At 42.7% G+C, this 57,671-nt stretch carries 50 protein-coding genes, 3 tRNA genes, 3 pseudogenes and 1 riboswitch (2 of these 57 running past the window's edge); of the genes and pseudogenes, 33 read left to right on the plus strand and 23 right to left on the minus strand.

Annotated features, from left to right (window positions below; all coding sequences use genetic code 11):
* The 4 genes from GT348_RS08380 to GT348_RS08395 form a co-directional block, all read left to right on the plus strand.
* Positions 1-276 carry the end of a hemagglutinin repeat-containing protein gene (locus tag GT348_RS08380; protein WP_160619309.1) on the plus strand. The gene continues 2,154 nt to the left of window position 1, outside the view, so 276 of the gene's 2,430 nt are visible here — the last part of the coding sequence; its start codon lies beyond the left edge, outside the window; it ends in the stop codon at positions 274-276.
* 10 nt (positions 277-286) lie between these two features.
* The gene (locus GT348_RS08385; RefSeq protein ID WP_160619310.1) at positions 287-727 is read left to right on the plus strand and encodes a hypothetical protein; all 441 of its coding nucleotides are present in this window, start codon (positions 287-289) and stop codon (positions 725-727) included.
* A 181-nt stretch (positions 728-908) separates the two neighbouring features.
* On the plus strand, positions 909-1,085 hold the full coding sequence (locus GT348_RS08390) for a hypothetical protein (RefSeq protein WP_160619311.1): 177 nt from the start codon (positions 909-911) through the stop codon (positions 1,083-1,085).
* Between the two features lie 84 nt (positions 1,086-1,169).
* The gene (locus tag GT348_RS08395) at positions 1,170-1,628 is read left to right on the plus strand and encodes a hypothetical protein (RefSeq protein ID WP_160619312.1); all 459 of its coding nucleotides are present in this window, start codon (positions 1,170-1,172) and stop codon (positions 1,626-1,628) included.
* A gap of 2,481 nt (positions 1,629-4,109) precedes the next feature.
* On the opposite strand, the gene GT348_RS08400 is transcribed toward GT348_RS08395, so the two are convergent.
* Both GT348_RS08400 and hemE read right to left on the minus strand, forming a co-directional pair.
* On the minus strand, positions 4,110-4,808 hold the full coding sequence (locus GT348_RS08400) for an HAD family hydrolase (protein ID WP_160619313.1): 699 nt from the start codon (positions 4,806-4,808) through the stop codon (positions 4,110-4,112).
* On the minus strand, positions 4,808-5,869 hold the full coding sequence (hemE, locus tag GT348_RS08405; protein WP_160619314.1) for a uroporphyrinogen decarboxylase: 1,062 nt from the start codon (positions 5,867-5,869) through the stop codon (positions 4,808-4,810). The genes GT348_RS08400 and hemE overlap by 1 nt, the downstream gene beginning before the upstream one ends.
* Positions 5,870-6,235: 366 nt before the next feature.
* Between hemE and GT348_RS08410 the strand changes: the two genes are divergently transcribed.
* The 5 genes from GT348_RS08410 (at position 6,236) to GT348_RS08430 (ending at position 9,511) form a co-directional block, all read left to right on the plus strand.
* Complete coding sequence (locus tag GT348_RS08410) at positions 6,236-6,859, plus strand: Maf family protein (RefSeq protein ID WP_160619315.1); 624 nt, start codon at positions 6,236-6,238, stop codon at positions 6,857-6,859.
* A gap of 70 nt (positions 6,860-6,929) precedes the next feature.
* A tRNA-Ala gene (locus GT348_RS08415) sits at positions 6,930-7,005 on the plus strand.
* Between the two features lie 139 nt (positions 7,006-7,144).
* Complete coding sequence (locus GT348_RS08420) at positions 7,145-8,041, plus strand: metal ABC transporter solute-binding protein, Zn/Mn family (RefSeq protein ID WP_160619316.1); 897 nt, start codon at positions 7,145-7,147, stop codon at positions 8,039-8,041.
* Positions 8,038-8,703, plus strand: a complete 666-nt coding sequence (locus tag GT348_RS08425) for an ATP-binding cassette domain-containing protein (protein WP_160619317.1) — start codon at positions 8,038-8,040, stop codon at positions 8,701-8,703. Before GT348_RS08420 ends, GT348_RS08425 begins: the two co-directional genes overlap by 4 nt.
* Positions 8,690-9,511 carry a metal ABC transporter permease gene (locus GT348_RS08430; RefSeq protein ID WP_160619318.1) on the plus strand — a complete coding sequence of 274 codons (822 nt, stop codon included), beginning with the start codon at positions 8,690-8,692 and terminating at the stop codon, positions 9,509-9,511. Before GT348_RS08425 ends, GT348_RS08430 begins: the two co-directional genes overlap by 14 nt.
* Positions 9,512-9,650: 139 nt before the next feature.
* Here the strand turns inward: GT348_RS08430 and rfbD are convergent, their stop codons facing one another.
* The 4 genes from rfbD to rfbB are packed head-to-tail and all read right to left on the minus strand — an operon-like array spanning position 9,651 to position 13,082.
* Positions 9,651-10,547: a dTDP-4-dehydrorhamnose reductase gene (gene rfbD, locus GT348_RS08435; RefSeq protein ID WP_160619319.1), complete on the minus strand. Its 897-nt coding sequence runs from the start codon at positions 10,545-10,547 to the stop codon at positions 9,651-9,653.
* Between the two features lie 2 nt (positions 10,548-10,549).
* A complete protein-coding gene (gene rfbC / locus GT348_RS08440; protein ID WP_160619320.1) occupies positions 10,550-11,116 on the minus strand; it encodes a dTDP-4-dehydrorhamnose 3,5-epimerase in 567 nt (188 codons plus the stop codon).
* A 23-nt stretch (positions 11,117-11,139) separates the two neighbouring features.
* On the minus strand, positions 11,140-12,030 hold the full coding sequence (gene rfbA / locus GT348_RS08445; protein ID WP_236646491.1) for a glucose-1-phosphate thymidylyltransferase RfbA: 891 nt from the start codon (positions 12,028-12,030) through the stop codon (positions 11,140-11,142).
* Positions 12,027-13,082 (minus strand): dTDP-glucose 4,6-dehydratase, encoded by a 1,056-nt coding sequence (gene rfbB / locus GT348_RS08450; protein WP_160619321.1) that lies wholly within the window; start codon positions 13,080-13,082, stop codon positions 12,027-12,029. Before rfbB ends, rfbA begins: the two co-directional genes overlap by 4 nt.
* Positions 13,083-13,436: 354 nt before the next feature.
* Between rfbB and GT348_RS08455 the strand changes: the two genes are divergently transcribed.
* From GT348_RS08455 to GT348_RS08465, 3 genes are read left to right on the plus strand one after another with little or no spacing between them, the layout of a single operon-like run.
* Positions 13,437-14,138, plus strand: a complete 702-nt coding sequence (locus GT348_RS08455; protein ID WP_236646492.1) for a histidine phosphatase family protein — start codon at positions 13,437-13,439, stop codon at positions 14,136-14,138.
* Positions 14,135-15,475, plus strand: a complete 1,341-nt coding sequence (locus GT348_RS08460; RefSeq protein WP_160619323.1) for a lipopolysaccharide biosynthesis protein — start codon at positions 14,135-14,137, stop codon at positions 15,473-15,475. Before GT348_RS08455 ends, GT348_RS08460 begins: the two co-directional genes overlap by 4 nt.
* A 39-nt stretch (positions 15,476-15,514) precedes the next feature.
* A complete protein-coding gene (locus GT348_RS08465; RefSeq protein ID WP_160619324.1) occupies positions 15,515-16,360 on the plus strand; it encodes a hypothetical protein in 846 nt (281 codons plus the stop codon).
* Positions 16,361-16,363: 3 nt separating this feature from the next.
* Here GT348_RS08465 and GT348_RS08470 read toward each other — a convergent pair whose 3' ends face one another.
* From GT348_RS08470 to mnmE, 8 genes are all read right to left on the minus strand, one after another.
* The gene (locus GT348_RS08470; protein ID WP_160619325.1) at positions 16,364-17,065 is read right to left on the minus strand and encodes a dTMP kinase; all 702 of its coding nucleotides are present in this window, start codon (positions 17,063-17,065) and stop codon (positions 16,364-16,366) included.
* Positions 17,066-17,075: 10 nt separating this feature from the next.
* Entirely contained in the window at positions 17,076-17,810 is a 735-nt protein-coding gene (locus GT348_RS08475) for a nucleoside/nucleotide kinase family protein (protein WP_160619326.1), read from the minus strand.
* 216 nt (positions 17,811-18,026) lie between these two features.
* A tRNA-Lys gene (locus tag GT348_RS08480) sits at positions 18,027-18,102 on the minus strand.
* A gap of 89 nt (positions 18,103-18,191) precedes the next feature.
* Positions 18,192-19,100 carry a ParB/RepB/Spo0J family partition protein gene (locus GT348_RS08485; protein WP_160619327.1) on the minus strand — a complete coding sequence of 303 codons (909 nt, stop codon included), beginning with the start codon at positions 19,098-19,100 and terminating at the stop codon, positions 18,192-18,194.
* Positions 19,093-19,893: a ParA family protein gene (locus tag GT348_RS08490; RefSeq protein WP_160619328.1), complete on the minus strand. Its 801-nt coding sequence runs from the start codon at positions 19,891-19,893 to the stop codon at positions 19,093-19,095. The genes GT348_RS08485 and GT348_RS08490 overlap by 8 nt, the downstream gene beginning before the upstream one ends.
* Positions 19,886-20,470 carry a 16S rRNA (guanine(527)-N(7))-methyltransferase RsmG gene (rsmG, locus tag GT348_RS08495; protein WP_160619329.1) on the minus strand — a complete coding sequence of 195 codons (585 nt, stop codon included), beginning with the start codon at positions 20,468-20,470 and terminating at the stop codon, positions 19,886-19,888. Before rsmG ends, GT348_RS08490 begins: the two co-directional genes overlap by 8 nt.
* Positions 20,467-22,326 (minus strand): tRNA uridine-5-carboxymethylaminomethyl(34) synthesis enzyme MnmG, encoded by a 1,860-nt coding sequence (mnmG, locus tag GT348_RS08500; RefSeq protein WP_160619330.1) that lies wholly within the window; start codon positions 22,324-22,326, stop codon positions 20,467-20,469. The genes rsmG and mnmG overlap by 4 nt, the downstream gene beginning before the upstream one ends.
* Positions 22,327-22,332: 6 nt before the next feature.
* On the minus strand, positions 22,333-23,628 hold the full coding sequence (gene mnmE / locus GT348_RS08505; RefSeq protein ID WP_160619331.1) for a tRNA uridine-5-carboxymethylaminomethyl(34) synthesis GTPase MnmE: 1,296 nt from the start codon (positions 23,626-23,628) through the stop codon (positions 22,333-22,335).
* 76 nt (positions 23,629-23,704) lie between these two features.
* On the opposite strand from mnmE, the gene GT348_RS08510 reads away from it, so the two are divergent.
* Positions 23,705-24,151: a methylated-DNA--[protein]-cysteine S-methyltransferase gene (locus GT348_RS08510; RefSeq protein ID WP_160619332.1), complete on the plus strand. Its 447-nt coding sequence runs from the start codon at positions 23,705-23,707 to the stop codon at positions 24,149-24,151.
* Positions 24,152-24,215: 64 nt separating this feature from the next.
* On the opposite strand, the gene rho is transcribed toward GT348_RS08510, so the two are convergent.
* Positions 24,216-25,514: a transcription termination factor Rho gene (gene rho, locus GT348_RS08515; RefSeq protein WP_160619333.1), complete on the minus strand. Its 1,299-nt coding sequence runs from the start codon at positions 25,512-25,514 to the stop codon at positions 24,216-24,218.
* Between the two features lie 456 nt (positions 25,515-25,970).
* On the opposite strand from rho, the gene sucB reads away from it, so the two are divergent.
* The gene (gene sucB / locus GT348_RS08520; protein WP_160619334.1) at positions 25,971-27,062 is read left to right on the plus strand and encodes a dihydrolipoyllysine-residue succinyltransferase; all 1,092 of its coding nucleotides are present in this window, start codon (positions 25,971-25,973) and stop codon (positions 27,060-27,062) included.
* A gap of 72 nt (positions 27,063-27,134) precedes the next feature.
* On the opposite strand, the gene GT348_RS08525 is transcribed toward sucB, so the two are convergent.
* Positions 27,135-27,575: a DUF3597 domain-containing protein gene (locus GT348_RS08525; protein WP_160619335.1), complete on the minus strand. Its 441-nt coding sequence runs from the start codon at positions 27,573-27,575 to the stop codon at positions 27,135-27,137.
* Between the two features lie 84 nt (positions 27,576-27,659).
* On the minus strand, positions 27,660-28,955 hold the full coding sequence (gene ahcY, locus GT348_RS08530; protein WP_160619336.1) for an adenosylhomocysteinase: 1,296 nt from the start codon (positions 28,953-28,955) through the stop codon (positions 27,660-27,662).
* Between the two features lie 462 nt (positions 28,956-29,417).
* Between ahcY and GT348_RS08535 the strand changes: the two are divergent.
* Together GT348_RS08535 and GT348_RS08540 are read left to right on the plus strand one after the other, a co-directional pair.
* Positions 29,418-30,508 (plus strand): annotated as a pseudogene (locus GT348_RS08535) (CorA family divalent cation transporter).
* Between the two features lie 201 nt (positions 30,509-30,709).
* Positions 30,710-32,154, plus strand: a pseudogene (locus tag GT348_RS08540) (catalase).
* 125 nt (positions 32,155-32,279) lie between these two features.
* Here the strand turns inward: GT348_RS08540 and GT348_RS08545 are convergent.
* The gene (locus GT348_RS08545; protein WP_160619337.1) at positions 32,280-32,912 is read right to left on the minus strand and encodes a hypothetical protein; all 633 of its coding nucleotides are present in this window, start codon (positions 32,910-32,912) and stop codon (positions 32,280-32,282) included.
* Positions 32,913-32,953: 41 nt separating this feature from the next.
* Positions 32,954-34,003 (minus strand): A/G-specific adenine glycosylase, encoded by a 1,050-nt coding sequence (mutY, locus tag GT348_RS08550; RefSeq protein WP_160619338.1) that lies wholly within the window; start codon positions 34,001-34,003, stop codon positions 32,954-32,956.
* A 10-nt stretch (positions 34,004-34,013) separates the two neighbouring features.
* On the opposite strand from mutY, the gene GT348_RS08555 reads away from it, so the two are divergent.
* Positions 34,014-34,520, plus strand: coding sequence for a DciA family protein (locus GT348_RS08555; protein ID WP_160619339.1), 507 nt, complete (start codon positions 34,014-34,016; stop codon positions 34,518-34,520).
* A gap of 51 nt (positions 34,521-34,571) precedes the next feature.
* Here GT348_RS08555 and serB read toward each other — a convergent pair whose 3' ends face one another.
* A complete protein-coding gene (gene serB, locus GT348_RS08560) occupies positions 34,572-35,465 on the minus strand; it encodes a phosphoserine phosphatase SerB (protein WP_160619340.1) in 894 nt (297 codons plus the stop codon).
* A gap of 45 nt (positions 35,466-35,510) precedes the next feature.
* On the opposite strand from serB, the gene miaA reads away from it, so the two are divergent.
* From miaA to GT348_RS08615, 11 genes and pseudogenes are all read left to right on the plus strand, one after another.
* The gene (miaA, locus tag GT348_RS08565; RefSeq protein ID WP_160619341.1) at positions 35,511-36,482 is read left to right on the plus strand and encodes a tRNA (adenosine(37)-N6)-dimethylallyltransferase MiaA; all 972 of its coding nucleotides are present in this window, start codon (positions 35,511-35,513) and stop codon (positions 36,480-36,482) included.
* 54 nt (positions 36,483-36,536) lie between these two features.
* A pseudogene (ilvB, locus tag GT348_RS08570) lies at positions 36,537-38,323 on the plus strand (biosynthetic-type acetolactate synthase large subunit).
* Positions 38,324-38,378: 55 nt separating this feature from the next.
* The gene (gene ilvC / locus GT348_RS08575; protein ID WP_160619342.1) at positions 38,379-39,398 is read left to right on the plus strand and encodes a ketol-acid reductoisomerase; all 1,020 of its coding nucleotides are present in this window, start codon (positions 38,379-38,381) and stop codon (positions 39,396-39,398) included.
* A 182-nt stretch (positions 39,399-39,580) separates the two neighbouring features.
* Positions 39,581-40,060, plus strand: a complete 480-nt coding sequence (gene speD, locus GT348_RS08580) for an adenosylmethionine decarboxylase (RefSeq protein ID WP_160619343.1) — start codon at positions 39,581-39,583, stop codon at positions 40,058-40,060.
* Between the two features lie 109 nt (positions 40,061-40,169).
* Positions 40,170-41,042, plus strand: coding sequence for a polyamine aminopropyltransferase (gene speE, locus GT348_RS08585; RefSeq protein WP_160619344.1), 873 nt, complete (start codon positions 40,170-40,172; stop codon positions 41,040-41,042).
* Between the two features lie 25 nt (positions 41,043-41,067).
* A complete protein-coding gene (gene panB, locus GT348_RS08590; protein WP_160619345.1) occupies positions 41,068-41,904 on the plus strand; it encodes a 3-methyl-2-oxobutanoate hydroxymethyltransferase in 837 nt (278 codons plus the stop codon).
* 101 nt (positions 41,905-42,005) lie between these two features.
* Positions 42,006-42,105, plus strand: a riboswitch (glycine riboswitch).
* A gap of 142 nt (positions 42,106-42,247) precedes the next feature.
* Positions 42,248-43,381 (plus strand): glycine cleavage system aminomethyltransferase GcvT, encoded by a 1,134-nt coding sequence (gene gcvT, locus GT348_RS08595; protein WP_160619346.1) that lies wholly within the window; start codon positions 42,248-42,250, stop codon positions 43,379-43,381.
* A gap of 17 nt (positions 43,382-43,398) precedes the next feature.
* Positions 43,399-43,758, plus strand: a complete 360-nt coding sequence (gene gcvH / locus GT348_RS08600; RefSeq protein ID WP_160619347.1) for a glycine cleavage system protein GcvH — start codon at positions 43,399-43,401, stop codon at positions 43,756-43,758.
* A gap of 44 nt (positions 43,759-43,802) precedes the next feature.
* Positions 43,803-46,664 carry an aminomethyl-transferring glycine dehydrogenase gene (gene gcvP, locus GT348_RS08605; protein WP_160619348.1) on the plus strand — a complete coding sequence of 954 codons (2,862 nt, stop codon included), beginning with the start codon at positions 43,803-43,805 and terminating at the stop codon, positions 46,662-46,664.
* A gap of 129 nt (positions 46,665-46,793) precedes the next feature.
* The gene (locus GT348_RS08610) at positions 46,794-47,099 is read left to right on the plus strand and encodes a putative quinol monooxygenase (RefSeq protein ID WP_160619349.1); all 306 of its coding nucleotides are present in this window, start codon (positions 46,794-46,796) and stop codon (positions 47,097-47,099) included.
* A 17-nt stretch (positions 47,100-47,116) separates the two neighbouring features.
* Positions 47,117-48,076, plus strand: coding sequence for an ROK family protein (locus GT348_RS08615; RefSeq protein WP_160619350.1), 960 nt, complete (start codon positions 47,117-47,119; stop codon positions 48,074-48,076).
* Positions 48,077-48,189: 113 nt separating this feature from the next.
* On the opposite strand, the gene glnA is transcribed toward GT348_RS08615, so the two are convergent.
* The gene (glnA, locus tag GT348_RS08620; RefSeq protein ID WP_160619518.1) at positions 48,190-49,647 is read right to left on the minus strand and encodes a type I glutamate--ammonia ligase; all 1,458 of its coding nucleotides are present in this window, start codon (positions 49,645-49,647) and stop codon (positions 48,190-48,192) included.
* Between the two features lie 156 nt (positions 49,648-49,803).
* Between glnA and tldD the strand changes: the two genes are divergently transcribed.
* The 3 genes from tldD (at position 49,804) to GT348_RS08635 (ending at position 53,435) form a co-directional block, all read left to right on the plus strand.
* Positions 49,804-51,285, plus strand: a complete 1,482-nt coding sequence (gene tldD / locus GT348_RS08625; RefSeq protein WP_160619351.1) for a metalloprotease TldD — start codon at positions 49,804-49,806, stop codon at positions 51,283-51,285.
* Between the two features lie 124 nt (positions 51,286-51,409).
* Positions 51,410-52,339 carry a hypothetical protein gene (locus tag GT348_RS08630; protein ID WP_160619352.1) on the plus strand — a complete coding sequence of 310 codons (930 nt, stop codon included), beginning with the start codon at positions 51,410-51,412 and terminating at the stop codon, positions 52,337-52,339.
* 106 nt (positions 52,340-52,445) lie between these two features.
* Complete coding sequence (locus GT348_RS08635; RefSeq protein WP_236646493.1) at positions 52,446-53,435, plus strand: hypothetical protein; 990 nt, start codon at positions 52,446-52,448, stop codon at positions 53,433-53,435.
* A 76-nt stretch (positions 53,436-53,511) separates the two neighbouring features.
* Here GT348_RS08635 and GT348_RS08640 read toward each other — a convergent pair whose 3' ends face one another.
* On the minus strand, positions 53,512-53,838 hold the full coding sequence (locus GT348_RS08640; protein ID WP_236646494.1) for a YggT family protein: 327 nt from the start codon (positions 53,836-53,838) through the stop codon (positions 53,512-53,514).
* A 939-nt stretch (positions 53,839-54,777) separates the two neighbouring features.
* Here GT348_RS08640 and GT348_RS08645 point away from each other — a divergent pair.
* The gene (locus tag GT348_RS08645; RefSeq protein ID WP_160619353.1) at positions 54,778-55,185 is read left to right on the plus strand and encodes a hypothetical protein; all 408 of its coding nucleotides are present in this window, start codon (positions 54,778-54,780) and stop codon (positions 55,183-55,185) included.
* A 702-nt stretch (positions 55,186-55,887) separates the two neighbouring features.
* Positions 55,888-55,963 (plus strand) — tRNA-Ala (locus GT348_RS08650).
* Between the two features lie 233 nt (positions 55,964-56,196).
* Here GT348_RS08650 and GT348_RS08655 read toward each other — a convergent pair.
* Positions 56,197-57,671: the 3' portion of an ArnT family glycosyltransferase gene (locus GT348_RS08655; protein WP_160619354.1), read on the minus strand. The gene runs 178 nt beyond the window's last position; the window shows 1,475 of its 1,653 coding nt (coding positions 179-1,653); the start codon falls outside the window, past its right edge; the stop codon is at positions 56,197-56,199.

Here is a 57,671-nt window from a genome sequence, read left to right on the forward strand (position 1 = left end):
ATAACCGACAAGGAGCCTAATCAGACTGCCTGGGATGATTATAATAAATTCAAAAAGCTTTACCCTGAAGCAAAAGAAAGAGAAATTGAAATAAAAGGCGTAAAATGCAAAATCTTATCTTTACCTGAAAAAGATATTCACATAACCTACCGTCCAGCTGGAGCGGCAAGTGGTCGAACCCCAGACACAACAGCAACTCTGGATATTAATACTCCAAAGGCTAAAGCATTAAACAATAATAAAAAAATAAAGGTTAAGTATTTAAAACAAGATTGAAGGTGTTGTTATGGACGACAAAGAGTTCTGGGAATGGTATCAAGATCCAATGATAGACATATATTATGAGACCGAGAGCTTAACGGGCTTATTTTCACGATTTGGAATATTACCGAGTAAAAACAAAGAACACGTTCAAAACGCTTTAGATTTTGCCTATAGACTAATAAAATGTTCTTTAGCTATATTTTACGTTTTGCCTGAAGATGATCACCCCTATCTGATTATAGATAAATTATCAAAAAACATTTCTCCTGATATAGACGGAATAGCGGTGTGGGAAACTTACCCTATTTACTTGACAGAAAAAGGTATGGCTCTTATCGAAGAATGTAATCTGAAAAAAAGGACAGAAGAAGTTTCTCCACTTTTCAAAACAAAACTCACAGCGATGTTTGAAGAACATGGCGTAGGCTTCGATAAAAAAGCTTTTGTTCCTATTCAGTATTAAAAACAGACATTGGACAATCTCTTCATATTTCATTACTGGTTCAGAACGTATTAAAAAATATGTTCTGATCTATTTATGCACGCTCTGGTTGTATTCTGCTTAATAAATAACGCAAGTTGCACAGCTCATCGGTGAAGGCGGGATAGGGCGCTTAATTGTTGAAGGCGGAGCCGGGGCCGCTGTGAGGGCCATCACAGGGGGTAAACCAATAGGTGATGCTGCCAGCATTATTACAGGCGGTCTCGCTGCGGCACAAACGCGGGCCCTGGCCAAACAAATTGGCAAGTCACTTAGTGATGACCCCAACACTCAAATTATCATTGCTAATATTATTAGTAACGGCGTTGCTGAAAAATAAACAAACTGTTAACATAATTGTTATAAAAAAATTCTAGATTAGTAAAAGTCAATTATTTAGTAGCAATTATAGAAAGATACAATAATGAACGACAAAGAATTTTGGGAGTGGTATCAAGACCCGATGACAAACATGTATTACGAAACTTGGAGTTTACCACGTTTATTTGTTCAATTTGATATAATTTTTGGTGAAAATAAAGAAAATACTCAAAACGCCTTAGATTTTGCTTACAGGCTAGCAAAATGTTCTTTAGCTAAAATCGATCTTGTAGAAGAAAAACGCACTTTATTGGCTATAAGAGAATTAGGAAAAAGTATTTCTAGCGATATAGATAGCCACATAATATGGGAAACCTGCCAATTTCACTTGCTAGAAAAAGGGAGAGCTCTTTTAGACGAATGCAATCTAAAGGGAAGGCCGAAAGAAACATCTCCACTTTTCAAAGCTAAGCTTACGGCTGTGTTTGACGAGTATAATGTAGGTTTTGACAAAAAAGCTTTTGTGCCAATTCATTACCAAAAATTAGACGATAGACGATAGACGATAGACGATAGACGATAGACGATAGACGATAGACGATAGACGATAGACGATAGACGATAGACGATAGACGATATATCCGTGTTTTGTTGATGGTTCGCAATATATTAAAAAAAATATTCTGGCTGGCTAACACACGTAATAGTTGTATTTTACTTACGAAATGACAGAAGGCGATGCGCGAATTATTATTACGGATATTAGTAGTAACAACGTCATCATAGGCTAGAAGGCTAGAAGGCTAGAAGGCTAGAAGGCTAGAAGGCTAGAAGGCTAGAAGGCTAGAAGGCTAGAAGGCTAGAAGGCTAGAAGGCTAGAAGGCTAGAAGGCTAGAAGGCTAGAAGGCTAGAAGGCTAGAAGGCTAGAAGGCTAGAAGGCTAGAAGGCTAGAAGGCTAGAAGGCTAGAAGGCTAGAATAACTGAGAACTTAGTGATGGCAAATTTAATATAGGGAAAGCTAAAGTTTTTTATTTTTGGTTAGCTTTAAAAAAGTTAGGATCCTAAAAAAAGCAAAATAACACACGCTATAGTTGTATATTATTTATAAAATCCGGAGCATTGTCCAGCAAGATTATGTTGTTTTAGGGAATGAGTAATTTTAAAAAAATGGTATTTTAAAAAGCCACTAAGTTCCATTAACGTTTGCACTGTTTTTTCTGCAGTTAGCTGGTAAGAAAACTTTATTTTACTATAATAACTTAATAAGTGTTCTTATAAAAGTAAGCGCCAGAATAGCAACAAGCTAGGGAAATTTGAGCAGTTTTAATCTAAAAGATGGTGTGACGAGTAAGCTGAGTCTTCTTATATTTAATAATAAAGAATAAGACTATTTTATTCATATTGTTTCATCACTAAAAATGACTTAGTCAAATTAGTAGACATAAGTTATATTTTGTATCTCTATTCAGGTAATTTTTATAATATATATTTTCTATTTTTTAAATTACCTAGAAATATTGTCTATTATGAAACAAATACCATCAATTTTTTTCATAAGAATTTAAATTGAGAATTTAGTAGATGGCTTATAGTGATAAAACTAGAGCAAATTATACTGATATTTTTTTTAGTATGAAAGCAAAACACTTCTTTTACTTTATAGCCTGTATAATGGAGCTGCAAGAAAAGCTGGAATGATAATTATTTTTTCAGGATTCTGGAGGTTATGGCTACGCTAAACATCATTCGTTTGAATAGATTTTATCATTATGAGTGGGCATTGTTACCTGAAGTTTTGGGAAATCTATTTTATCGACAATTTCAGCACCAGAAAATAAAATTAAATATTTTAGAGAGTATAGATTATGAATAATAAATTCAAAAATATTGATTTCTCTTTTTTAGCAAATACCAAGTTTAAATTAAATATCTTATTTTTAATTTATTTTTTTATAATGATCTATATAGAATTTTCTAAGTATGAGACCGGTTATTTATACATACATAGAGCCATAACATTGTCTTTTTTTGCTGTAAGTGTTTTTTTCGATATTTGTTTTTACGAGAAAATTAGAAAAATGGTTAAGGCTAAATATTATTATACAATAAGCATTTATATATACATAATTTCGATAATTTTTGCTGTTCTCAAAGATTATACTTACATATTATATTTTATTATTAATCCACCATCCTTTTTATGGCTTTTTTTTATTCCATTAGATTCTGACCCTTCTAGAATAGCTTTAGTCATTTTTATACCGGTCATGTGGATTTATTCTTTTATAGTTTTGCCCATTTGCCTTTTTAAATTTAGAAAGTAATCTTTTTGTAATGCGGTAATAGTTTTAATAATTTTACAAAAAATCTGTTTTTTCAGATTTAGCAAATTCTAAGCTATATATCGTGGCTCAATGGCAAGAATGCGGGCAAAATTAACGTCTAGAATAAAATAATAAGTTCTTTTTGCAATAAATTTAATGACAGAATTTATATCAATAATGACCTTATTAAAAGGAACTAGAATGTGCAGCTATGAAAATTTTATAAGCCAAATTTGAAAGATATATTTCACATAAAATTTGTTAAAAGCAAGATAAATAACGTCTAATAACAAACTTAAAAATGCTATCGAAATCTATATATGGAGCCAAAGAATAACTTGTCATTATACTCATTGAAAATTTTGTTTTAGCTTAATTATAGCTAATAAGCATTACTGTCATTCTAGCCCACTCTGTCATAGAAGACAGTCTTTCTGACGTTACAATGATATAACAGGACTAGCGATATTAATTATAGTTCCGGCAAGCTAGGCTAAAAAACAGATAAGGCGACTGGCTTAGTTTTTACTATTAAAGCATTTATTCTTTATGACTGAATGCATCGCACAATTAAAATCATTTTTTTTGGTTATAGTATTTTTTTATCAATATGTTTCGGTAAAAAAACATATTATTTAAAACCCGCCTTTTTGTAAAAAATTAAATTTACAAAAAAGCGAGTAACGTTAGCTCTGAAATAACGTTTCACAAATACTCTCTTATGTCCCCAAGCTTGTTGCTAATTTTGGCAATAAAAGTGGCATCATTTCAGAAAGATTTGTGATGTGCACAAAATGAGGCGTTGGCCAAAAAGAGGGTAATTTATGGTCTTTATCACGTAAAAGTAGACATGACATTCCTGCACGCCTTACTGACTCAGCACCGACATCGCTATCCTCAACCACTAACGTTTCCTCAGGGGATACACCATGTTGTTTGGCTGCATAAAGATAAACGTCTGGTGCAGGTTTGGGGCACCCCATATCATTGGCTGAATATATGCGATCTTTCGGGATTAATTTATCCATCCCGGTATGACCAAATTTAACATCCATTTCCCTAATGGAAGAATTTGATCCTACAGCAAATGGAATATTATGCTTTCTTAAATCTTCTAGCAGCTTCATAGCGCCTTCAATAGGCTCAGCATTGCTTTGCATCAGACGAATAATATTTTGTCTTAATTTCGTCTCTGTATCTTCAGGTAAAGACGATCCTATTTTATCCTCAAGGAACTTTACAACCTGTGATTGTGTCATCCCTGCAAATGTTTCAATGGCATCTTCATCTGAAACATGCACTCCTTTAGAGCGAGCGAACTCTGCCGTAGCACGGCAGGAAGGTCGTTCACTATCAATGAGCACTCCGTCACAATCAAAAATGACGAATTTGAGCCCGTTTCGTAATTCATTAGTCATCACACATTCCTCACGCTATCAACCAGTAAAGCAACGTTTTCTGGAGGGGTTTGCTGCATTACGCCATGACCTAGATTGAACACATGAGGACGCCCTCGCAGGCTATCTCTGATACGTGTCGCTTCTTTCACCAAAGCGTCTCCGCCATTGAGAAGGATCATTGGATCCAAATTTCCCTGAAGGGCAAGTTTAGACGGGACCATAGATGCTATTTTGGTAGGATCGGTCACTGTATCAAGGGCTAAAGTATTGACGCCTGTTTTTTCTGCATATTCCACGGCCATAACACCTCCAAGGCGGGGAAAGCCTATGACAGGAACCGAAGGATGTTCTGCACGTAAAAACTCAACAATCTGACGTGTAGGTTCTATAACAAACTGCCTGAATTCCTGTGGAGGTAGTAACCCGCCCCATGAATCAAAAAGCATTACAGTTTGAGCACCAGCACGAATTTGTGCGCTCAACATTTGAGCTGTTGTTGTAACTAGTAGATCGATTATTTTTTGAAAAAGAGGCGTGTTTTGCAGCATCATTTTGCGTGTTTGTGCAAAATCTCGTGAACCACCGCCTTCTACCATGTAGCACGCTACGGTAAAGGGGCTCCCGGCAAATCCTATAAGGGTTGTTACATCAGGTAGCTCTTTTGCAAGAATCGACAATGTTTGCTGCACGGGTCTTGTTGCTTCAAGGACCCGATTTTTATCAAGTAATTTTAGATCTGCTTCAGAACGAATAGGCTCTAGAACTGGGCCTTTTCCTTCTACAAATGCAAGGGACTGTCCCATAACCCAGGGCAGAATAAGAATATCAGAAAAGAGAATAGCGCCGTCCATTTTATAGCGCCTTATGGGCTGAACTGTCAGCTCTACAGCAATATCTGGCGTCATACAGCGCGTTAGAAAGTCGGCTTTGGCACGCATTGCACGGAATTCTGGTAGATATCGCCCAGCCTGACGCATGAGCCATATAGGAGGGGGCCAAACTTCATGACCTTGCAGTGTATGCAAGAGAGGTTTTTTCACTGAAGTTTTTTGAGGCGATGAGAAGTTATTCGATGTCATGCCATACTCTAATCATAAAATAAGAAATAAAGAAATTCTGAGGTAGTAAAGGAAGGCTGTGGATATCGGGGTACCCGGCTTTCTTAAAATGTACCCCGTTTTACTCACACTGTGTACAACTTATAAAATGAGGCTGTATAAGGGGTGTAGCAATCTATCCCAGTTTTTCCACAGTAAGGCTGTGTACAATCCCCCATTTTTGACAGTGTACGGTTTCATCCCCGGTACTCTGTACGTTAAGGGCACAGGGTGTGTACAATCCCCACGTACCCCAGTACGCACATTATTTATCCGCAGAGCCTGGTACTTTCTTGGCAAAGGAAAGATCCTTTTTCTTCTGGAGTCGTTTGTAGGAGATTTGAGTATATGTTTCTTCCATTGCGTAAGCCTTTTACTCTGGCCAGTGGGTCGAAAATACGTCGTGAGATACTCCAACACGCTGGTATTAGCCCAGATATCAAGCCTGTTGATCTTGATGAAGAGGCCATTCGTCAAGATGCAATCTCTAAAGGTGCATCTCCTCAAGAGATTGCTATGAGATTAGCGCAGGAAAAAGCCTATGAAGCGGCTGCACAATTATCTCATGATCATGTTATTTTAGCGGCTGACCAGATTTTGGAGCTGGATGGTAAGATATTTTCCAAGCCTTTATCTTTAGAAGAAGCCGCAGGCCATTTACGCGCCTTAAGAGGTAAAACCCATAATCTTCAAACGGCTCTTGTCCTTCATGCAGAAGGGAAGATTATTTGGCGTTATGTTAGTACGCCCAAATTAACAATGAGGTTATTTTCTGAGAGTTTTTTAAAGCATTATTTGGATGTTGAGGGTCATGAGGTGCTTCAATCTGTAGGAGCATATCGCATTGAAGCACTAGGTGTGCATCTTTTTTCTCATATAGAAGGAGATAGGGATGCCATATTAGGATTACCTTTATTGCCTTTATTAAGTGCTCTGAGGCAGCATCATATTTTATCAGATGATTTTAGCTAAAGAAAAACTCTTGCTTTGTGGAGACGTGCAGGATATAGGACAAGCCAGATAGTTTTATATGTCTATCTACGGGGCCATAGCTCAGTTGGGAGAGCGCCTGAATGGCATTCAGGAGGTCGTCGGTTCGATCCCGATTGGCTCCACCATCAAAGCTTTGATAGCTTGATGGTCAGGTAACGTAATTTTTCCCGAAAATTTCTGGCTTTTCTAGTGTTAGGGCTTATTTTGCTCTGCATTATGTTCTTCTATAACATAGGAGAAATCGGCTAGGCGAAGGGAATAAATATGCGCTTTCTAAGGCGTGCCTCTAAATATTTTTTCTTCATTTTCTGTAGTTTTTGCAGTGTTTCTGGTGGGTTTCATACAGAACATGCCCGGGCTGCGTCTCTTTCTCTTTTATGTGTTGAAACGGTTTGGTGTGATGTTGCTCAGCAAATTGGTGGTTCAAATTTAAAGACTAAGGCTCTTTTAACAGCACCGGGTATTGACCCCCATCATTTTCAACCTTCGCCTTCACTCATTCGCTCTGTTAAGCAAGCAGACGGTTTTTTGGCTAATGGCGCGACTTATGATGATTGGGCTCTGGCTTTTAGGCACGCTGATTCAAACCGGTTTGTAGCTTCTGAGATTGGAAAATGGCGCAATGGGGAGGATCCACATCTCTTTTTTCAACCAGAAATTATTCATTCTGTAGCACGTGTTATTGCTGTTTGGCTTGAGCAGAGAGACCCACAAAACCAGAAAATTTATAAGGATCATTTGGCAAAGTTTGAGCAGAGCCTTGATGATCTTGATAAAAAAATATCTTTATTCAAAGAACGTTATAAAGATATTCCTATTGCCATTACTGAGCCAGCTGGTGAAAGGTTGCTCTCTAAAACAGGCCTTAAAATTATAGATCAGCGCTGGGCTTTATCGGTAATGAACCAAACTGGAGTTTCTGCACAGGAAACGGCCTTGTTAGAACGTGCTTTAACACAGCATAATATTGCAGTGTTAGTTGTTAACCCGCTTGTAGCGTCAGCCCAGATTAATAATTTGGTTTCTATAGCTAAGAAGCATCATATTCCCATTATCACGATTGGTGAGACTCTTCCTGCTGGTCAGACCTGGCAAGGTTGGATGAATCACATTCTTGATCAGCTTGCGAGTGCCCTAGATAAAAAAGAGCTGCAAAGGTGAAGCGAACTTATCTTTCTTTCACAGAAGCTTGTCTGTCTATTTCTGGTAATGTGATTTTGCAAAATGTAACCCAGTCTATTCTTTTAGATGGGGTTTTAATTCTTAGAGGGCGCAATGGGGCAGGAAAGACCACGCTTCTTAAAGCACTTCTGGGCCTTGTGAAGCCACAGAAAGGCAAGGTTTCTGTTTCTTTTGAACCTTCTTGTAAGAAAAGGCCGGTTTTAGGCTATATGCCTCAAAAAGTTGGCCAAGCTGCCGCAATGTTGCCTGTTATAAGCCATGTGGTGGCTAGTTTAGAGGGGCATTGCTGGGGTATATCATTTAGTAAAACACGGCAGAAGCGCGCTTTAGAACTGCTTGAATTAACAGGTGCAGGTTTCTTGGCAGATCGTCCTTTGGGTGTTTTGTCAGGGGGAGAACGTCAGCGCGTGGCATTGGCCCAGGCATTGGCCTCTAAGCCAGATGTGCTTATTTTAGATGAACCTTTGGCAGCATTAGACCAGCAAGCCAGGCAGGAAAGTTTAGAGCTTTTTGGTCAGCTAAGAGAAAAATTAGGCCTAAATTTTATTATGACCTCACATGAGACTTTACCTCTTGAAGGTTTGTCTTATCCTATTCAGGAGATAAGGTTAGAAAAAGGGCGCATTTATGTTGAGCTATGACTTTATGCGTCATGCTTTTTTAGGCTGTTTTCTTGTCTCTTTGTTAGCTGGCTCTTTGGGGTGGTTTATGGTGGTGCGGCATCAAATTTTTGCTGCTCATGCCTTACCTCATATAGGGTTCAGTGGGGCTGCTGCTGCCTTATGGCTTAAGATTTCACCTTTTGCGGGAATGATTTTATTCAGTTTAATTGCTGGATTTTTTATGGCGTCGGAAGATCGCAAAAAACATGTTATACCTCTCTCTTCTCAGCGTGAGACAATGACAGGGCTTGTTTTGGCGGCCAGTTTGGGATTAGGGGTTTTTTGTCTTTACGAAGCGAATAGTGCCTCTAATCAAGCGACGACGCTGCTTTTTGGAGATGTGTTGGGGCTTAGCTTTAATGTTTTGCTTGCTTTAGGGGCTGTGACACTTATCTGCCTCATAGGGCTTGCTATTTTGTGGCGCCCCTTACTTTTTGTAACTTTGGCTCCTGATTTGGCTGAAGCACGTGGTGTGAAGCTTTCTGTCATTTCATATGGCTTTATGGCGCTGGTGGCTCTTGCTTCGGCTGCTTGCTCAGAAGTGGCCGGAGCACTACTTTCTTTTAGCTTAATGATAGGTCCCCCAGCAGCAGCTTTAAAGCTAGGTTTGACCCCTCTTAAAGGGCTGGGATTTTCTATAGTGAGTGCTCTATTACTCTCATGGGGAGCGTTAATTACGGCCTGGTTTACAGATGTCCCAATAGCCTTTTTGATTGGTATTGGGGCTGTATTACTTTATTTTCTTGCCGGTCGCTTTAGCTCTTGGAGACAGCTTCAAAAATCTTGAAGACTGGTAGCGCCCCAGTGGATGAGCGCGATAAAAAGAACAAGAAATATGTGAATGCCAATAAGCACTCTCATTGAAATAACGGGTACCCTGTTAGGGTCTTGACCTATTCGAGGATCGTTCCAGAAAAACATGAGTTTTATCCTCTTTGAGAGGAAAAGATTTGTTGTACAGTCTTGGCAACACTCTCACGCCATAACGGAAAGCGCAGCCCAAAAACCTGTGTTAATTTCGTTGTATCCAAACGTGAATCTGCCGGGCGCTTTGCCGGTGTTGGCCAGTCCAGCGTAGAAACGGGCCGGATGTCGGGCTTTGCTTGGCCGTGTAAAGCAGCTTCTTCAAGGGTGGTATTTGCAAGATCGAACCATGTCGCTTCACCCTGTCCACTTGCGTGAAAAATACCGTGATAATGGTCCATCCAGGTAGTTTGTCGGACTTTATCAATAATAGCTAAAATAATATGAGCAAGGTCGTCTGAAGAGGTTGGGTTACCCTTTTGATCATTCACCACTTTAAGAACAGGATTTTTTGCTCCTGCGTTGATCATTGTGCGCACAAAATTACGCCCGTAAGGTGAATAAACCCAGGAAGTACGCAAAATAATGCTTTGAGGATGCACGCTCAAAACAGCTTTTTCACCATCTGCTTTTGTTTGGCCATAAACTGTTTCAGGGGTGACGTGATCATCCTCTGTATAAGGATGACCTTTCCTTCCATTAAAAACATAATCAGTGGAGATATGAATAAAAGGAATATGCTGTAAAGCGCATTTTTCTGCTACATAAGCAGGACCCAGATGGTTGCCTTGCTTTGCTCCTTCAATTTCTGTTTCAGCAAGATCAACAGCTGTCCATGCCGCCGCATTAACAACAAATTCAGGTTGATATTGCTTTAATAAATCAGAGATAGTTTCAGGATTGGCAAAATCAAACTCAGGCCGCCCTATAGCAATAACATTTTGGCCCCCTAGTCTTTGTAGGGAGGTAGCAAGTTGTCCTTGACGGCCAAGAACTAAAATAGAAGGAGCAGACGACATAATTAGCCCTTATTGTAAGAGAACCACCCCTTGGCGGCTGAAAAGCCCGGTGCTGCAAGGTCTTTTTCTGAAAGAACAGCATTTTGTGGGTCTATGGGCCACTCAATATTAAGTTCAGGGCAGTCCCATTTAACGGAGCGTTCTGAAGATTTATTATAGAGAGCCGTGCATTTATAAAGTACTTCTGTTTCTTCCTGTAGCGTTACAAAGCCATGTAGGAAACCTGGTGGAATCCATAACTGAGACCAGTTTTCGGCTGAAAGTTCGGCAGCTACCCACTTCCCGTAAGTAGGGGAGTTTGTGCGTGCATCTACAGCTACATCCCAGATAGCGCCTTTTGTAACACGAACAAGTTTACCTTGTGCGTAAGGATCCAACTGACAATGGAGGCCACGCACCACACCCTTTTGACGGGAAAGGCTTTGATTGTCCTGTACAAATGGTTCTGTCAGGCCAGCTTTGGCCATCGCATCATAATTATAGGTTTCGGAGAAAAAGCCTCGATTATCACCAAAACGCGGTGGTGTTAGGAGGATAACTTCAGGAATGGAGAGTGGAACTACTTTCATAAGAAGTATCCTTTTACGAAAGTTTAAAAGAAACGTTCATGAGTATCAGCCAGGCGGAGGAGCATTTTTCCCAACTCCGTTTTGGCCATAGTTTCGCCTCGGGCTCTTAGTTGCTCAAGGCTGATAAAACCCATACGGAATGCAGCCTCTGTTGGGGAACCAACAAGCATGCCCTGTCGGGATTGAATAGCTTGTACAAATGTTCCAGCTTGCATAAGACTGTCAGGTATGCCGGCATCCAACCAGGCACATCCACGTCCTAAAAGACTAACATGTAGCTTGTCTTCTTCAAGGTACATTTTATTGAGATCTGTAATTTCCAGCTCACCACGGGGGCTGGGGCGTAGTTTCTCAGCTTTTTCACAGACTTTATTATCGTAAAAATAAAGTCCCGTGACGGCCCAGTTCGATGAAGGATGTTCCGGTTTTTCCTCAATAGAAAGAGCCTTGCCGGTTTCATCAAAGCTGATGACACCATAACGTTGCGGATCTTTTACCTGGTAAGCAAAGACTGTAGCGCCACTTTCTCTGTCATGGGCTGTTTGTAATTTTGTGCTCAGTCCATCGGCAAAAATAAGATTATCACCTAGAGCAAGGGCGCATGGCGCGTTATTTAACCAATCAGCAGCGATCAGGAACGCTTGGGCTATGCCATCAGGCTTTGCTTGAGTGCGATAGGTGAATTCTACACCAAATTGTGAGCCATCACCCAATAATTTTTGAAATTGCGGCAGGTCATGCGGTGTGGTGATAATCATGATCTCTTTGATACCCGACAAAATTAACGTCGTGAGCGGGTAATAAATCATGGGTTTATCAAAAACAGGTAAAAGCTGCTTTGAAATAGCTAATGTCATTGGGTGCAGGCGTGTACCTGAACCTCCTGAAAGAAGAATGGCTTTCATAGGCTTCATGACCTCGTACCCAACCTTTGACCTGTGTAACGTTTATCGAGAATATTTTGCCACCAGTTCTCATTTTCGAGGAACCAGTTAATTGTTTTGCGCAAGCCCATATCAAAGTTATGAGCGGCCTTCCATTCGAGAGCTTGCTCTGCATGGGTTGGGTTAATTTCATAACGGAAGTCATGACCAGGCCGGTCAGAAACGAAATTTATAAGTCTTTCACGCGGTCCTGCCGGATCGGGTTTTAACTCGTCCAGAATAGCACAGATTTTTTTAACAACTTCAAGATTTGAGCATGGTTGGCGGCCACTAATGGCATAAGTTTCGCCCGGAACGCCACGTTCAATGGCACGAACAAGAGCCTCTGCGTGATCTTCGACAAAAAGCCAATCGCGAATATTGCTCCCTTTGCCATAAACGGGAAGAGGCTGCCCTTTGAGGGCTTTTATAATAATGAGTGGGATAAGTTTTTCAGGAAAATGCCACGGGCCGTAATTATTGGTTGTGTTGGTTACAAATGCGGGGAGACCATAAGTACTATGCCAGGCTCTTACCAGATGGTCTGAAGAGGCCTTGCTGGCTGAATATGGACTACGGGGATCATAGGGTGATTGTTCCGTAAAAGCTGGCGCTTCTATGTCCAAATGGCCAAAGACTTCATCGGTAGAGATGTGATGAAAACGGAAAGAGTTCTTTTTCTCTGCTTCGAGATTATTCCAGTATTTACGGCTCGCTTCAAGAAGCATGTATGTGCCGATGATATTGGTTTGAATGAAAATTGCTGGATCATCAATTGAACGATCTACATGACTTTCAGCAGCAAGATGCATGACGGCATCTGGTTTATAAGTTGCAAAAAGACGGTGTAATTCGCTGACATTAACAATATCAACGCGTTCATGCTGATAGCGTGAGCTCTGCTCAATAGATGAAAGATTCTCAGCCGAAGCAGCATATGTCATGCAATCGACATTAAGAACAGTGTGAGATGTTTTGTTAATGAGGTGACGTATTACAGCAGAGCCGATAAAACCATAGCCACCCGTCAGTAAAATATGCATTAATAAACCAGTCTTAAACGAGGCAAGAATTATTGTTTAAAATGACTGCTAGCAAAATATTTAAGGCATTTTCCTCAAAAAAGCTATAGAGCAATCAGGCTAAGGTGTTACTATTAAGTTAATCTTATAAGATATGTTTATAAACTATAAATTAATATTTTAATGTGTTCCCAAAAAGGCTAAACTCAAGGAAAGAAAGGAAATGCTGTTTTCTGCACCTTGAAAAGCTTCAATGAACAAGGGCATTCAAGCTTTGCCACGCTTTAAAGTAAAAATTGAGGTAATTAATCCTTTATTGAGAGAAAGTTACCCTTTAATAATGCGCTTTAAATGGAGGCGGCAAAAGAAAATTTTGTGAATGATAGAATAAGTTCCTCAAAAAAACTTCAGGCTCATTTTCTTGATGGCCCTCAGCTACAGGAAAATGTAACACGCTTTTGGTTAATTCGTCATGCAGTGGTTGATTCCTCGGTAAGAAAGCTAATGTATGGTGCTGATAATGTGCCATTATGTCCGACTTCTTTAAGGCAGCAAGAGCCCATATATGAACGTTTGGCCTGTCGTTTGCCCAAAAATGCTGATTGGATATCATCGCCTTTAAAAAGAGCGATTCACACAGCAGAAGCTATAAAAAAAGCAGGGAATTTTGAAGGCACGTTACAAATAGAATCTGGTTTTATAGAGCAGTCTTTGGGTGAATGGAGCAGTTTGCCTCACCAGGATTTTTCACTCTACCCTGAGCAAAACCCTCATTATTTTTGGCCATTATCAGCAACGGAGCGCCCTCCACAGGGAGAGAGTATGGAAGATGTTCAAAAACGTGTAGGGACTGCATTAGACTATTGGGCAGATAAAAATTTAGGAAAAGAGACCATTATCATCAGTCATGGTGGGGCTATACGCATGGCGTTGGCCCATGCATTAGGTATTTCTGCTACATCTGCTTTACATTTTGTAATACAAAATTTATCGGTTACTGCTCTGGAGCATATTGATGGGCAGTGGCGTGTCATAATGGTTAATACCCTCTCACATTTTGAGGAGAGTGCTGAGTGAAGCGCTGGTTTAAAGATGACCTTTTTAAGCTGGTCTTAAAAAATGCTGGCAGGTTGGCTTCAGGCAAACTTGTAGGGGCTCTTTTAGGCCTTGGCGCTTTAGCATGCGCTACACATGCCATGTCACCAAGTGAGTTTGGTGTTTTAATTCTGATTAAGGCCTATGCTCAGCTTATTGCCGATATAGGACAATTTCAGGGGTGGCAGGTTATTTTGCACTATGGTTCTATTCCCTGGCAGCAGGGTGAAGTAGACCGTGTTAAAACAGCGACAAAATTTTCTGTAGGGTTAGATTTATTAGCTGGTTTTGCCTCCATGATTGTAGGCATGGCTGTCTTGTTACTTTTAGGACCTCACTTAGGTGTTCACCCAGAGCATCGTGCTTTGGCTTTTTTCTACTGCACACTCATTCCATTTTTGACCTGTTCAAGTCCTTACGGCATTTTGAGGCTCTTTGACCGGGTCGATGTTATTAGCAGACAACAAATTGTCTCACCCATGGTTAGAACAACTTTAAGTGTTCTGACATTAGTGATGGGATGGGGGCTGACAGGCTTTGTTGTAGCCTGGTATGCAGGGGTTTTAGCGGCAGATTTATATGTATTTACCTGTTGCTGGAAAGAGTTAAAACGCAGAAACATTCAAGGGGCCTTAAAGCCCAGCCTCCTAAAGGCAGCACGTAATATGCCCAAGGGAATGTGGAGCTTTGTGTGGCTCACAAGTGTTAACACAGTTTTAACCTCTGTGTGGGGGTCTCTCAGCAACCTTCTTATTGGTCGAACTTTAGGCACAGCGGCAGCCGGTCTTTATAGCTTAGCTGTGACATTTATTGACGCTGTGCAACGGCCTGTGCGTCTTTTAGAAAAGAGCTATTATCCTGAAGTTGCGCGTTTGGATACGCGAACCACAAAACCATGGAAATTAGCCGCCAAGATGAGTTTCTTAGGAGCTTGTCTTGGTATAGTGGTTTCTCTCATTGTTTATATTGGTGGGAAACCAGTTATTAGTCTGTTTGGCCATCGCTATGGAGAGGCTGCAACCCTTATGTTGTGGATGGCGCCCTCCCTTGTGTTTAATATGGCTGCTTTTCCTCTTTATGGGCTTCTTTATACAGCAGGAAAATTTAAGGTGCTTACGGGCACACAGTTAATTTCTTCACTATTTTATACAGTCCTTCTCATTTATATGAGCCATAATTACGGCCTGGACGGAGCAGGATTGGCCTTTGCCATAGGAACATTATTTGGTGCTTTAATAAATGTTGTCATTGCTATAGTGACCTTTATAAGGAGACGTCACATTATTTTACCACATGAACGCGAGATACGCGGTTCCTGAAGATTATTGCTTAATTTATGTATGACGAAGGGACTTCGTATGCGGCCTTCCCTAGAGAAGACAATCTTCCCACAGAAAACTTTAGACACAGTTTTTGAGCATGTTCTGTTAGATGATGTTATTAATCTTAATGCGTCATTGAGTGATGAAGTTATAGAAGCAGACTATACGGCTGAAGAGATAGAAGCTTCTTACGATTTATGCTGGCAGCTTTTGGAACGTGGGGTAGATTTTGAGCAGTTTCGTAGTCTGATTGCCAAAATAGCCTTTACCGGAAGCGCTACTGAGGAAGAACGCCTGGCCTTCAAATATGCTCGTGCACGGTTTAAGCATATGCGTTTTGCGTGCAATAATTTTGATAAGCGTCACCGTTATCCAAAGCTTTTTCATAAGGTCATTATCCTTATGGGTAAGATGCAGGACGCTTTTAAAAATACTCAGCGTTTTGCAACGCTGATATATGGTCTCATATTATGGCTGATTTTATCGCCTTCTTGCTATTGGCTCATAGCAAGAGAACTTACCGATTTCAGAGCTGAGTCCCCAGCAGGATTAAGGGCTTATCACAGGCGTGAAAATCAAAAATTAGAAAAGCTTTTCAAAAAACAAAATAAACTGGCAGCTCACGATTTTCATCTCATGCGCAAAATCATCAGCCGTCGTGTTGCTTTTAACGATACTCTTAGAACAATCAGACCATCGCCCAAATTGGATCGGTTTTCAGCTTATTTGGCGACCATGAACGGCATTATGGGTGATATGCATGATGAGCTGGTCGAAAAGCGTTATGTTGATAAACAGGGTTATTATAAAAACAGTGTCCCCTTCCCAGGAGATCTGGCTGAACGCATCCAGTGCTTTTTAAACAAAGAAAAACAGGTATAAGTTTTATAAAAATTTGGCAGCACTAAGCTTGGCGATTACATTTTGCTTTACCTTGTCATAAGGCTGTGAGGCGTCAATAATTTTTTTAGGAGCGCCATTAAATGTTATATGAGGCATGATATCGATTTTAGTTTGAAGAGCTTCGATATCATGATCTGGTTTTCTTTGATGTGCTGTCTGCGCATCAACTTCTAAAAAGATAATGAGATCAGGCTTAAAAGCGGCCATTTTCAGATAGAGACGTTTTTCTATTAAGGCCATAGCCCTAATAAAAGGGTTATTTGTACGAGCGGCTGAAAGACCCGGACCATCACATTGACCAGCTATTTCTGCCTGAGGGTAGCGGTCTGTGATGACCAGATAACCTTTTTCTACAGCTTTCTTTACACGTCTAAAACGTTTCAGGCGGATAAGAGAAAATATAAATACAACCAAAGCCGTTATAAAGCCCGGTATTTTCTCACCTTTAGTGCGTGTTTTTTTTGCCTTACTCGTAAGTTTTTTTTCGAGGAGAGGGCCGAGAAGAGGCCATTGTCCTATGCGCCTTCCAAGATCACCCGATCCTAGTCCAAGATAGCCATAGACGGTTTTTCTATTCCGTCCAAGAATACGCACCAGGTCAGCACTTAGGCTAGATTTACCTGAGCCATCGCATCCAACAAGAGCAATAAGGTGGCCATAACGAATTTTAGGCTGAGACGGCATGATATTGTCACTATCTTGTTTTGTGAGGATAAGCTTCCAGAACGCTGGCAACAGCCTTTTTAGCCTGTGCCAGAACCTCTTCAAGAGGGTCTGTCGCATTGAGATCTAATATTGGTGCCCCGTCAAAGGTTAATCTGCCAACATCAGAAATTTTACGTGCCAATTTATAGCTTTTATGATCGGGTTTGCGACTCATTGCCGTCTCAAGGTCGACATTAAGCCGAATCACAAGATCCGGCTTAAAATGTGACATACGTCTATATAAAATATTTTCGATCTTCATAAGGAGATGAAGAAATCTTCCTTTAAAAGAAAGATTAGCTAAAGACGGTCCATCCATAGGGCCAGGGATAAGGTTTTGAGGAAATCTGTCAGTTAAAATAGCAAAGCCACGTGCGTGATAACATCTCATTCGGGCGAAGCGAAAAACGCGCCTCATAGACATAACAAATTCAACGAATGTGGCTAAAAAACTAGAATTTTTCTTAATTTTTAAACGCTTATGCTCTTTTTCATTACGTTTGGTAAAAATAGGTCCGATAATAGGAATAGTCTTAATATATCGCCCAAGATTTCCAGCCTGCTTTCCGAGATGGCAAAAAGCGGTAGGACGATTTTTATTCATTTCTTCATAAAGTACTTGCCCGACAGTCGATTTTCCACTCCCATCTGAGCCAATCAAAGCAATAACAGGTTGTTTGCGGCCTTGTTGGGGGTCAATGGAAGGGCTTTCCCTATCAAACATCTTAAAATATTCCGTTTTAGTTTAGGAGAGTGTAAGAAATACTCTCTTTAAGTCTTATTTTAAGACTATGCGAACGCGCTCTATCAAGACAAGGGTTAATTCACTAAAACTTGTTTGATTATCTTAGATAATTTTTTATTAAAGAGCCTGACGATGCAGGCTTGGAGCTGGGCTTTAAAGCCCGGTTCTTTAATTTTAGCGGAAATTATTCGAATATGGTGGGCACACTAGGGTTCGAACCTAGGACCCGCTGATTAAGAGTCAGCTGCTCTACCAACTGAGCTATGTGCCCATATTCAATATCTCTAAAAGAGACAAGCGATTTTCTAACAGCCTCCCTCTCATTGGACAAGAGGGAAGAGGGTAAAATTTTTCTTTTGTTTAAATCTGCTTCCCCTGAAAACCATGTTTGAGAAGCTGCAGAAGAGTCTCAAATTGCTCTAATGAGTCATAATTGACCTTCAAGCTTCCTTTTTTTCCATTAAATGTAATTTTGGTTTTTAGACCCAGACGTTGAGATAAATCATCCTCAATTTTGAGAATGTCAGCCTCTCTTGCAGATTGTGGTTTTTCGCGTGCCTGTGCATTCTGACTTTGCACAGCCAGGACTTCAGTCTGACGAACGCTAAGGCCTTTTTCTAAAACAATCTTCATAGCGGCAACCGGGTCAGGATGCGCCAATAAAGCTCGTGCATGGCCAGCACTTAACAAACCATCGCGTAAATGTTGCCTTACGGCTTCAGGCAAATTAAGGAGCCTGAGTGTGTTAGCCAGATGCGAGCGGGATTTTCCTAAAGCCCCTGCTAATTCCTCTTGTGTCAGGTGATAATCATCAATCAGTCTCTGTAAACCCTCAGCTTCTTCTATAGGGTTAAGGTCAGAGCGTTGCAGGTTTTCTACCATAGCTGCAGCCATGGCATCACTATCATCAAGTTGCTTGATATGAACCGGCACTTCATGCAACCCGGCTTGCTGAGAGGCGCGCCAGCGACGTTCACCAGCTATGATCTGATAATGCCCATTATTTTGTGGGTCAGGCCGTACGAGTAAGGGCTGAAGCACACCACGTGAGCGTATGGAATCGGCTAGCTCAGCTAATTTAGCACTATCCATATTTTTGCGTGGCTGAAAAGGACTGGGTGCTAAAAGATCAATTGATAATGTAGTTTGCTGATATGACGAGGCATTACGGGGAGAGGGGGTACTAACCCGGCTTAGTTGAGGCGCTTTATCCCCCAATAAAGCCGCAAGACCACGTCCTAAACGGGGTGATGAATCTTTTTTAGCCATTGGCCTTTTTCCCCTTTAAGCGTTTTAAGAGTTCCTCAGCGAGAGACAAATAGGCTGTGGCCCCTTTAGAGCGTTTATCATAATCCAGAACCGATTTACCAAAACTCTGCGCTTCAGAAATACGGATATTACGCGGTATGATCGTATCATAAACCTGGTTACCAAAGAAGTTACGGGCATCTTCTGCAACAAGGTTAGAAAGCTTATTTCGTTTATCATACATGGTGAGCACAATTCCTTCGAGATGAAGGTCTGCGTTAAAAGCCATGCGAACGCGTTCTATCGTGCGTAAAAGTTGGCTAATGCCTTCCAGGGCAAAAAATTCGCATTGTAAGGGTACTAAAACGCTCTGAGCTGCCACCAAGGCATTTAATGTAAGCAAACCTAAGCTTGGTGGGCAATCTATGAGAATAACATCATAAGGCCCTTCGACAGCCTGTAGGGCGTCATGGAGGCGATATTCACGCCTTTCTTGATCAATCATCTCAATTTCGGCCCCAGCCAAATCAGCATTAGCCGGAATGACATCTAATTGTGTAATATTGCTGGGACGAGGAAGAGATGTGAAATCATCTTCTCCCAAAAGAGCGTTATAACTCCCTTTTTCGCGTTGGCTATAATCAATACCCAAACCTGTTGACGCATTGCCCTGAGGGTCAAGATCAACCAAAAGCACACGCTTATGACGTGCTAGTGCCGCAGCCAAATTCAGGCTTGTAGTCGTTTTTCCTACACCGCCTTTTTGGTTGGCAATAGCAATAATTTGGGTATTGGATGATGTGGTTTTAGACACGTCTTATTTCACTAATTTTAAGGAGCACGCCGTCACGCGCTGTCACGCTCGGGAAGGTTTCGTAATTTATCTGCCAGTCATTGGCCGCATTGGTCAACTCTTCAGACGTTTTTTGTCCTTTTAAAAATAGACAAAATCCGTTTTCTTTTAAAAGAGGATACGCCCATCCTAAAAGTGTCTTTAAGGGAGCGAGAGCCCTGGCTGTTATGATATCAGAAGGAGCAAGTGTTACGTCTTCAATACGCTTGGCCATAATCGTTGCTTTGGCCCCGCAAAGACGATTAGCCTCTCGAAGAAAGGCGGCTTTTCTCTGATCAGACTCAATAAGGGTAACAGGATTACCTGTTGCTATAGCTATTATAAGCCCAGGAAATCCGCCGCCTGAACCCAGATCGGTAATTGTACTATCAGGCGTGATGTGAGGGACAAGTTGGAGGCTATCTTCAATATGGCGTTGCCAAAGAGACGCTATATCATGGGGGCTAACAAGATTAATCTTGTTATTCCATTGCTGCAAAAGCTGAGAAAAAATATCCAGCTTCTCTTTTGTTTCACGTGAAACGGCTATGTTCGTCATGAACGCCCTCTCATATAAGCAAGTACAGCAATTAGAGCTGCTGGCGTTAAACCACGCACCCTTTGTGCTGCACCAAAATCCGGGGGGCGAGCCTGAGAAAGTCTTTCTTGCATTTCTCGGCTTAAGCCACCAATTTTACTATAATCAAGATCATCAGGAAGGCGAAGTGAAGATTCCTGCTGTAATTGTGCTATGTCGCGTTCCTGCCGGCGCAAATAGCCGCCATAACGAGCTTCAGTTTCAATATGACGACGAATACGTGCGGGGAGTTCAGCAAACCAGGGTGCCAGACTATAGAGCGCTTCCATAGAGGCCTGGGTTGCAAAAACATCTAATAAATTGCGTCTTTTTCCATCTTGAGAAACATCAATCCCCTTATCATTTAGATGTTGAGGAAGGAATATTTTTTCCTGTGCTTTGGCCATTGCCACATCAATAGATTGCTGTAGCTCAACAAAATGGTCCTGACGCTCTTTAGCGACACACCCCGCTTCAATTCCTTTTGCCGTTAAGCGTAAGTCAGCATTATCAGCGCGTAATATGAGGCGATATTCTGCACGCGAGGTGAACATGCGATAAGGCTCACTAATACCGTGCAATGTGAGGTCGTCAATCATAACCCCTAAATAAGATTCATGTCTTTTTAAAATGAGAGGGTCATTTCCTCCAACAGAGCGTGCTGCATTGAGCCCAGCTAAAAGACCCTGTGCACCAGCTTCTTCATATCCTGTTGTGCCGTTAATTTGCCCCGCCAGATAAAGACCTGGAAGCTGACGTAGCTCTAAAGAGGGGCGAAGTTCACGTGGGTCAACATAATCATATTCGACAGCATAGCCGGGTGTAACGATTTTTGCTTTTTCAAGCCCCGGCATAGACGCAATGATAAGCTTTTGAATTTCTGCAGGGAGAGATGTACTAATCCCATTAGGATAGACAAGATCAGATCCAGGATTGCCGGGAAGGGCTTCTGGTTCCAAAAAGATTTGATGACTATCTTTTTCTGCAAAACGAACGATCTTATCCTCGATAGAAGGACAATAACGCGGACCTCTTCCTACAATCTCACCTCCGTACATAGCAGAAAGATGAAGATTTTCTTTGATAATATCATGGGTCTGTTTTGTCGTTTGTGTAATACGACAAACTAACTGTTCATTAGGCAGAGAGGTGGTTAGGGTGCTGAAAGGTTCAGGATCATGATCGCCTGGGTCAGCAGGAAGATTTTCCCAATCAATACTATCACGTGCTATCCGAGGAGGGGTACCCGTTTTGAGGCGCCCCATTTTAAGAGATAATGCCTCAAGTCTTTCACCGAGCTTTGTGGCAGGCGCTTCTCCAATCCGGCCAGCCGCTTCTTTAACTTTGCCAGTGTGAATCACACCGCGTAAGAATGTTCCACTTGTCAGTACACAGGCACCGGCATGATAAGTGCGTCCATCTTCACAAATAACGCCTCTGACAGCACCGTCTTTAACAATCAGATCGCCTACCGCACCTTCTTCAATAAAAAGATTGGGTGTCTGGGCAAGCAGCTTTTGAATGGCATTGCGGTAAAGATAGCGATCTGTTTGCGCACGTGGCCCATGCACTGCGGGGCCTTTTGAGCGATTAAGAAGCTTAAAGTGGATGCCTGCCTGGTCAGCAGCCTTACCCATAAGCCCATCGAGTGCATCAATTTCACGCACTAAGTGCCCCTTGCCGATCCCCCCAATAGCAGGGTTGCAGGACATTGTGCCGATTGTAGCAAAATGATGGGTGAGAAGGAGCGTGCGTGCTCCAAAGCGGGCAGAGGCAGCAGCGGCCTCACAGCCTGCGTGCCCACCGCCAATGACAATAACATCATATGAGGTGGTCATGACGTTTTATTTCCCAATGCAAAACTGACTAAAAATACTGTCTAAAAGAGCTTCTATATCGACATGGCCGGTTAAGCGCCCAAGAGATAACATGGCAAGGCGTAATTCCTCACCCCGCAATTCAGGCCAAGACGCAGATTGTGCGTTTATAAGGTGGCGTTTTGTTTCTTCCAACCCCGCACGATGACGGGCACGGGTAAGAGGTGGTGCCGATCTTTCTAATAGAATCTGGGCTAAATGATCTTTCAGGCGTTTTTTCAGTGGCTCTAATCCTGTCTCCTCTTTGGTATTAATCCCTAATTCATGAGGAAGAGCAGGAGAAAGATCTGTTTTGGTGCGTAGCAAAATTTCGTTAGGCACTAAAGCCTCGGCATTTTCACCTGGGCCAAGAAGATGGAGCACGAGGTCTGCTTTTTCAACATGCTGCAGGGCGCGTTTTATACCTTCAGCCTCAATCACGTCATCAGTTTCACGTAATCCAGCGGTATCTACCAGGCGTAATTTGATCCCATCAAGTACCCAATCCACACTAATGGCATCGCGTGTTGTGCCCGCCTGATGAGTTACAATAGCGGCCTCTTCTCCGCTTAAGGCATTAAGGAGGCTTGATTTTCCAACATTAGGTGAGCCAGCAATGACAATTATTAAGCCATTACGGGTCAGTTCACCCCGTTCATCTTGAAGGTGGTTATTAATTTCTGTCAGTAAAGAGGAACATTCCTGAGCTAAAGCATTTTCAACTTCTGGTGGAAGATCTTCGTCAGGAAAATCAATAAGGGCTTCTTGCTGTGCCAAAACAGAGCGCAGACGTTGTGCCCATTGCTGATATAAATGGCTCAAAGCGCCATCGGCCTGACGAAGGGCTTGCTTTCGTTGAGATTGTGTTTCGGAATCGACTAAATCAGCAATAGCTTCAGCTTGTAAAAGATCAAGCCGGCCCTTTTGTACGGCCTTTTTCGTAAACTCTCCAGCTTCGGCAGGGCGTGCCCCAAGATCAATAAGAGCGTTAGAAACGGTTTCTATAATAGCCGGCCCTGCATGAAGATGCAGCTCAAAACTATCATCTCCAGTATAAGAATGAGGTCCAGGAAACCATAAAAGAAGGGCGTGGTCGAGTACATCACCCTTATGACGTAAAAAGCGCAATGTTGCATAGCGCGCTTTAGGTAAGGGGCCCGCCAGGGCCTCTAAAATTGTAGCACAAAGAGGGCCGCTGGCACGCATAATAGCTATGGCGCCGCGTCCCAAACCAGTGGCCAAGGCAAATATGGTGCTTGTTTCGGGGTCTTTTATGGAATTCATGAATCCCTCTTAGCGCACTCTAAAAAGAAAATCAGCTTTATTGACGCTCATCATAAGAAAAGGCACTCTTAATTTCATGCCACAATTATCTTTTCAGTCACCATTCGGAACGCTCAGTCTTAGTGAAGATGATGGAGCTATTGTTTCTCTTGATGAAGGCCAGGGACGTGATCAGGAAAAAACGGCTCTGTTAGAGCATGTTGTCTCACTTTTACAAGATTATTTTGAGGGGCACGCCATAGATTTTAGTGATGTGCCCGTAAAGTTTTTCGGTACCGCTTATCAACTGCGTGTCTGGGAAGCTCTTCGTACTATCCCTTATGGAGAAACATGTTTTTATGGTGACCTCGCCAAAAAAGTTGGGGGTTCACCTCAATCTGTAGGGCATGCTGTAGGGCTAAATCCTATTCCTCTTATCGTCCCATGTCATCGTGTGATTGGACGAAATGGCCTAACGGGTTATTCCGCGTTTGACGGCGTGGATGATAAAGCTTGGCTTTTGGAATTGGAAAAAGGCCTTTAAGCGGTCTCATTTTGGCAATCAGATTAAAAAAAAGCCTCTCAAAAAAGAGAGGCTTTTAAAAAGTTTAGTTATTCATTGCATCAAAGAAATCTTGATTTGATTTGCTGTAACGGAGCTTATCAAGCAAGAAGTCCATCGCATCCATTGTGCCCATAGGAGCCAGGATACGACGTAGGACCCACATTTTGGAGAGCGAAGCACGATCGACCAGCAATTCTTCTTTACGCGTACCAGACTTCGTAATGTCGATTGCTGGGAAAGTACGTTTATCAGCAAGCTTGCGGTCCAGAATAAGTTCCGAGTTGCCTGTGCCTTTAAACTCTTCAAAGATCACTTCATCCATACGCGAGCCTGTATCAATAAGGGCTGTTGCAATGATGGTGAGTGATCCACCTTCTTCGATATTACGCGCAGCACCAAAAAAGCGTTTTGGCCTTTGCAGAGCGTTCGCATCAACACCGCCAGTTAAGACTTTACCTGATGATGGAACAACAGTGTTATAAGCACGAGCGAGACGTGTGATTGAGTCAAGCAAGATCACAACGTCGCGTTTATGTTCAACGAGACGTTTTGCTTTTTCTAGCACCATCTCTGTAACTTGTACGTGGCGCGTTGCAGGCTCATCAAAAGTAGATGAAATCACTTCACCACGCACAGAACGTGCCATATCAGTGACTTCTTCAGGGCGTTCATCAATAAGAAGAACGATCAGGAATACATCTGGATGGTTGGCTGTGATTGAGGAGGCGATGCTTTGCAGCATAACCGTCTTACCCGTGCGAGGTGGGGCAACAATCAGAGCACGCTGTCCCATCCCAATAGGTGAAACGAGATCAATAACGCGCGAGGTATAATCGCGCTGATCTTTTTTCCCTTTGCCACCTTTTACAGGAGTGGCAGTGTCTTCTTTCTGCTCAACTTCCATTTTAAGGCGACGCTCAGGATAAAGCGGCGTTAAATTATCAAAATTAATCCGTGTGCGGACAATTTCGGGGGGCTCAAAATTGATGGCGTTTACTTTGAGTAAAGAAAAATAACGCTCGCCATCACGTGGAGCCCGAATTTCTCCCTCAACTGTATCTCCTGGACGCAGCCCAAAACGGCGCACTTGCGCTGGAGACACATAAATATCGTCAGGACCGGGGAGATAATTAGCTTCAGGACTACGTAGAAAGCCGAACCCATCAGGTAGGATTTCGAGAGTGCCTTCTCCGTAAATAGATTGTTCACGGTCCGCTAGAGTTTTGAGTATAGCGAACATAATGTCTTGCTTGCGCAAGGACGAAGTGTTCTCGATCTCTAATTCTTCAGCAAAAGCCAGAAGATCGGTAGGAGACTTCTTCTTAAGTTCGGCGAGATGCATGAAAATATGCGCCTTGATATGCCCCAGTGGAGAGGATCGTAAGAAAAAGGAGGCACCGCAATCAGCATAAGAGACATATGACTATGTGACACAACTGATAGTAAGGATACCCTAAAAAACTCGTCTTCCCTTGGCAAAGTAAGGGAAAAAGTTTTTTATCAGGGCGTAAGGTGCCATCCGGATCGGAGGATAATGACTTTTTAAAAAGCTCAATGGCGATTTCAAAGTCTGGCTAACGGATTAGGCAAGCAATTAAACTGTGTCAAGTTAATATGACAAATAGTTTCAATTTTTTTTCTTTTTTGGGCAAAATGAACATAGCAGGGTGAGAGCGTGCTTTTTTAATGGGTGTCTGTTATAGAAACACATTCTATCTTTATGGATGAAAGAAATTTATTCCGAATCCTAATTAAGCAAGCTTAAGGCTTTTTTCAGGTCATTAAGGCAGGAAGCAAGATGACAATTGAGATCCGAGTACCCCCATTAGGCGAAAGTCTTACCAGTGCGACTATAGCAAAGTGGTACAAAAAAACGGGTGAGTATGTCCAGGCGGGCGATATTGTTCTCGAACTTGAAACTGACAAAGTTAGTTTTGAAATTCCTGCTCCAGTTGCAGGCCGTATTGAAGCTTTGTTAGATGAGGGTGTTGATGTTGCTGTTGACCAGCTTATTGCGCGCCTAGATGAAACCAAAGCTCCTCTATCTCAGCTAGCAGAAAAGCAGGCTCCGGTTTCCAAAGAGGTGTCTCCGTCAGTTGAGCGGCCTGCCGAGACAAAAGAAAAAGAAGCCGTACCTCATAAAACAGACATTAAATCGTCCGGGTCCTTTCAGGAGACTACTAGTCAGGAAGGGGAGCGGCGTGTTCCATTAAGTCGCTTACGGCAGACGATAGCGCGTAATTTAAAAGAAGCTCAAAATACAGCGGCTATTCTTACGACATTCAACGAAGTTGATATGGGGAATGTGCGCGAATTACGGTCGCAATATCGTGATATTTTTGAAAAGAAAAATAGCGGCACCCGCCTTGGATTTATGTCTTTTTTTGCCAAGGCTGTGATTGGGGCAATCAAAGATTATCCAGCACTTAATGCTCAGATTGATGGTAATGAGATTGTCTATCGCGATCATGTTAATTTGGGCATTGCCGTAGGTACGGAACGCGGTCTTGTTGTCCCTGTAATACGCCATGCTGACGGCATGAATTTTGCTGAGCTTGAACGCCACGTGGCTGATTACGGCAAGCGTGCCCGTGATGGGGCTTTAAAGTTGGATGAACTTGCAGGGGGTACTTTTACCATCACGAATGGTGGTATATTTGGCTCATTACTTTCAACACCTATTCTTAATCGTCCGCAGTCAGGTGTGCTGGGTATGCATACAATCCAAGATCGGCCCGTCGCGCGCAATGGGCAGGTTGTGATACGGCCTATGATGTATGTAGCTCTCTCATATGACCATCGCCTGATTGATGGGAAAGAAGCTGTAAGCTTTTTAGTACGTATCAAGGAACTGATAGAAGATCCTAGACGTTTGCTTTTAGAGGTTTAAATATCTTTTCCCTAATATGTTTTGGCTTAAAAAAACCCCGCTCACGTGAGTGAGCGGGGTTTCTTTTAATGGTTAAGCTTTCCAGTTATCAGGAACTTTACCACCATTTTCAGATAGTTTTCCGTAAACTTGTTTGATGAGCCATATATTCATGGCCTCGGTATTATTTTTATCGCCACTATAATGAAGTTCGTCAGCAAGTTTGCGACGTGAATCAAGGGAACTATCCATGTTTAATAATTTCAATAGGTCAACGATGGATGTTTGATAATTAAACTTTGTACCCGCCTTGGAAGCGAGGTTTTTTAGAATCGCTTCTACATCAACATGTTGTTGGGGGGCGGATGCAGCCTGTTGTTGTGTTTGAGGCGCAGCTTGGGTTTGTGCCTGGTTTTGAGCAGGTGACGATGGCTGCGACGTTGAGGGAGAGTTCGTTGAAGGCTTGTTATCTGTGTTTGTAGCTGCGTGAGCGACATTCATGATTTTTGAAAAAATATTACTAAAAATGCCCATGGAAAACTCCTAGGTTTTAAAATGTTAGGCCTCCCTACTGCTTTATAAAATAGTAAGCAGTAGGAAGTACCCCATCACTTTATCTTAGTAACGGTAAAAATCTTGTTTGAATGGGCCAGTTTGTTTAACGCCAATATAGTCTGCCTGCTCTTTAGTCATTTTTGACAGTTTTGCCCCCACTTTTTCCAGGTGAAGCGCTGCAACTTTCTCATCAAGAATTTTAGGCAGTGTGTAAACTTTATTTTCGTAAGTGCCGGGTTTAGCTGTCCAAAGCTCAATTTGAGCGAGGGTTTGGTTTGTGAATGAAGCTGACATCACAAAAGAGGGATGCCCTGTCGCATTCCCCAAATTAACCAGACGCCCTTCAGAAAGAAGAATGATTCGACGATTGGGCGCAAGCTCAATTTCGTCTACCTGTGGTTTGATGTTGTTCCATTTAAAGTTGCGTAATGAAGCAACCTGGATTTCGCTATCAAAGTGGCCAATATTACACACAATTGCCCGATCTTTCATCGCACGCATATGTTCAAGTGTAATAATGTCGATATTACCTGTGCATGTGACAAAGATATCGCCTCTGGGAGCGCCTTCCTCCATAGTCACAACTTCATAGCCTTCCATAGCGGCTTGAAGGGCGCAGATTGGATCTACTTCTGTGACTAAAACGCGGCAGCCTGCATTTCGAAGAGAGGCCGCTGAACCTTTACCTACGTCACCATACCCGGCAACGACGGCAACTTTACCTGACATCATGACGTCAGTACCGCGGCGAATCGCATCTACAAGGCTTTCACGGCAGCCATAAAGATTATCGAATTTAGATTTGGTAACGCTGTCATTCACATTAAAGGCAGGAACTTTTAATGTGCCTTTGCGTGCCATTTCCCACAGACGATGAACGCCTGTTGTTGTTTCTTCGGAAAGGCCACGAATATCTTTTAGCATTTCCGGGTACTTATCATGCATCATGGCTGTCAGGTCACCGCCATCATCTAAGATCATGTTTGGTGTCCATCCATCTGGGCCTTTAATGGTTTGTTCAATGCACCAGACAAATTCTTCCTCTGTAAGACCTTTCCATGCGAAAACAGGAATATTAGCTGCTGCAATGGCTGCTGCAGCCTGGTCTTGGGTCGAGAAAATATTGCAAGAAGACCAGCGAACTGTAGCACCGAGATCGATAAGTGTTTCGATCAAGACAGCTGTCTGGATGGTCATATGCAGACAGCCGGCGATCCGGGCGCCTTTAAGGGGCTTTTGTCCTTTATATTCCGCACGAAGGGCCATTAGACCCGGCATTTCACCTTCAGCAATAGAAATTTCTTTGCGACCCCAGTCAGCTAGGGAGATATCGCGTACTTTATAATCATGATTAGGCATAATCACTTCCTTAAAATTCTACTATCTTGTGCATGAAACCCTAAACGGACTTAAAAGGCTAGTCTTCTTTACAAATCAAAGAGAAATGAGTAACATTATTGTTTATACGTATATCATATGAAGTAATGATAATATAAATAATGAAAACATGCTTATAATCTATAAAACAAAAAATTTATATTTTATTATATTAAATTATAATTATTAATTTTTACCTATAATTATTATAATAATATAAATAGATATAATATTTATAGTGTTTTAATGTGGCATATATATTATATGAAAGTAATAAATGTTAATGTTTGAAATAAGGTATATAGAAAAATTAAAAATTTGTTCAAGCCTTCCTTTATAATATATAGAAGAGTGCCCAATTAAGGGGCATTCATCTTTATTGGGTTTTAAGGTAGTTTGTTTATTACATTAAACTGCAACGTTTTTTGCGATGGGGAGTAAGCCGTGTCTGACAGCACCGTTCGTAGCTTCCCTTTTGTTGTACTCGATCCTTCTCTCAAAAAAGAAGGACGTCCTCCCATTACCCAGGGTTTGGTTTGGGCTATCTGTGCAACTCCAGGAGCGGGGATACGCTCTTTAGAAGCCTCTGAAGTTAAGACCATTCTCGATTCCAGCACGCTTGCGCAACCCCATCTGGTTGGGAGTATGCAGCAAGAGGGTAGTTGGTTTTGGCTCCATTTCGACATGGTTCATAGTTCTGCACGGGCTAATGTTGCACGGCTTCCTAGCCTTCCCGAAGATGTGGGGGCAATGTTGGCAGAAACGGAATATGGCATAGCCCTAGAAGCTTCTGGTGATATAGTTTGGGGTCCTTCCCCGCTTTTGATGATGCCTTGGCAGAAGAGGATCGCGAAATTTGTGCGTGGCGTTTTGCTATGCGGCGGGATTTGCTCATTACCACGCGTCGCACACCTATTCCTATTTTAGGTGTCGCGTACCGAACTCTTAATAATGACTATGTACCACGTAATCCGGCTGGTGTTGTGGATATGGTTTTGAGAGATTTTACAAGTACAGTGCGCCGTCAGTTAGGCCAGCTTGATGATGAGCTTGACCGTGCAGAAGACGTGCTTTTACTGAGTGAGCGGGGTCACGATTTAGGGCATCTGGGAAGTATTGTTGGTAAAGTACGTCGTCGCACAACAGAATTACGCAGAGCTATGGTGCCCGTTGATCGTGTGCTGCGTGATGAGGATTTGGAGCTGCCAGATTGGGCAGAAGATGACTTGCGTGATCGGGGTGAACGTCAAGTTCATGCTGCTTTGGATGATCTGATTGCTCTTCACGATAGGGCGCGGTCTTTACAAGATGAGTTAGCTGCAAGTCAGGCAGAAGAAACGAATAGACGTCTCTACATTGTTTCAGTCATGACGACCTTGATGCTTCCGGCTACTTTTGTAACTGGCTTTTTTGGCATGAATACGGGAGGCATGTTTCTTGCTGAAGGCAGAATAGGAACGATCATTGCCGGAGGAATCTGTTTTTTGTCTATGGCTGTGACCTTCATTTTCATGAAACTGGCACGTCTTTTATAGATCAAGTTTTGCTGAGCAAAAGAAACAATCATTCATTTAAACGAGAGTTTAACGTTTTGTTGTTTAGCTTACTTAAGTCCTAGTCCCTCAAAAATTGGGCAATAGTTCATCGTGTTATTTTATTTGATAGCGAAGAAAAAATAGGATCAGAATTTTATCATGATGAGCAGTGCCTAGAGGGAAAACTAAAAGGAGACTGTTATGGCTGACAACATCATACGTACTACAGCAGGCGCCCCGTGGGTTAGTAACGAAGATAGTAAATCAGCAGGTAAAAGAGGACCACTCCTGCTGGAAAATTATCAACTTATTGAAAAATTGGCTCACCAAAACCGCGAACGAATTCCTGAGCGCACAGTTCATGCAAAGGGTTCAGGTGCACATGGCACTTTGACCGTTACGCACGATATTACCAAATATACGAAAGCATCCATATTTTCTAAAGTCGGCAAAAAAACGGACATGTTTCTTCGGTTTTCTGTCGTTGCTCCAGAAAGTGGGGGGCAGAGGCAGAGCGCGATGTACGCGGTGTTGCCATGAAGTTTTATACAGAAGACGGTAACTGGGATCTTGTAGGAAATAACACGCCAGTTTTCTTTGTGCGTGATCCTATAAAATTTCCTGATTTTATTCATACGCAAAAACGCCATCCCAAAACGCACCTACATTCACCTACAGCAAAATGGGACTTTTGGTCTTTAAGCCCCGAAAGTTTACATCAGGTAGCGATCTTATATTCGGATCGTGGTATTCCCCGTGGGTATCGCCATATGGATGCGTTTGGCAGCCATACTTTTTCTATGTGGAATGACAAAGGTGAACGCTACTGGGTTAAATTCCACTTTAAAACACAGCAAGGCAACGAATTTTTCACAAATGAAGAAGCCGCTGCTGTTATTGCCCAAACACGTGACAATGCCCAGGAAGATTTATATGGGGCAATTGAGAAAGGGGACTTCCCTCGCTGGACTCTTTACATCCAGGTGATGGAAGAAGCCGAAGCAGAACGTGTTTCGTTTAATCCGTTTGATGTGACGAAAGTCTGGAGTCACAAAGATTATCCTCTTATAGAGGTCGGTGTTTTAGAGCTTAACCGCAATCCAGAAAATTATTTTGCTGAAGTTGAGCAATCTTCTTTCTCACCGTCCAACATCGTGCCAGGTATTGGTTACTCACCCGATAAAATGTTGCAGGGACGTGTTTTTGCCTATGCAGATGCACACCGTTATCGTGTGGGGACACATTATGAAATGTTACCAATTAATCGTCCCAAATTTCCTGTAAAAAACTATCATCTAGACGGACAAATGCGTTTTGATGAGCCTAAAAATGGGGATGGAGATTTCTACGAGCCAAACTCTTTTGATGGACCTGTGCAGGATCTGAAAGAGGCCGAACCGCCATTGCGTGTTAGTGGGGATGCTACCTATTATGACCATCGCAGCGATGGTGATGATTATGCTCAGCCTGCAGCGCTGTTTCATCTTTTTAACGAAGAGCAAAAACAGCGTTTCTATAAAAATTTCGCTGGGGATATGCAGGGCGTTCCACAACATATTATTGACCGTCAATTAGGTCATTTTGAAAAAGCTGATCCGGAATGGGCAGAGGGTGTAAGAAAAGCCCTAAATGACATGAAATCCTAAATATTATAGGTTTTTCATCTGAAAAGAGCGCCTATCTTAAGATAGGCGCTCTTTTTGCATTTGACACAGAGAAAAAGTGTTTCAAAAAAGGAGGTAAAAAAGCACTTTCTCTATAACATTCCCAATTAAGAGGCAGACGCCAGACGTTTGATTGTGAAGCTGGCAGAACCTGTTGACCCTTCAGCAGGCTTAAAGGTCACTTTTAATGTGCTGTCAGGGCTCATCTCACCAATTGTGCGAAGCACATTCAGGTTTTGTCCAATCATGAAGCTGAAATCACCCAAGCGAGCAATATTGTCGCCCTCTGGTTTAAATGTAAGTGGAGCAACTTCCTGGCCAGAAGAATCACTAACAGTAGCGACTTTACGGTCGATAAGAGCAGAAAGGCCGTTAAGCATTTCTAGGGTAAGAGGAGCAAACATCTCCCAACCCATAAGCGCAGCAGAATTAAAGTGAGTTAGTTCGTTGCGGGGATTAACGCTGAACCAGGTATCACGGTCTTTGACGCGCAAACCGATGAGGTTATTTTTAGCATCTACCATCTCTAATTCAGGTAAAGAGCGTGGTAGGGAAGAACGCTTGCGCAGTACAGCCGTGGCGGGTAATTGCAGGGGTACAGATGCTAGTAAGAAAAGGTCAGGGTACTCACCGCTTGTAAATGGCTGGCGGATAAGCTCATCGCGAATAGGGTCGTGGCCGATAATGTGGCCAAACCAGTCAATAAGCCAAAGACGTGTCAAAGTAGATGCATCTTGCATTAAATAGTCTCCCTTTAATTTTATTATAGACCCTTGGCCTTTTAACCCTGGGCCAAAATAATACACTTTTTCATAGCACTTGATAGTGCGCTTGCTTTAGGAGGCTTAAAGCTACTATCAAAACATTTTATATCACGTATATCATATAAGTTCGAGGTCATCTCGTAAACGGTTAATATCAATATGAAATGGGTGAATATATGTTTGATTTCGCCTAATTTCTGCCAATTTTTTGTGATTGGAGCAAATTCCAGGGCCTCTTTTTCAGTCCAGGGTTTTTCTCTCCAGGGTGTTCCAGGAAGTTCATCTGTACCACCTAATAACCCTTGGGGAGGGCGCGTTCTGAGCAAGATATCTCCGTTAGGGTTTATGACTCGAAACACCACACCATAGCGTGTTGGACGCTGGGGTTTGGGGCTGCGTTTTGGCAGGTCTTTTGCGTTACCAGCCTTAAAAGCTTCGCAGTTTGTTTGGCAGGGACAAAGCAAACAGGAAGGGTTACGCGGTGTGCAGATTGTAGCTCCAAGGTCAAACAGGGCCTGAGCAAAATCTGAGGGCCGCTCTTGGGCTATGGCTGAGTTATTAAGTTTTGAGGCTTCCTGGTGCAAAAGGGCGCGGCTGGCAGGAAGCGGATCTTCAATTCCTCTTAACCGTGCTATTAAACGCTCGACATTGCCATCAATGGGGACAAAAGGTTGGTTAAAGGCAATGGAAGCAATAGCGCGAGATGTATAGGCGCCTATACCCGGTAGCTCCAATAGTTCATTGACGTCAGAAGGGAAAAACCCAATTTTGCTGACTTTTTGAGCGCAGGCATGTAGGTTTCTGGCCCGGGCGTAATATCCCAACCCTGCCCAAAGTTGTAAAACCTCATTTAACGGGGCTTGGGCAAGATCATGTACAGTAGGATAGGCTGCCAAAAAACGTTGATAATAAGGGATAACTGTTGCCACAACTGTTTGTTGGAGCATAATCTCACTCAGCCAAACACCGTAAGGGTCTGGTGTTTGGCCTGGGAGGGCTCTCCAAGGTAAAACACGTCGATTTTGGTCATACCAGGCGAGTAATAAAGAAGCTGTATCAGGTTTCACAAAGGTGCATATGAGTTATCAAGGCCGCGGACGCAAGAGGGCAAATTCTGCACAGTCAGGGTTTACACCCCCCAAACGATCTTATGGTGTGAGATCTATCGGGTCTTATGTGCCTAATTTAACGCGCCCGGCTTTTCAGAAAAAATCTCCCTTATTTACGCGACTGGTTCTTGATTGGGAGCAGTTTGTTGGAAAAACACTTTTCCAAATTAGCACACCTAAACGATTACATAATAATGTTCTTACAGTATCTTGCTATGGTCCGCAGGCTATTGAACTGCAATATAATGCTGTGCAAATTCTTGGCCGTATTAACGTCGCATGCGGCTTAAGGGACACCCAAAAACTAGTCCAACTAAAAATTGTTCAGGATAGGACTCTTTACCAGCCAATTAAAAAGCGAGTTCATCGCCCTATAGAGCCGCAGCCTGTGCCGGACGTTGCTGAAGGTTCTTTGCGTGAAGCATTAGAGCGTTTGGGCGGGCATATAAAAGCCCGGACCAAACGTTCTTATTAATTATTTTACCTAACTGTTAAAGCTAATCGTTTCACGTGAAACAAAAAAATATCAGGCTTCTATAAATGACGAAGCAGGGTAACCCTGGGCAAAGAGATGAGCACGCAGTGTTGCAAAATTAACCTGCTGAGCAATTTCTTTCCGTACAACCGGTTTGGCATGGAAAGCCAAACCTAAACCAGCCTCTTTCAGCATGGGAATATCATTTGAGCCATCTCCCGTTGTGAGGCTGGCTTTTAATTTGATACCACGCTCTTCGCAAAGCCTGTCTAAATGTTCGCGTTTTGATTCTGGCCCTAAAATATCACCTATCAAATTGCCGGTTATTTTACCGTCTTTGATTTCTAATTCATTGCCATAATTTTCATCAAAACCACAGCGTTCTGCAATGCGTTTTGTGTACCAGCTAAACCCGCCAGAAATTAAAGCTGTACGGGCACCATTTGCTTTCATTGTCTGCACAAGCTCGATAGCGCCAGCATTAAGTGTCAAATTCTGATAAACATCTTCCAAAGCCTTTTCAGGCATGTTTTTTAAAAAAGCTGTGCGTTCTCTCAAAGATGTTGCAAAATCTATCTCGCCATTCATGGCAGCTTTTGTCACTTGAGCAATTTTGTCACCGAGCCCAAGTAAGGTAGCAAGATCATCCAATGTTTCTCCGGTCAGAATCGTGCTGTCCATATCAGCAATCAGAACAGCTTTTCGGCGACCTCTATTTTTCGTTATGATCGTATCGACTTTATAGGGAGCCAATGTCGCCCGAATGGTTTCTATTGAAGCAGCTCCTTTTTCAGAAAGCGAAAAAGGGATATCAACTGCCTCTTTTTCAGAAAGAGTGACAGGGGCTGCCCCTTTGACAAGGTTGCGCGCGATATCAATAGCTTCTGCTGGAAGGGAATGATGGCGGCGATCAATAATTAGCGTCAAAACATTAGGAAAAGACACAGTGACTCTCGCTTATAGGCTAAAAATTATGGCAATAAATAAAGCATGATTGCTTCAAATATCGCCCTTATTGTGGCTGGACCAACCTGCTCGGGCAAGTCTGCATTAGCTTTGCGTTTGGCGCAACGTTTTGCGGGATCAATTATTAATGCGGATTCTATGCAGGTTTATCGTGATCTGCGCATTATAACGGCACGTCCTAATGATGAAGATCTTGGCCTTGTACCCCATAAACTTTATGGCGTGCTAGATGGTCATCAAACAGGAAGTGTAGCCTGGTGGCAGAAAGAAGCACTTGCAGCGCTCAAAGCCTGTCAGTCTGAAAATAGACTCCCTATTTTCTGTGGTGGGACGGGTATGTATTTGCGGTCTATCATAGAAGGATTGGTGGAAATCCCACCCCCTGGGCCTCAGGCACGAGAAGAGGCACGCTCTTTGTTGGAGTCTTTAGGGCCAGAGGGTCTTCATGCACGACTGTTAGAGCAGGACCCCGAAACAGCATCGCGTCTGCACATAACAGATTCCCAACGCCTGGCGCGCGCGTGGGAAGTTTTGAGAGGAACGGGGAAAGGTTTAAGTGCTTGGCAAAAAGAGCCGCAGCTTCCTCCGACAAATTATCGCTTTATTTCTGTGCGACTTGACCCCGATAGAACTCAGTTACGCCAAGCCATCGCTGAACGTTTTGCGGCAATGTTAAAAGCTGGTGCTCTGGAAGAAATAAAAGCGCTTTTGGAAAAAAATCTTTCTTCTTCACGGCCTATTATGCGTGCTCATGGTGTGCCCGAACTTATAGCTGTGGCTAAGGGCGAACTTTCTTTAGCGGAAGCCGAAGAAAAAGCTATAACGGCAACAAGGCAATATACACGCCGTCAGGCCACGTGGTTTCGTCATCATGCTTTGGGAAAAGATGAGGATAATATAATTTCATTTCAAAGATTTGGGGATAATGAGAAATTTTCGGAAAGTGAATTTCTAAAAATAGAAAATTTTATAACTCAAAGAATTGACAACCATTAGGTAAGTTTTTACGTTATTTTTGATTTTGCAATTTAATTTAGAGAGGAATCGCTCATGTCCCCTCATGATCATTCAGAAGCATCCGCTCAGACCCTCAATGGGGCTGAGGTACTTCTGCGCATTCTTGAGGAAGAAGGGGTGGATGTCATTTTCGGATATCCTGGTGGAGCGGTTCTTCCTATTTATGATGCGTTATTTAAACAAAATACCATTCGCCATATTTTAGTACGGCATGAACAGGCTGCTGTACATGCTGCCGAGGCCTATGCTCGCTCAACGGGCAAAGTTGGTGTTGTTCTGGTTACGTCAGGTCCTGGTGGAACAAATACAGTCACAGGCTTGATGGATGCAAAAATGGATTCTGTTCCTGTTGTGTGTTTGTCGGGGCAGGTGCCAGTTCCTCTTTTGGGCAAAGACGCTTTTCAGGAAGCTGATATTGTTGCCATTACAGCGCCGATCACAAAGAAAAGCACCATTGTCAAAACTCCAGACTCTCTGGCTTCTATTGTAAGAGACGCTTTTAAGACGGCTCGTTCAGGGCGTCCTGGTCCTGTGCTGGTTGATCTGCCTAAAAATATTACAACCTCTCCAGCGCCCCTGCCTCCTATTTCTGCAAAACAACCCGCAGAGGCGCCACAAAAAACAATTTCCAGCAAGTCTATTTCAGACGCTATTGCTGCGCTTGAAACTGCACGTCGCCCCTTTTCTATATTGGAGGGGGGTTAGTAAATGCTGGAGACGAAGCTGTTTCTCTTTTTAGAGAGCTGGCAGCGAAAACGGGCTTTCCTGTTACGTCTACTTTAATGGCTCTGGGTGCTTTTCCGGCGTCGCATGCTCAATCTCTAGGTATGATTGGTATGCATGGGGCTGTTGAAGCAAATATGGCAGCGCATGAATGTGATGTTCTGATTGCATTAGGCGCTCGTTTTGATGACCGTGTTACAGGGCGTGTTGATGCCTTTTCTCCCCACTCTTTTAAAATTCAGGCAGATATTGATCCGCGTGAATTTGGAAAGATTATTCCTGTAAATGTGACCCTTGAGGGTGATTTAACGGAAACATTAAGGTTATTGTTGCAATCATGGGGTGACAGATCAGCGCCTGACTTAAAAACATGGTGGGACAAGATTGAAAACTGGCGCGATGTTAAAGGTTTTTCCTTTGAACAAAGCCACGAACCGCATGCTGCGATCAAGCCACAATATGCGATCAGACGCCTTCATCAATTAAGCCAGGAACGAGGGAAAGAGACTTACGTCACAACCGAAGTAGGACAGCATCAGATGTGGGCTGCCCAACATTTTGGTTTTGAAAAGCCAGCCCATTGGTTGACATCAGGTGGGTTAGGAACAATGGGTTACGGGCTGCCTGCGACAGTAGGCGTGCAAATTGCCCATCCTGATGCTTTGGTTATCGACATTGCGGGAGAAGCCTCTACGCTCATGAATATCCAGGAGCTGGGGACGATTGTGCAATATCGCTTGCCGGTCAAAATTTTCATTCTCAATAATCATTATATGGGAATGGTACGGCAATGGCAGGAGCTTTTACATGGCTCCCGTTATTCGCAGTCTTATAGTGAATCCTTGCCTGATTTTGTCAGACTGGCTGAGTCTTTTGGCCTAAAAGGTTTACGAGCTCGCCATGTGGGTGAGCTTGATAAAGTTATTACTGAGATGTTGGCTTATGATGGGCCCGTCTTGGCTGATATTTGTGTTGCTGAAGAAGAGAATTGTTATCCAATGATTCCTTCTGGAGCTGCACATAACCAGATGCTCCTTGGCCCGGATCGCGTTTATGGCGGTGCCGAGCTAACGGAAGAGGGGAAGCACCTCGTTTAAGGCATAATCATTTAAAATTTTCGAGATGTTAAAGTCATAAAAGGAGAGCCGAGTCATGCGTGTATATTATGATCGTGATGCAGATCTGAATTTGATTAAGGGTAAGAAAGTTGCTGTAATTGGCTATGGTAGCCAGGGCCATGCTCATGCAAACAACTTAAAAGATAGTGGTGTAGCCGAAGTTATTATTGCTCTTCGTCCAGGTTCACAGGCTGCCCCAAAGGCTGAAGCTGCTGGTTTTAAGGTTGTTACCCCAGCTGAAGCTGCTGCATGGGCTGACGTTGTCATGATTTTGACACCTGATGAAATTCAGGGTGATCTTTATAAAACAGAGTTGGAAGCCAATCTGAAAAAGGGCGCAGCTTTAGCATTTGCTCACGGTTTAGCTATTCATTTCCGCTTAATTGAGCCACGCCCTGATCTGGATGTTTTCTTAATTGCTCCAAAAGGCCCAGGCCATACGGTGCGTTCTGAATATAAACGCGGTGGCGGTGTTCCTTGTTTGGTTGCTGTAGCACAAAATGCTTCTGGCCATGCTTTAGATATTGCTCTTTCCTATGCTTCAGCCATTGGTGGCGGACGTTCAGGCGTTATTGAAACAAGCTTCAGAGAAGAAACAGAGACAGATCTGTTTGGTGAGCAGGCTGTGCTTTGCGGTGGAACGGTCGACCTGATTCGTGCTGGATTCGAAACATTGGTCGAAGCTGGCTATGCACCAGAAATGGCTTATTTTGAATGTTTGCATGAAATGAAGCTGATCGTTGATCTGCTTTATGAAGGTGGTATTTCTAACGTTAACTACTCAATTTCTAATACAGCTGAGTATGGGGAATATGTTAGCGGTCCACGTATCATCACAAGTGATACAAAAGCAGAAATGAAACGTGTTCTAAAAGACATTCAGGATGGGACGTTCGTTCGGAACTTCATTCTGGAGAACAAATCTGGAAAAGTGCAGTTTAAAGCCACACGCGCTCGCAATGATGAGCATCAGATTGAAACAGTTGGCGCAAAATTACGCGATATGATGCCTTGGATCGCCAAAGGCAAATTGGTTGATAAAACACGCAACTAAGTAATTTAAAAAAGTCTTCCTCTTTTAATAATAGAGGAAGGCTTTTTTTAAATAATAAGTTACAAATATATAAAACTTAAGAAAATGCTTGCATAAAGGAAAGAAGGGCGTTAACAAGCATCCCTTCCTTGGCCCTGGGGCATGCAAGCCCCGCAGGCCGTCTACTGGTTTGGGGGTACGTGATGAACGCACTTGCTCAACTGGGGATGGTATCGGGTTTCCCGAGAGATATCCAGAATATTGACGCAGTCCACGCAGATGAAGAGCGTAAGGACTATTTTATCACTCGCGACGGCGAAAGCTTTGCGGGTAATCATCTTCTTGTAGATTTTTGGGACTCCAAAAATCTTGATAATCCCAAAAGGATTGATGAAACTTTGCGACGGGCGGCTGAGGCAGCCGGGGCAACTATCCTGCATAGCCATTTCCATCATTTTACACCAAATGGTGGTGTATCTGGTGTGCTCGTACTGGCAGAAAGCCACATTTCAATTCATACATGGCCAGAACGTCATTATGCTGCGGTTGACGTTTTTATGTGTGGCGCCTGCGATCCGAATTTAACCATTCCTGTTATGCAGGAACTGTTTCAGGCAAAACGTGTTGAGGTTGATGCCCTAAGGCGCGGTCGCGTAGCCCAGAATGCGCGAAAACTAGGCTAAGTTTAACGCGTATATATTGTTTATACAGGTCAGAATTCCGCTAACATATTTACGTTAGTCAGGTTTTCTGGCCTGTTATTTTATGGCGGATGGAAGAAGAAATAAGATTATGGCTGATATTTGGCTCAATGAGACTCTTTACCCAGATTGGGGACAACGCTTTCAGGTTGAGCGTGAACTGGCTCATGTGAAATCACCTTTCCAGGATATTGTTGTCTTTGAAAGTACAAGCCATGGTCGTGTCTTAGTGCTTGATGGTGTTATACAAATCACAGAGCGTGATGAATTTATCTATCAGGAAATGTTGGCACATGTCCCACTTCTGACTCACCCAAAGGCAGAACGTGTCCTGATTATCGGGGCTGGTGATGGTGGTGTGTTACGGCGTGTTTTACAGCACAAAACTGTCAAAAAAGCTGTCATGGTCGAAATTGATGGGGATGTGATTGAATTATCTAAAAAATATCTCCCAGCCATAGCTGGTGACGCCTGGAATGATGATCGTGCTGAAGTGATTGTCGGTGACGGGATAGATTATGTTGCGAAAGCAAATGATGGATCTTTTGATGTTATTATCGTTGATAGCACTGATCCTATTGGCGTTGGCGAAGTTCTCTTTACAGATGAATTTTATAAAAATTGTGCCCGTATACTCTCTGATGAAGGTGTCATAGTTAATCAATGCGGGGTGCCTTTTATGCAGGCAGATGAGCTTAGGGAAACAAGCCTCCGACGTGCTAAATTTTTCCCACATGTAACGGCTTATGTAGCGGCTGTTCCGACCTATGTTGGTGGGTTTATGACGCTCGGGATGGCTAAAAAAGGCAGCAAACCAGAGGAACTTACGGTAGAGAATATTCAGAAACGCGCTCAGCTAGCTGGTATTAATGGGCAGTGTCGTTACTGGACAGCGCAGGTTCATTGGAGCGCCTTTCAACTACCACCTTATATTGCTGAGCATCTTCCGGTTTCTCAGGGCTAATCTTTAATAAAGAGGTTATATTATTATGCGCCGCATGACTGTTGCTGACATTCGAAAAATGAAGGCTGAGAAGAAGCCGATCGCTATGATAACGGCTTATGATTATTCTTCTGCCCTGATAGCTGAAAAAGCTGGGGTTCCCATGTTATTAGTGGGTGATTCACTAGCAATGGTTATGCACGGCCATGAAACAACGCTCCCGGTAAGCGTAGAGAGCATGATTTTGCATGCTCAAATGGTCATGAGAGGGAGCAAACAGGCTCTCATTGTTGTTGATATGCCTTTTCTGAGTTATGCGACAGAACAGGATGCGGTTCATGCAGCGCGTCGCATTATGCAGGAGGGAGGAGGACACGCCCTGAAATTAGAGGGCGGTGTAGAAGTTGTCCCCATGATCCGGCGTCTGACAGAAATGGGTGTGCCTGTTATGGGGCATCTTGGCTTAACCCCACAATCACAACATCAAATTGGCCTGCGTGTTCAGGCACGTGATGAACAGGCGGCCCGTAAATTGGTTGAAGATGCTCTAACGCTTGAAAAAGCAGGTGCCTTTGCCATTGTCATGGAGGTTGTTCCCGCCGAACTTGCTGCCCTGATTGCGCGCCTTGTCTCTATTCCTATTATTGGTATTGGAGCTGGGGCAGGATGCGATGGGCAGGTCCAGGTGTGGCATGATGTGCTCGGTATTTTTGATGGTAAATCGCCTCGTCATGCAAAACGTTTTGCTGAAATCGGTGAAATGATGACAAAAGCTGTTGCTCATTATGTCAGTGATGTTGAAAATAAATCTTTCCCTACCTCTGCTCAAAGTGCCACAATGAATGCAGAAATTTTAGCAGAAATTGAAAGAGATTATCGCTGATAAAACCAGGCGTTATCTTCCTTTTGAAGTGATGAAATTTTATTCTTTTCAACGACAGAGAAAATAGATTGTCAGTCATAAATTAAGCTGGCAATGTATCACGAATCGTTACGGGAGAGATCAGTTTTAGCCTAGGCTGAGACTGACGCCGAAGGAGCAACCGCCCCGGAAACTCTCAGGCAGAAGAACCATAGCGATTTTACATTCTGGAGAGTGGTGCCTTAAGCACCCGCCGACGGGATAATGATCTCAGGCTGAAGGACAGAAGGGGCCTTGCGACAATGTAATCACACATTGGAGCATTAGGTTATAGTTTGTTCCTTCTGCCGAGGCCAATTTGCCGATGACTGAGTCTCTTCTCCATACTCCTCTTTATAATTTACATATCTCGCTCGGCGCTAAAATGGTGCCTTTTGCTGGATATGCCATGCCCGTTCAATATCCCAAAGGGGTTATGGAGGAGCATAAACATACACGCCAAAAAGCGGGGCTTTTTGATGTTTCCCATATGGGGCAGTTACGTCTGAAAGCTAAATCAGGCAGCGTAGAGGCCGCTTTAAGCGCTTTTGAAACGCTTGTGCCTATGGATTTTTGCGGTTTGGCTGAAAATCGTCAACGTTATGCTCTTTTAACGAATGAGCAAGGCGGCATACGTGATGATCTTATGGTTGCCCGCCAAAAAGATGATTTATTCATTGTTGTTAATGCCGCCTGTAAAGAAGCTGATGCAACTTATATTGAAAAAGCATTGATAGATGAATGTATCATTGAGCGGCAGTTTGATCGTGCATTATTGGCTTTACAAGGGCCAAAAGCCGTCGAGGTTATAAGTCAGTTTTTTCCAGAAGCCGCTTCAATGCGCTTTATGGATTGCATAATGACACGTTATGAAGGCCAGGACATTACTTTATCCCGCTCTGGTTATACGGGTGAAGATGGCTACGAAATTGGCCTTCCTGCTGAAATTGCCGAAAGTTTTGCAAAAGCTTTATTGTCTCACCCAGATGTGGAGCCTATCGGGCTTGGTGCGCGTGATTCATTACGTCTGGAAGCTGGTTTGTGTCTTTATGGTAACGATATTGATAGCACCACAACACCTATCGAAGCGTCTTTAATTTGGGCTATTCAAAAAGCGCGCCGCCCTGGAGGTGCACGTGAAAATGGTTATCCTGGAGCTGAAATCATTTCGAAACAAATACAAAATGGCACCAAGCGTGTTCGTGTAGGGCTTCAGCCTGAAGGGCGGGCGCCTGTTCGTGCTGGAGTTGAGTTATTTGCTGATGAGACTGCACAGGAAAAAATAGGGATTGTCACTTCTGGTGGCTTTGGTCCAACCTTTGGTGGTCCTGTGGCTATGGGCTATGTCCAGGCACCCTTGTCTGAAGTGAATACGCAGCTATTTGCTTCTTTGCGTGGGAAAATCGTGCCGGTCACTGTACATGTACTGCCTTTCATTCCCGCTGGTTTTAAACGTTAATTAAAAAGGTATTTTTCATGACAACACGTTATACAAAGACTCACGAATGGGTTCGCCTTGAGGGTGATATTGCTACAGTTGGTATCACAGCTCACGCTGCTGACGAGCTTGGTGAACTCGTTTTTGCCGAGGGTAAAGATGAGGGCACAGAAGTTACGTCCGGCGATGCTGTGGCTGTTGTTGAGTCTGTTAAAGCCGCTTCAGATATTTATGCCCCAGTAGGTGGTATCATTAAAGAATTTAATACAAACCTGTCAGATGATCCAACTCTAATCAATAAAGACCCTGAAAATGAGGGCTGGATTATAAAACTTAAAGTTGCTGATTCAGAAGAGCTGGATGCACTGCTTTCGGCTGAGCAATACGCAGCCCTTTAATTGTCAAAAGCCCCAATATTAATAATCTTAGCTGGTAGACTCATATGACCATAAGCTGGCCCGAGCAAAACGCATCTTTTAGCCAACGACACATTGGCCCCCGTCATCAAGATCAAGTCGCGATGCTTCAGAGTTTAGGCGTAAACTCTATGGCGGCGCTGATGGAGAAGGTTGTACCAGCTTCTATTCGTCCCTCTGCTTTAACGGATGAAGGGGCGGCGTCTATTGGGGCTTCCTTAAGTGAAATAGAGGCTTTGCAGCGCCTCAAATCAATGGCTTGCCAAAATAAAGTCATGGTTTCCATGATCGGGCAAGGATATTATGACACATTCTTACCCCCCGTCATTTTGCGCAGCGTCCTTGAAAATCCTGCATGGTACACAGCTTATACCCCTTATCAGCCTGAAATTAGTCAGGGGCGTCTTGAGGCGCTGTTAAACTTTCAGACCCTTGTTACAGAATTAACGGGTTTAGATATCGCTAATGCGTCATTGCTGGATGAAGCAACAGCTTGTGCAGAAGCCATGGCCATGGCGCGCCGTGTCAGCCGGGTAAAGACACAGCGTTTCTTTATTGATCAGGATACGCACCCACAAATTCTGGCCGTCATGCAGATGAGGGCAGAACCTCAGGGCTGGGAACTCGTTATTGGCAACCCAGAAACAGATCTCGATCCACAAAATATTTTTGGGGCTTTGTTTTCTTATCCTGGTTCATCAGGTGCTGCTCGTAATCCTCAGCCTTATATTGAAGCCATTCATCAGGCGGGGGGCATTGTCAGTCTGACATGTGATCCATTGGCCCTTATGATTTTAAAATCACCAGGGTCTTTGGGGGCTGACATAGCCATAGGCTCCATGCAGCGTTTTGGAACGCCAATGGGTAATGGTGGCCCTCATGCGGCTTTTATGGCAACGAAAGAAGCCTATAAGCGCCATATGCCAGGTCGGATTGTCGGTATTTCTCGTGATAGTCATGGAAAACCCGCTTTACGTTTGGCATTGCAAACACGTGAACAGCATATTCGTCGTGAGAAAGCGACGTCGAATATTTGTACAGCACAGGCTCTGCCTGCTATGATTTCTGCTTTTTACGCGCTTTATCATGGGCCTCAGAACCTCACGGCTATTGCCAAACGTGTTCATCTTTTTGCGTTGATCTTAGCAGCTGGCCTCAAAGAGCTTGGTTTCTCCATTGAAACAACATCTTATTTCGATACAGTTACAGTTAAGGCTGGGGAGAAAGCTGCACAAATTTTAGACATTGCGCGCAAGGCTGGAATTAATCTTCGTGACAGCGGAAATGGTAAAATTGGCCTTTCCTGCGATGAGCTGACAACAGCGGAGATCATAAAAAAATTATGGCGCTCTTTTGGTGCTAGCGAGACGGAAATTCAGTCTTTAGAGCAGAAACTTTCTGTATCAGAAAACTTACCTCATGACCTTCAGCGTGAAGGGGTGGCTTTAACGCATCCTATTTTTGAGACTTATCACTCAGAAACAGAGATGATGCGTTATCTTCGTTGTCTGGCTGATAAAGATTTAGCATTGGACCGTAGCATGATTCCGCTGGGTTCATGCACCATGAAGCTTAATCCTGCTGCTGCAATGGCTCCTATTACATGGCCAGAATTTTCTCAGATTCATCCTTTTGCTCCTGCCGGGCAGAAAAAAGGATATGCTGAACTGTTTAAGTATCTTGAAAATGCTCTATGCCATATTTCAGGCTATGACGCTGTCTCTCTACAGCCTAACTCCGGTGCTCAGGGTGAGTTTGCTGGTTTGATGGCCATTCGTGCCTATCATGAAGCACGAGGCGAGAAAGATCGTTCTATATGCCTTATTCCAGCCTCTGCTCACGGCACTAATCCAGCCTCTGCCCAAATGGCAAGTATGGATGTCGTGGTAGTGGCTTGTGATGAAGCTGGTAATGTTGATGTTGAAGATCTCAAAGTTAAGCTCAAGCGTTATGAAGGGCGCGTCGCAGCCATCATGATCACCTATCCCTCAACACATGGTGTGTTTGAGGAACGGGTTACCGAGATATGTGATCTTGTGCATCAGGCTGGCGGACAGGTTTATCTCGATGGTGCCAATATGAACGCACAAGTAGGACTAGCGCGCCCTGGTCGCTACGGTGCTGATGTCTCACATTTTAATTTGCACAAAACCTTTTGTATTCCTCATGGCGGCGGTGGGCCAGGTATGGGACCAATTGGTGTAAGATCTCATCTTGCACCGTACCTTCCAGAGACGGAGCTTGCTGATAAGGCGCGTCTCGTTTCTGCTGCACCTTATGGATCGGCATCTGTATTACCAATATCGGCTGCTTATATCATGATGATGGGCGATGATGGGCTTCGCCAGGCTTCAGAAGTAGCGATATTAAATGCCAATTACATTGCCCACCGTCTAAGTGGTGCCTATAAAATCCTGTTCCGTGGCAATAATGGCTTTACGGCGCATGAATGTATTCTTGATATGCGTCCATTTAAAGATGAGCTTGGCATTACTATTGATGATATTGCCAAGCGTCTCATTGATTATGGCTTTCATGCACCAACAGTCAGCTTTCCAGTTCCTGGGACATTAATGATTGAGCCAACCGAATCAGAGAGTCTTGTAGAATTGGATCGATTCTGTGGTGCCATGTTGGCTATTCGTGAAGAAATATCTGCAATAGAGGCCAAACAGATTTCTCTGGAAGATAGCCCTTTGCGTCATGCTCCTCATACAGCCCGTGATCTTATTTCTGAGTGGCAGCGGCCTTATAGTCGGGAAGAAGGCGCTTATCCAAAAGCTTTGGAAGGCGAAAAATATTGGGCTCCGGTTGGACGCATAGATAATGCCTGGGGTGACAGAAATTTAATATGCACATGCCCAGATATCCAAAGTTACGCAGAATAAAGCGGGGAACGGGGAATAATTTTACGCTGGTAATGTTTTTTTCACGAGAATGTTACTACCCTGTGAGCTTGCTTAGAAACTCTAAGCAGCTCATGCAGGATAAGTGGTTAATTTAATAAAAAGGCCTTAATGATGAGTGAGCCCGTTTATCTCACGGCTATTATAGAAGTAGCACCACAACATGCTGACCAGGCAGATCGCGCAATGCAAGATTGCATTGCGCACTCGCGTAAGGAAAAAGCATGCCAGCGTTATTTTATCTACCGTGATCTTGAAAAGCCTGGGCGTTTCGTCGCAAATGAGATTTGGGCCTCTAGTGAAGGGTTAGATGCTCATAGCGCATCGCCTCATTTTCAAGCTCTTATAGCAACTTTAAAGACATTAAGTGCTAAAATAGAGATTATGAAAGTTTCTCCCATCGAGCCACAGGCCTAATACGGAGCTATAAATAGATGGCAGATTATCGCTTAGGTGTTGATTTTGGTGGAACCAAAATTGAAATTCTCGCCTTGGATCGATCAGGGAAAGAAATCTTAAGAGAGCGCGTTCCTGATCCGAATATTTATGAAGATGCAGTTCTTGCTGTCAGAGATCTTGTCCTAGCGACAGAGCAGAAAATTGGTGCCGTACCAGGTCATCGCGTTTCTGGCACACAGCCTACGTCTACTCTAGGGATAGGCATTCCAGGTTCACTATCACCAGAAGCCGGTTTGGTTCGGAATTCAAATTCCGTATGGCTAAATAACAAGCCTTTTGGTCGTGACCTGGAAGAAGCTCTTGATCGCCCCATAAGGGTAGAGAATGATGCTAACTGTTTTGCTTTATCTGAAGCTGTAGATGGAGCAGGCAAGGGCTATAATACGGTTTTAGGTGTAATTATTGGTACGGGTATGGGGGGCGGTATTGTCTCAAATGCTCGTATTCTTCAGGGACGCCATCATATTGCTGGTGAGTGGGGCCATATTCCTCTTCCCTGGATGACAGATGAAGACCGTCCTGCCAGAAAATGCTTTTGTGGTAATGAAGGTTGTCAAGAACGCTATCTTTGTGGGCCTGCCTTAGCACAAGAATGGAAAGGCCCTGGTGCTGATCGCTCTACACATGGAATTGAAGAAGCCGCCCGTGATGGTGACCCTAAAGCTATCCGTGCTTTAGATCTTTACATGGAACGCTTTGCCCGTGCTTGCGGCCAGATTGTTAACTTCCTGGATCCTGACGTCATTGTACTTGGGGGTGGGGTTTCTAATCTAAAGAGCATTTATGAGCGCGTGCCCAAATTGCTTCCCCAGCATGTTATTACCTCTCCTTGCGTAACACCTATTGTGCAAAATCGCCATGGTGATAGCTCAGGTGTGCGTGGTGCTGCATGGCTTTGGGATATTGATGAAACTGGGGCTCCACCCAGTGTCTAATCTCTAAAGATTATTCCATAAAAAAGGAGCTTAGCTGGTTATCAGGTAAGCTCCTTTTTTTGTGTCGTCTTTTCTCAAAAAGCCGGTCTCTACGAAACCGGCTTTCTTTGTGATTAGACAGAGTAATACATTTCGAACTCAACAGGGTGAGGGGTGTGCTCAAAGCGGTGAACATCGTGCCACTTAAGAGCAATATAACTTTCGATTTGGTCTTTAGTGAAAACGTTTCCTTCTAAAAGGAAGTCGTGATCAGCTTCAAGAGACTCCAGTGCTTCACGAAGGGAGCCACAAACCGTTGGGATTTGTTTGAGTTCTTCTGGTGGAAGTTCGTAAAGATCCTTATCCATAGCATCACCAGGGTGAATCTTGTTACGAATACCATCAAGCCCAGCCATCAACATTGCGCTAAAAGCAAGATATGGATTGGCTGTTGGATCAGGGAAACGAACTTCAACGCGTTTTGCCTTGGGGCCTGTGGCGTATGGAATACGGCAGGAGGCAGAACGATTAGCCGAAGAATATGCTAAAAGAACAGGTGCCTCAAACCCGGGGATAAGGCGCTTGTAAGAATTGGTTGAAGGATTTGTAAACGCATTAAGCGCTTTTGCATGCTTAATGATGCCGCCAATATAATATAAGGCTGTTTCAGAAAGCTCAGCATAACCGTCACCAGCAAAGCATGGTTTGCCATCTTTCCAGATCGATTGGTGAACATGCATACCTGAGCCATTATCTCCCATAATGGGTTTTGGCATGAAGGTTGCTGTTTTGCCGTAGGAATGGGCTACGTTATGGACGCAATATTTGAAGATCTGCATATAGTCAGCAGATTGCACAAGGGTTGCAAATTTTGTGCCAAGTTCATGCTGGCTGCGTGCAACCTCGTGATGGTGTTTTTCAATGGGTAGTCCCATTTCACCCATTGTTGTAAGCATTTCAGCACGAAGGTCATTTTCGCTATCAACGGGAGGAACAGGGAAATAACCTCCTTTTAGCCCAGGGCGGTGCCCCATATTTCCTTCTGGATAGTCTTTCATAGAGGCGCCGGGGCCTTCGATGCTATCAAGTTGATAGGTGCCGAAATTCTCGCCAGTACCAAAGCGTACGTTATCAAAAATGAAAAACTCTGCTTCAGGGCCAAAAAAAGCAGTATCGCCCAAACCACTTTCTACAAGATATTTTTCTGCTAACCGTGCTGTTGAACGTGGGTCGCGATTATAGAAGTTCATCGTTTTCGGATCGACGACATCGCAAATAAGAATTAGTTGTGGACGGGCTGAAAAAGGATCCATAACAGCAGTTGATGGATCAGGTAAAAGCATCATGTCTGATTCGTTAATAGCTTTCCATCCTTGAATGGAAGAGCCATCGAACATGAAACCATTTACAAAGCTATCTTCATCAATGGTGACAACGGCTTGAGTTGTGTGGTGCCATTTTCCTTTAGGATCAGTAAAGCGCAGATCAACAAATTCTACGCCATTTTCCTGAATAAGATCAAAAACATGCTGTACGGCTGCTTTATCAGGAGTAATTTTCTTTGGGGAAGAAGGGGTCGTTGTCTTGGCCATCATTCGTGCCTCGCCACAATTTAGACTATAATCATAACGATTACGAGATATTCGCAGTGTTGTCGAGAGCTTGCACTAAGTTTATTGAATATGGGACAATAGAAACTTTGTTATTTTGTATGTTTGGGGAAGGCATGCTCCCCTTGGAGAAATTTGATGTTTTTACCTTCTGTTTCTGAAGCGAATAAAATTTCAGATTCCCTCTTTTTTGAAACACTCAGCAAGGAGTGGACGCCTGTAGATGTCGAAAAAGAGCTGAATCAGTCTCTCCAGGGAGTAGATGATGGCGAGCTATTTTTGGAGTATCGCGAGACTGAAACTCTTGGCCTTGAGGAGGGCATATTAAGGCGCTCCAGCTTTAATCGTTCTTGTGGTTTTGGGTTAAGGGCCATTAAGGGTGAGCAGACTGTCTTTGCCCATTCAGATTGCTTGAGTCTGGCTTCTCTAAAGCGCGCGGGGCAAACTCTTTCTGTGTTGGACCGCCATGAAAACCGTAAGCCGAATATAACAGAACAACCAGCTTCTTTATCTGCACCACTTTATAGTGCCACTCATCCATTGCATGATAGTCAGTTTGCCAAGCGTGTGTCATTACTCAAGGAAATTGATGCTTATGCGCGTTCTTTGGATTCTCGTGTGGTGCAAGTAAATGCCACGCTTTTTTCCGAGTGGCAGGTCATTAAAATTCTGCGTCCTGCCTGTTTGAGCCTGGGGCAGACAACAGATCTTGTAGATATCAGACCTTTAGTGCGTTTAGATGTGACGCTTGTGGTTAAAGAAAATAACCAGCAAGAGAGCGGGCATTATGGGCAAGGTGGCCGTTACAGCTTACAGCGTTTATCTGAGCCAGATATGTGGCAGAATATGATTAAAGAGGCTTTGCGGCAGGCTCTTGTAAAATTGGAGTCTGTTCCAGCTCCGGCGGGCGAAATGCCAGTTATCCTGGGGGCTGGATGGCCAGGCATTCTGCTTCATGAAGCCGTAGGACATGGATTAGAAGGTGATTTTAATCGTAAAAAAACTTCGGTTTTTACTGATAAAATTGGGCACAAGGTTGCCGCTGCGGGAGTGACAGTTATCGATGATGGTACCCTCCCTGAAAGACGTGGGTCTTTGACAATAGATGATGAAGGAACACCGACGAATCGAACGGTCTTAATCGAAAACGGTATTCTGAAATCTTATATTCATGATCGGCTCAATGCGCGCTTGTCAGGACAGAAAGCAACCGGTAACGGACGACGAGAATCCTATGCTCACGCACCTTTGCCTCGTATGACCAATACGCTTATGGCACCGGGAGATGCTGATACTGATCACATGATCCGGTCAACAGATCGTGGTTTATATGCTGTAAATTTTGGAGGCGGTCAGGTTGATATTACGTCAGGTAAATTTGTTTTTGCCGCCTCAGAAGCATATTTGATTGAAAATGGGCGTGTTACAAAACCTGTAAAAGGGGCTACTTTAATAGGGAGTGGCGCTGAAGTTATGCAGAAAATAGAGCTTATTGGCTCTGAGGTGAAGCTTGACCCAGGTATTGGTACTTGCGGCAAATCTGGCCAAGGTGTGCCCGTTGGTGTAGGGCAGCCTATGATTAAAGTTGCAGGATTAACGATAGGGGGTATTGCATCTTAGTGCTTTTGATGTCGTAATGATTAAATCTTTCGGAATAATTAAATTTTCTTTAGGTTGCTAGTCCATGACCAACGCAGTGCGTTTCTCATCTATTCTCTTTAGCTTTGCAGCTGGATTCTCTTGTATGGCGAGTCAAGCCAAAGGCAGCGTGGTCGTGACACCTACTGACAAGCAGACTCATGAGCTGCCTGAGCAATGGTACACAGGGTCTTTATTTTCTCCCTCACCAGCACTGCCAGAAGCAGGGATGGCTGCTGCAGAGCCATATGTTTCAGCTGGTGTGCCTATTGGGGCCTATAACTCGTCTGGAGCATTAAAGAAAAACAAGGCACAGACATCTATTTCGAATTATGTATTGATGAAATATGCTGTAACAGATCATTTGTCGCTCTATTTGCTTCCGACATATAGTTACTCTTGGGGTAATCATACCAAGCACTCAGGAGTGAAGTTCAATGATCTTCCTTTTGAATTGCAATATCGTTTTACCCCTCATTATTCGCCATCCTTTACAGTGTTTTTGGGCTTTAATGCTCCTGTCGGATCATATACGAATCTTGCCAATGCTTCTGAGGGTGTAGGGCGTGGCGTATGGAGCATCCGTTATGGTGTACATTCACAGCTTGTTTACCCATTTTTTAGCCATGCTATGAGAATCCGTCTTTGGGCTGTAGCTAATCAACCAGTTTCTTCTGCTCGGTTACGTAACATAAGCAGTTATGGAACAGAAAAAGGGTTTGCTGGTCGTGGGCATGCTGGCCCTACCGGAAATGAGGGTATGTCTCTGGAGTTTGGTATTACAAAAAAATGGGTTATTGCCCTCGATCTCTATCATAACTGGGCTGCTTCCAACGAAATTAAAGGTCTATATCGTCAGACAAAGAAACATTACTACAACCGCACAGGGTGGAGTGGCTTATTTAACGTAGGGCCTGCACTTGAATACAATTGGTCTCCTAATATGGGAGCAATTGCAGGGGTTATTTTGCCAGTCGCAGGGCATAATGCGTCTCGTACGCTACAAACACAATGTGCAGTGTTTGCAATGTTCTAAAAAAGCACTCTCTTAGGAGCACGCTGTTATTTAAACTGTGCTCCTTAGGGATGTGATTTATATTTAAGAGCTAAATCTTTAAATTTTCTGTTTAGGTTGTCTGTTAATGACCAACGCTATGCGTTTCTCATTTCTGTTTTGTAGTTTTGTTGTTGGTTGCTCTTATATAACAAGTCAAGCCGAAGCAGAAATATCTCTGTTTCCTAATGCTGAGCAAGTAGAGGCTTTGCCTGAACAATGGTACACGGGTACCTTATTTGCTCCGTCCCCTGCTTTAACAGATGCTGATTCCTATACCATAGAACCATACGTGTCTGTTAATGTTCCCAAGGGCGCATATAATTCTTCTGGGACATTAAAAAAAAATCATGCCCAAACGTCAGTTTCACAATTTACAGCGTCTTATTACGGGATAACAGACCAGTTAACGCTTTATGCATCACCAGCCTATAGTTATTCTTGGGGTGATCACTCTCCACATTCAGGCGTAAAATTTAACGATCTTCCAGTCGAGTTACAATATCGTCTCACGTCTCATGAGACACCGTCTGTTACAGTCTATTTAGGGTTTGATGCCCCTTTAGGTTCTTATAGTAATTTGGGAAATGCCAATGAGGGTGTAGGCACTGGCGTATGGGATCTTCGTTACGGTGTGCAAGCCCAGGTCGTTTATCCCTTTTTTCAGCGAGTTATGAGAATTCGTATGTGGGCGGCAGCGACACAGCCACTCTCTTCAGTGCGATTGCGTAATATAAGTAGTTACGGTACAGAAACAGGTTTTAAAGGACGTGGGTACTCTGCTCAAACGGGGAATGAAGGATTTTCGCTTGAGTTTGGCCTTACAAAGAGATGGGTATTCGCTCTTGATTTATATCATGAATGGTCTGCTTCTAGTGAAGTAAAAGGCATATACCGCCAAACTAAAGAGCGATATTACAGTCGCACAGGATGGAGCGGTTTATTTAACGTAGGCCCTGCGCTTGAATATGGCTGGTCTCCTGATATAGGGGCAATTGCGGGGGTCATTTTACCGGTTGCAGGACATAATGCATCACGTGACGTGCAGGCGCAGTGTGCGGTTTTCGTCTCATTTTAAAAAGCTGACTCTTAAAATATTTAAATTATGAGAGACTCTTTTCTGATTTTTGAAAAAAGTCTCTTAAATTTATAAGTTAATAGCCATTTAGTCCGATGAGAAGTCTTACGATAGCTCGAGCGAAAAACGGTACTCCATAAGAGATGATCAGGAGCAAAATAAGAGGGGAGAAATCCATCATACCCATATCAGGTAAGATACTACGAATGGGTCTTAAAGCAGGCTCTACAAGGCGGGCACAAATGCTATAAGCGGCATAGAAAAAATTCCTTAGTCCCCCCACAAGGTTAAAAGCGAGCACCATGGATAAAAGACAATAGGCTAAAATAATCCAAGTATAAATATTACTTAATAGAAAAACGATTTTTAATATTAAAAGGGGAAGTGAGTAGGATAGAACCACGTTGAGCCTCGCAAAATCATTATCTATAGGAACTTAAGCACAAAATGTGCGTTTATGATCCTTTTAAAAACCAAATTAAAAAAACTTTTTTAACAAAACAAACCAGATTTTATGCAGTCTTTAAATAAAATTATATACTTGTTTTTCTGAAAAAGCGTAACCTTTGTCGTAAAATATCAGACCTTGCGTTTGAAATTGTTATTTAACTTATTTTCTTATCAAATATGCTATTTGCAATTAATATTTAAAAAAAAAGTTTTTAGACAAGAAAATTTGATAAATGACACTGAGTATCAGTCTTTTATAGATAGTGGTAGCTAAAAATAAGTTATTTATTATTGAAATTTACAATAATTGCTCAATATTTGTTTAGTTTAAAAAACGAAGGGTAGTGAAAATAGCTAGTTTAAAAATTCTAATAATTTTACCTACTAGTTACAATCTGACATGTATGAACACTCTCTAGTATAATAAAATCAGACTATGAGATTGTTATACGCTTACCGTGCTTAATTAGGTTCATATGTATTTGGAAGCGAATAAAAGAGTCTTGTTCAAATACTTGCCAAAAAGCTGAAATTGTTCTTTGAGCAACATTGAAGTGTCAATGAAGCCAAAAGTGAATATTTTTTTCGGTTCTTTTCAGAAGAGCGATATGCAGCTGCCTTTATAAAGGGCAACTTGTTTATGAACACCCTTAAATATTTTCGGGGTATCGAACAAGGAGATGGAAGAGGAGATCCATATGAGAAAACATTTCACTGGATACAATCGAAAGACATAGGCTCTTTTAAATTAAGTGTTTCTAATGGTCGCGAATTTGAAAGCCTAAAAGAGGAATTAATTAGGCCTCTTACCTTTTAGGTTTCAGAAAGCGAAAATATTTACGTTTATTGTCTTTAAGCTCTGAGAGAACATTTAATACCACGTCTTGTTAACATGACTAATGATTGGTCTAAATATCAAGGGCCGGTAGCTAACGTGATGAAAATTGATCCATGCTGTCGAAACTTTGGAGATTGGGCAGTCATCATTCAGGCAAAACCTTTTCTCAATAGAGTGCCCCAAAAAATTGCTGCAAGTGGAAAATGTTTCAAAATGGATATTGTAAAATATTACAGTTATATTGAGATTACAGGCGGTTTTGATATAAATACCGCGCTATTTATAAAGAATAAGTCATATCAGTATCAAAGAGAATATCGCATCTGTCTTTATCAATATGGCGTTAACAATATTTCTAATAATCCTTTGATATTGCCTATCGGAGATATTTCGACAGTCATGTGTAAGACGACTACAAATATTCTATTTGATAATTTCTTTAAAAACCAAAATTATTCGTAAATAGTCAAATTCACGCTATTTAAATCTTAGTGGGCTGCCTGATTTAAATATCTGATTGTGCTTTAATATAGAATTTTCTTACTTTCTCATATTATTATATAGTTCATAATAATTGTCATCGCTTTATTATAGGGTATTTATATATATTTTTCAATATTATAATTGAAAAATACTACTATAATATTAATATTTTGCTCTATTGCTCTATTGCTCTATTGCTCTATTGCTCTATTGCTCTATTGCTCTATTGCTCTATTGCTCTATTGCTCTATTGCTCTATTGCTCTATTGCTCTATTGCTCTATTGCTCTATTGCTCTATTGCTCTATTGCTTTATTGCTTTATTGCTTTATTGCTTTATTGCTTTATTGCTTTATTGCTTTATTGCTTTATTGCTTTATTGCTTTATTGCTTTATTGCTTTATTGCTTTATTGCTTTATTGCTTTATTGCTTTATTGCTTTATTGCTTTATTGCTCTAATTCAGATCACAAAAACTATTTTATAAATTTACTGTAATACCTTCTAATTTTTTCAAAATAACAATCTAATATTTAAACTATAGGACTAACTTCGTCTTTCATATTGATAATTTCGTGAAATTTCATAATCGATCTTTTTACGAAAACCTACATAATACTCTCAGCCACCTATTGATTGTTTGACTCATAGGAAAGCTCGTGCTGTGCTTAAAAACAGATCATGGGGCTGTAGCTCAGATGGGAGAGCGCCTCGTTCGCAATGAGGAGGTCAGGGGTTCGATCCCCCTCAGCTCCACCATGGTTTTCGTTACCTTTACGCCTTAAGGAAATAGGGTAAATAATGTGCCATTATTTTACCAGAAAAAATAACCGATAATATTATGGCTTCACATACAGAAATATTTTTAAAAGCAGGAGGTTGTAACTATTTATCCTGAAATGAGATCCTTTTCTTTGACTATATAAGACACTTTCTACTTATATTGACCTTACATAGGAGCATAAATAAAGGGTGTTTACGTATGCTACCTTTTATTGGGCACCAAATAAGCTTAGGCTCAATTTTTTCCCTTTAGAATAATTGAAGCCTGAAATCTGATCATAAAGATGCGGTTTAATGCCTGCTTTTTCCAGCTCGGCTAAAAAAACAGCTTTATCCTTTTCATCTATGAGCGCCAGATCACATTTGCTGTGCTCTATAAGGGATTTTGCTGCTTGCTCAGGATCAAGGAGCCGCGTTTGTGGGCCTGCTAAAAACACGAGGCTCGGCTCATAATATGAAGCTGAAATCAAAACACTTTCACTACATAGTCGCGCTTTATAAAAAGATGAGGCAATGTGAGGCGAGAGCTGTATCAAGTTGAGATTAGGTATAACAGCCCAAAATAACCCTGCATGAATCAAAATAGCAGCGCCGATAATATTATATGCAGCGTGTTTGACCCTATTTTTTGTGAGTGAGAAGATTGCTAAAATAACAAGTGGCAGGCTTCCTCCTAAGGCAATAAGGGCTCGGATGGAAATTAAATGCGATGTTGTAATAAGAAGGGCGCTGCCTGCAAAGCAAAAGGCAATTGCCACAACACTCCAGAGCAAGGCGTAAATAATGTAAATTATTTTTTGCCATACCAAAAAGCGGGGAGCAGGCCATAAGGTTAAAGATGCAGCGGTAAGTAGGGCAATAGCGGGGAAAGTAGGAAGTACGTAATGAGGAAGTTTTGTCGCTAATAATTCAAAAAACAGCCAATAAGGCATAATCCAACATAAAAGAAAAAGAACCGATGAATTTTTGCGTCGTTCCCATATTGAGGGAAGAGCCCTTAGCGTGAAAAGAGCACCAGGCCAAAAAGCTAATATGAAAATTACAGCATAATAACCGGGAGGAAAACCGTGTGACTCTTGTCCGTGAGTTATTTTGCCTAGTAGATTATGGCCTACCGCGTTTTTGAAAAAAGCACCATGGCTCTTTAAAGCAATTCCTATACACCATGGTGCTACAATAATAAGCGTTATAATCCACCCCCAGGCAGGGCGGAGAGAGCGCCAAAAGCTAAAATTGCGTTCAATGAGACAAAGAGATAAAGGCGTTGCAAGCCCAGGAATAAGAATAATCGGGCCTTTTAACATAAGGCCAATGCCTAAAGCTGCCCAATAAGCGCAAGCAAAAAACGGAGAAACAGGGTCTCGATTATTTCGGTTTGTGTAGAGACGGACAAGAATGGCTTCAACGCATAATATATCTAATAATAACACTGTATCTATGGTTGCCATGCGGCTTTCTGCAACAAAAAGCGTAGAAACCATTAAAAACAAGGCACCTAAAATCGCTGTACTAGCTCCAAAGAGCATAAAGCCGATCCAGGCTGTTAAAGGAACAATCAAGCTGGCCGCTATAAGGCTGGGGATTCGATAGGGCCATGTTTGTCGTAAAACCTGCGGTCCAAATAAGGCGGCTGAACTTTTTGCGCTAAGAGCTTCTAGCCAGTAAATACCTGCTGGCTGAAGAT

The sequence above is a fragment of the Aristophania vespae genome (assembly GCF_009906835.1).
Classification (GTDB): Bacteria; Pseudomonadota; Alphaproteobacteria; order Acetobacterales; family Acetobacteraceae; genus Aristophania; species Aristophania vespae.

Excerpts from the sequence above, each read along its gene's own strand:
- GT348_RS08385 (WP_160619310.1), top strand. The coding sequence starts at position 287 with ATGGACGACAAAGAGTTCTGGGAATGGTATCAAGATCCAATGATAGAC.
- GT348_RS08395 (WP_160619312.1), top strand. The coding sequence starts at position 1,170 with ATGAACGACAAAGAATTTTGGGAGTGGTATCAAGACCCGATGACAAAC.
- GT348_RS08400 (WP_160619313.1), bottom strand. The coding sequence starts at position 4,808 with ATGACTAATGAATTACGAAACGGGCTCAAATTCGTCATTTTTGATTGT.
- hemE (WP_160619314.1), bottom strand. The coding sequence starts at position 5,869 with ATGACATCGAATAACTTCTCATCGCCTCAAAAAACTTCAGTGAAAAAA.
- GT348_RS08410 (WP_160619315.1), top strand. The coding sequence starts at position 6,236 with ATGTTTCTTCCATTGCGTAAGCCTTTTACTCTGGCCAGTGGGTCGAAA.
- GT348_RS08420 (WP_160619316.1), top strand. The coding sequence starts at position 7,145 with ATGCGCTTTCTAAGGCGTGCCTCTAAATATTTTTTCTTCATTTTCTGT.
- GT348_RS08430 (WP_160619318.1), top strand. The coding sequence starts at position 8,690 with ATGTTGAGCTATGACTTTATGCGTCATGCTTTTTTAGGCTGTTTTCTT.
- rfbD (WP_160619319.1), bottom strand. The coding sequence starts at position 10,547 with ATGTCGTCTGCTCCTTCTATTTTAGTTCTTGGCCGTCAAGGACAACTT.
- rfbC (WP_160619320.1), bottom strand. The coding sequence starts at position 11,116 with ATGAAAGTAGTTCCACTCTCCATTCCTGAAGTTATCCTCCTAACACCA.
- rfbA (WP_236646491.1), bottom strand. The coding sequence starts at position 12,030 with ATGAAGCCTATGAAAGCCATTCTTCTTTCAGGAGGTTCAGGTACACGC.
- rfbB (WP_160619321.1), bottom strand. The coding sequence starts at position 13,082 with ATGCATATTTTACTGACGGGTGGCTATGGTTTTATCGGCTCTGCTGTA.
- GT348_RS08465 (WP_160619324.1), top strand. The coding sequence starts at position 15,515 with ATGCGGCCTTCCCTAGAGAAGACAATCTTCCCACAGAAAACTTTAGAC.
- GT348_RS08470 (WP_160619325.1), bottom strand. The coding sequence starts at position 17,065 with ATGCCGTCTCAGCCTAAAATTCGTTATGGCCACCTTATTGCTCTTGTT.
- GT348_RS08475 (WP_160619326.1), bottom strand. The coding sequence starts at position 17,810 with ATGTTTGATAGGGAAAGCCCTTCCATTGACCCCCAACAAGGCCGCAAA.
- GT348_RS08485 (WP_160619327.1), bottom strand. The coding sequence starts at position 19,100 with ATGGCTAAAAAAGATTCATCACCCCGTTTAGGACGTGGTCTTGCGGCT.
- rsmG (WP_160619329.1), bottom strand. The coding sequence starts at position 20,470 with ATGACGAACATAGCCGTTTCACGTGAAACAAAAGAGAAGCTGGATATT.
- mnmG (WP_160619330.1), bottom strand. The coding sequence starts at position 22,326 with ATGACCACCTCATATGATGTTATTGTCATTGGCGGTGGGCACGCAGGC.
- mnmE (WP_160619331.1), bottom strand. The coding sequence starts at position 23,628 with ATGAATTCCATAAAAGACCCCGAAACAAGCACCATATTTGCCTTGGCC.
- GT348_RS08510 (WP_160619332.1), top strand. The coding sequence starts at position 23,705 with ATGCCACAATTATCTTTTCAGTCACCATTCGGAACGCTCAGTCTTAGT.
- rho (WP_160619333.1), bottom strand. The coding sequence starts at position 25,514 with ATGCATCTCGCCGAACTTAAGAAGAAGTCTCCTACCGATCTTCTGGCT.
- sucB (WP_160619334.1), top strand. The coding sequence starts at position 25,971 with ATGACAATTGAGATCCGAGTACCCCCATTAGGCGAAAGTCTTACCAGT.
- GT348_RS08525 (WP_160619335.1), bottom strand. The coding sequence starts at position 27,575 with ATGGGCATTTTTAGTAATATTTTTTCAAAAATCATGAATGTCGCTCAC.
- ahcY (WP_160619336.1), bottom strand. The coding sequence starts at position 28,955 with ATGCCTAATCATGATTATAAAGTACGCGATATCTCCCTAGCTGACTGG.
- GT348_RS08545 (WP_160619337.1), bottom strand. The coding sequence starts at position 32,912 with ATGCAAGATGCATCTACTTTGACACGTCTTTGGCTTATTGACTGGTTT.
- GT348_RS08555 (WP_160619339.1), top strand. The coding sequence starts at position 34,014 with ATGAGTTATCAAGGCCGCGGACGCAAGAGGGCAAATTCTGCACAGTCA.
- miaA (WP_160619341.1), top strand. The coding sequence starts at position 35,511 with ATGATTGCTTCAAATATCGCCCTTATTGTGGCTGGACCAACCTGCTCG.
- ilvC (WP_160619342.1), top strand. The coding sequence starts at position 38,379 with ATGCGTGTATATTATGATCGTGATGCAGATCTGAATTTGATTAAGGGT.
- speD (WP_160619343.1), top strand. The coding sequence starts at position 39,581 with ATGAACGCACTTGCTCAACTGGGGATGGTATCGGGTTTCCCGAGAGAT.
- speE (WP_160619344.1), top strand. The coding sequence starts at position 40,170 with ATGGCTGATATTTGGCTCAATGAGACTCTTTACCCAGATTGGGGACAA.
- panB (WP_160619345.1), top strand. The coding sequence starts at position 41,068 with ATGCGCCGCATGACTGTTGCTGACATTCGAAAAATGAAGGCTGAGAAG.
- gcvT (WP_160619346.1), top strand. The coding sequence starts at position 42,248 with ATGACTGAGTCTCTTCTCCATACTCCTCTTTATAATTTACATATCTCG.
- gcvH (WP_160619347.1), top strand. The coding sequence starts at position 43,399 with ATGACAACACGTTATACAAAGACTCACGAATGGGTTCGCCTTGAGGGT.
- gcvP (WP_160619348.1), top strand. The coding sequence starts at position 43,803 with ATGACCATAAGCTGGCCCGAGCAAAACGCATCTTTTAGCCAACGACAC.
- GT348_RS08610 (WP_160619349.1), top strand. The coding sequence starts at position 46,794 with ATGATGAGTGAGCCCGTTTATCTCACGGCTATTATAGAAGTAGCACCA.
- GT348_RS08615 (WP_160619350.1), top strand. The coding sequence starts at position 47,117 with ATGGCAGATTATCGCTTAGGTGTTGATTTTGGTGGAACCAAAATTGAA.
- glnA (WP_160619518.1), bottom strand. The coding sequence starts at position 49,647 with ATGGCCAAGACAACGACCCCTTCTTCCCCAAAGAAAATTACTCCTGAT.
- tldD (WP_160619351.1), top strand. The coding sequence starts at position 49,804 with ATGTTTTTACCTTCTGTTTCTGAAGCGAATAAAATTTCAGATTCCCTC.
- GT348_RS08630 (WP_160619352.1), top strand. The coding sequence starts at position 51,410 with ATGGCGAGTCAAGCCAAAGGCAGCGTGGTCGTGACACCTACTGACAAG.
- GT348_RS08635 (WP_236646493.1), top strand. The coding sequence starts at position 52,446 with ATGACCAACGCTATGCGTTTCTCATTTCTGTTTTGTAGTTTTGTTGTT.
- GT348_RS08645 (WP_160619353.1), top strand. The coding sequence starts at position 54,778 with ATGACTAATGATTGGTCTAAATATCAAGGGCCGGTAGCTAACGTGATG.